Annotated in this window: 51 protein-coding genes (1 of these 51 running past the window's edge); 42 read left to right on the top strand and 9 right to left on the bottom strand. The window is 49.2% G+C overall.

The annotated features are described in order from the left end of the window. The 6 genes from ABY802_RS02040 to ABY802_RS02015 form a co-directional block, all read left to right on the top strand. Nucleotides 1-212, top strand: partial view of a pilus assembly protein PilP gene (locus ABY802_RS02040; protein WP_372625340.1) — the 3' end only. The gene continues 325 nt to the left of window position 1, outside the view; only the last 212 of its 537 coding nucleotides appear in the window; its start codon lies beyond the left edge, outside the window; the stop codon is at nt 210-212. Nucleotides 213-230: 18 nt separating this feature from the next. After that, nucleotides 231-2,297, top strand: a complete 2,067-nt coding sequence (locus ABY802_RS02035; protein ID WP_372625339.1) for a type IV pilus secretin PilQ — start codon at nt 231-233, stop codon at nt 2,295-2,297. A gap of 167 nt (nt 2,298-2,464) precedes the next feature. Continuing rightward, the gene (gene aroK / locus ABY802_RS02030) at nt 2,465-2,983 is read left to right on the top strand and encodes a shikimate kinase AroK (protein WP_372625338.1); all 519 of its coding nucleotides are present in this window, start codon (nt 2,465-2,467) and stop codon (nt 2,981-2,983) included. An 18-nt stretch (nt 2,984-3,001) separates the two neighbouring features. Next, entirely contained in the window at nt 3,002-4,057 is a 1,056-nt protein-coding gene (aroB, locus tag ABY802_RS02025; RefSeq protein ID WP_372625337.1) for a 3-dehydroquinate synthase, read from the top strand. Next, nucleotides 4,057-5,520, top strand: a complete 1,464-nt coding sequence (locus ABY802_RS02020) for an SPOR domain-containing protein (protein ID WP_372625336.1) — start codon at nt 4,057-4,059, stop codon at nt 5,518-5,520. Before aroB ends, ABY802_RS02020 begins: the two co-directional genes overlap by 1 nt. A 4-nt stretch (nt 5,521-5,524) precedes the next feature. After that, nucleotides 5,525-6,400: a Dam family site-specific DNA-(adenine-N6)-methyltransferase gene (locus ABY802_RS02015; RefSeq protein WP_372625335.1), complete on the top strand. Its 876-nt coding sequence runs from the start codon at nt 5,525-5,527 to the stop codon at nt 6,398-6,400. Here the strand turns inward: ABY802_RS02015 and ABY802_RS02010 are convergent. The 3 genes from ABY802_RS02010 to ABY802_RS02000 form a co-directional block, all read right to left on the bottom strand. Next, nucleotides 6,339-6,533, bottom strand: a complete 195-nt coding sequence (locus ABY802_RS02010) for a DUF2970 domain-containing protein (protein WP_372625334.1) — start codon at nt 6,531-6,533, stop codon at nt 6,339-6,341. The genes ABY802_RS02015 and ABY802_RS02010 overlap by 62 nt on opposite strands. Continuing rightward, nucleotides 6,533-6,787: a hypothetical protein gene (locus ABY802_RS02005; protein ID WP_372625333.1), complete on the bottom strand. Its 255-nt coding sequence runs from the start codon at nt 6,785-6,787 to the stop codon at nt 6,533-6,535. Before ABY802_RS02005 ends, ABY802_RS02010 begins: the two co-directional genes overlap by 1 nt. Before the next feature lie 145 nt (nt 6,788-6,932). Continuing rightward, nucleotides 6,933-7,613 carry a TorF family putative porin gene (locus ABY802_RS02000; protein WP_372625332.1) on the bottom strand — a complete coding sequence of 227 codons (681 nt, stop codon included), beginning with the start codon at nt 7,611-7,613 and terminating at the stop codon, nt 6,933-6,935. Nucleotides 7,614-7,834: 221 nt separating this feature from the next. Here ABY802_RS02000 and rpe point away from each other — a divergent pair, with 221 nt between their 5' ends. The 10 genes from rpe (at nt 7,835) to speD (ending at nt 17,334) form a co-directional block, all read left to right on the top strand. Then, nucleotides 7,835-8,512 carry a ribulose-phosphate 3-epimerase gene (gene rpe, locus ABY802_RS01995; protein ID WP_372625331.1) on the top strand — a complete coding sequence of 226 codons (678 nt, stop codon included), beginning with the start codon at nt 7,835-7,837 and terminating at the stop codon, nt 8,510-8,512. Nucleotides 8,513-8,594: 82 nt separating this feature from the next. Then, nucleotides 8,595-9,599, top strand: coding sequence for a tryptophan--tRNA ligase (trpS, locus tag ABY802_RS01990; protein ID WP_372625330.1), 1,005 nt, complete (start codon nt 8,595-8,597; stop codon nt 9,597-9,599). 51 nt (nt 9,600-9,650) lie between these two features. Continuing rightward, entirely contained in the window at nt 9,651-10,250 is a 600-nt protein-coding gene (locus tag ABY802_RS01985) for an aminodeoxychorismate/anthranilate synthase component II (protein WP_372625329.1), read from the top strand. Nucleotides 10,251-10,261: 11 nt separating this feature from the next. Next, nucleotides 10,262-11,377, top strand: a complete 1,116-nt coding sequence (locus ABY802_RS01980; protein WP_372625328.1) for an HDOD domain-containing protein — start codon at nt 10,262-10,264, stop codon at nt 11,375-11,377. Nucleotides 11,378-11,666: 289 nt separating this feature from the next. Next, complete coding sequence (locus ABY802_RS01975; protein ID WP_372625327.1) at nt 11,667-12,884, top strand: aspartate aminotransferase family protein; 1,218 nt, start codon at nt 11,667-11,669, stop codon at nt 12,882-12,884. Between the two features lie 122 nt (nt 12,885-13,006). Continuing rightward, complete coding sequence (astA, locus tag ABY802_RS01970; RefSeq protein WP_372625326.1) at nt 13,007-14,026, top strand: arginine N-succinyltransferase; 1,020 nt, start codon at nt 13,007-13,009, stop codon at nt 14,024-14,026. Nucleotides 14,027-14,039: 13 nt separating this feature from the next. After that, nucleotides 14,040-15,509 (top strand): succinylglutamate-semialdehyde dehydrogenase, encoded by a 1,470-nt coding sequence (astD, locus tag ABY802_RS01965; RefSeq protein ID WP_372625325.1) that lies wholly within the window; start codon nt 14,040-14,042, stop codon nt 15,507-15,509. Between the two features lie 107 nt (nt 15,510-15,616). Next, a complete protein-coding gene (locus tag ABY802_RS01960) occupies nt 15,617-15,967 on the top strand; it encodes a DUF3802 family protein (protein WP_372625324.1) in 351 nt (116 codons plus the stop codon). Nucleotides 15,968-16,051: 84 nt separating this feature from the next. Continuing rightward, entirely contained in the window at nt 16,052-16,480 is a 429-nt protein-coding gene (locus tag ABY802_RS01955) for an OsmC family protein (protein ID WP_372625323.1), read from the top strand. A gap of 47 nt (nt 16,481-16,527) precedes the next feature. Next, nucleotides 16,528-17,334 (top strand): adenosylmethionine decarboxylase, encoded by an 807-nt coding sequence (speD, locus tag ABY802_RS01950; protein ID WP_372625322.1) that lies wholly within the window; start codon nt 16,528-16,530, stop codon nt 17,332-17,334. A 53-nt stretch (nt 17,335-17,387) separates the two neighbouring features. Here speD and ABY802_RS01945 read toward each other — a convergent pair whose 3' ends face one another. The 4 genes from ABY802_RS01945 to ABY802_RS01930 form a co-directional block, all read right to left on the bottom strand. After that, entirely contained in the window at nt 17,388-18,284 is an 897-nt protein-coding gene (locus ABY802_RS01945) for a phosphoribulokinase (RefSeq protein WP_290613404.1), read from the bottom strand. Between the two features lie 71 nt (nt 18,285-18,355). Then, nucleotides 18,356-20,146, bottom strand: a complete 1,791-nt coding sequence (locus tag ABY802_RS01940) for an ExeM/NucH family extracellular endonuclease (RefSeq protein WP_372625321.1) — start codon at nt 20,144-20,146, stop codon at nt 18,356-18,358. A 9-nt stretch (nt 20,147-20,155) separates the two neighbouring features. Then, complete coding sequence (purD, locus tag ABY802_RS01935; RefSeq protein ID WP_372625320.1) at nt 20,156-21,445, bottom strand: phosphoribosylamine--glycine ligase; 1,290 nt, start codon at nt 21,443-21,445, stop codon at nt 20,156-20,158. Nucleotides 21,446-21,460: 15 nt separating this feature from the next. Continuing rightward, nucleotides 21,461-22,285: a class I SAM-dependent methyltransferase gene (locus tag ABY802_RS01930; protein ID WP_372625319.1), complete on the bottom strand. Its 825-nt coding sequence runs from the start codon at nt 22,283-22,285 to the stop codon at nt 21,461-21,463. Nucleotides 22,286-22,467: 182 nt separating this feature from the next. Here ABY802_RS01930 and trmJ point away from each other — a divergent pair, with 182 nt between their 5' ends. The 21 genes from trmJ (at nt 22,468) to ABY802_RS01825 (ending at nt 46,746) form a co-directional block, all read left to right on the top strand. After that, complete coding sequence (gene trmJ, locus ABY802_RS01925; protein WP_372625318.1) at nt 22,468-23,244, top strand: tRNA (cytosine(32)/uridine(32)-2'-O)-methyltransferase TrmJ; 777 nt, start codon at nt 22,468-22,470, stop codon at nt 23,242-23,244. Between the two features lie 4 nt (nt 23,245-23,248). After that, a complete protein-coding gene (gene cysE / locus ABY802_RS01920) occupies nt 23,249-24,058 on the top strand; it encodes a serine O-acetyltransferase (RefSeq protein WP_372625317.1) in 810 nt (269 codons plus the stop codon). A gap of 101 nt (nt 24,059-24,159) precedes the next feature. Next, nucleotides 24,160-24,642, top strand: a complete 483-nt coding sequence (gene iscR / locus ABY802_RS01915) for a Fe-S cluster assembly transcriptional regulator IscR (RefSeq protein ID WP_372625316.1) — start codon at nt 24,160-24,162, stop codon at nt 24,640-24,642. A gap of 19 nt (nt 24,643-24,661) precedes the next feature. Beyond that, a complete protein-coding gene (locus ABY802_RS01910) occupies nt 24,662-25,876 on the top strand; it encodes an IscS subfamily cysteine desulfurase (RefSeq protein WP_372625315.1) in 1,215 nt (404 codons plus the stop codon). 30 nt (nt 25,877-25,906) lie between these two features. Next, nucleotides 25,907-26,290: a Fe-S cluster assembly scaffold IscU gene (gene iscU / locus ABY802_RS01905; protein WP_372625314.1), complete on the top strand. Its 384-nt coding sequence runs from the start codon at nt 25,907-25,909 to the stop codon at nt 26,288-26,290. 6 nt (nt 26,291-26,296) lie between these two features. After that, nucleotides 26,297-26,620 (top strand): iron-sulfur cluster assembly protein IscA, encoded by a 324-nt coding sequence (gene iscA, locus ABY802_RS01900; protein ID WP_290613387.1) that lies wholly within the window; start codon nt 26,297-26,299, stop codon nt 26,618-26,620. Nucleotides 26,621-26,650: 30 nt separating this feature from the next. Then, complete coding sequence (gene hscB, locus ABY802_RS01895; protein ID WP_372625313.1) at nt 26,651-27,175, top strand: co-chaperone HscB; 525 nt, start codon at nt 26,651-26,653, stop codon at nt 27,173-27,175. An 8-nt stretch (nt 27,176-27,183) separates the two neighbouring features. Beyond that, nucleotides 27,184-29,040, top strand: coding sequence for a Fe-S protein assembly chaperone HscA (hscA, locus tag ABY802_RS01890; RefSeq protein ID WP_372625312.1), 1,857 nt, complete (start codon nt 27,184-27,186; stop codon nt 29,038-29,040). Between the two features lie 2 nt (nt 29,041-29,042). Further along, entirely contained in the window at nt 29,043-29,381 is a 339-nt protein-coding gene (gene fdx / locus ABY802_RS01885; RefSeq protein ID WP_290613381.1) for an ISC system 2Fe-2S type ferredoxin, read from the top strand. 91 nt (nt 29,382-29,472) lie between these two features. Further along, nucleotides 29,473-29,904 carry a nucleoside-diphosphate kinase gene (gene ndk / locus ABY802_RS01880; protein WP_290613379.1) on the top strand — a complete coding sequence of 144 codons (432 nt, stop codon included), beginning with the start codon at nt 29,473-29,475 and terminating at the stop codon, nt 29,902-29,904. 146 nt (nt 29,905-30,050) lie between these two features. After that, on the top strand, nt 30,051-31,178 hold the full coding sequence (locus ABY802_RS01875; protein ID WP_372625311.1) for a bifunctional tRNA (adenosine(37)-C2)-methyltransferase TrmG/ribosomal RNA large subunit methyltransferase RlmN: 1,128 nt from the start codon (nt 30,051-30,053) through the stop codon (nt 31,176-31,178). Nucleotides 31,179-31,199: 21 nt separating this feature from the next. Continuing rightward, the gene (gene pilW, locus ABY802_RS01870; RefSeq protein WP_372625310.1) at nt 31,200-33,221 is read left to right on the top strand and encodes a type IV pilus biogenesis/stability protein PilW; all 2,022 of its coding nucleotides are present in this window, start codon (nt 31,200-31,202) and stop codon (nt 33,219-33,221) included. Continuing rightward, entirely contained in the window at nt 33,218-34,111 is an 894-nt protein-coding gene (locus ABY802_RS01865; RefSeq protein WP_372625309.1) for a RodZ domain-containing protein, read from the top strand. Before pilW ends, ABY802_RS01865 begins: the two co-directional genes overlap by 4 nt. 2 nt (nt 34,112-34,113) lie before the next feature. Further along, nucleotides 34,114-35,226, top strand: coding sequence for a flavodoxin-dependent (E)-4-hydroxy-3-methylbut-2-enyl-diphosphate synthase (ispG, locus tag ABY802_RS01860; protein ID WP_372625308.1), 1,113 nt, complete (start codon nt 34,114-34,116; stop codon nt 35,224-35,226). A 76-nt stretch (nt 35,227-35,302) separates the two neighbouring features. After that, complete coding sequence (hisS, locus tag ABY802_RS01855) at nt 35,303-36,577, top strand: histidine--tRNA ligase (protein WP_372625307.1); 1,275 nt, start codon at nt 35,303-35,305, stop codon at nt 36,575-36,577. Nucleotides 36,578-36,674: 97 nt separating this feature from the next. Then, complete coding sequence (locus ABY802_RS01850; protein ID WP_372625306.1) at nt 36,675-37,304, top strand: YfgM family protein; 630 nt, start codon at nt 36,675-36,677, stop codon at nt 37,302-37,304. Nucleotides 37,305-37,316: 12 nt separating this feature from the next. Then, the gene (gene bamB / locus ABY802_RS01845) at nt 37,317-38,492 is read left to right on the top strand and encodes an outer membrane protein assembly factor BamB (protein WP_372625305.1); all 1,176 of its coding nucleotides are present in this window, start codon (nt 37,317-37,319) and stop codon (nt 38,490-38,492) included. A 72-nt stretch (nt 38,493-38,564) separates the two neighbouring features. After that, a complete protein-coding gene (gene der, locus ABY802_RS01840; RefSeq protein WP_372625304.1) occupies nt 38,565-40,049 on the top strand; it encodes a ribosome biogenesis GTPase Der in 1,485 nt (494 codons plus the stop codon). A gap of 16 nt (nt 40,050-40,065) precedes the next feature. After that, the gene (locus ABY802_RS01835) at nt 40,066-42,321 is read left to right on the top strand and encodes an Orn/Lys/Arg decarboxylase N-terminal domain-containing protein (protein WP_372625303.1); all 2,256 of its coding nucleotides are present in this window, start codon (nt 40,066-40,068) and stop codon (nt 42,319-42,321) included. 159 nt (nt 42,322-42,480) lie between these two features. Further along, nucleotides 42,481-43,623, top strand: coding sequence for an efflux RND transporter periplasmic adaptor subunit (locus tag ABY802_RS01830; protein WP_372625302.1), 1,143 nt, complete (start codon nt 42,481-42,483; stop codon nt 43,621-43,623). A 3-nt stretch (nt 43,624-43,626) separates the two neighbouring features. Continuing rightward, entirely contained in the window at nt 43,627-46,746 is a 3,120-nt protein-coding gene (locus ABY802_RS01825; protein ID WP_372625301.1) for an efflux RND transporter permease subunit, read from the top strand. On the opposite strand, the gene ABY802_RS01820 is transcribed toward ABY802_RS01825, so the two are convergent. Then, nucleotides 46,743-47,318 (bottom strand): gamma-glutamylcyclotransferase, encoded by a 576-nt coding sequence (locus ABY802_RS01820; protein WP_372625300.1) that lies wholly within the window; start codon nt 47,316-47,318, stop codon nt 46,743-46,745. The genes ABY802_RS01825 and ABY802_RS01820 overlap by 4 nt on opposite strands. 303 nt (nt 47,319-47,621) lie before the next feature. Here ABY802_RS01820 and ABY802_RS01815 point away from each other — a divergent pair, with 303 nt between their 5' ends. Then, nucleotides 47,622-49,724 (top strand): TonB-dependent receptor, encoded by a 2,103-nt coding sequence (locus ABY802_RS01815; RefSeq protein WP_372625299.1) that lies wholly within the window; start codon nt 47,622-47,624, stop codon nt 49,722-49,724. Nucleotides 49,725-49,840: 116 nt separating this feature from the next. On the opposite strand, the gene xseA is transcribed toward ABY802_RS01815, so the two are convergent. Then, nucleotides 49,841-51,178, bottom strand: coding sequence for an exodeoxyribonuclease VII large subunit (gene xseA / locus ABY802_RS01810; RefSeq protein ID WP_372625298.1), 1,338 nt, complete (start codon nt 51,176-51,178; stop codon nt 49,841-49,843). A gap of 153 nt (nt 51,179-51,331) precedes the next feature. Between xseA and guaB the strand changes: the two genes are divergently transcribed. The 4 genes from guaB to ABY802_RS01790 form a co-directional block, all read left to right on the top strand. Further along, nucleotides 51,332-52,801: an IMP dehydrogenase gene (gene guaB, locus ABY802_RS01805; protein WP_372625297.1), complete on the top strand. Its 1,470-nt coding sequence runs from the start codon at nt 51,332-51,334 to the stop codon at nt 52,799-52,801. 56 nt (nt 52,802-52,857) lie between these two features. Then, on the top strand, nt 52,858-54,435 hold the full coding sequence (gene guaA / locus ABY802_RS01800; RefSeq protein ID WP_372625296.1) for a glutamine-hydrolyzing GMP synthase: 1,578 nt from the start codon (nt 52,858-52,860) through the stop codon (nt 54,433-54,435). A gap of 130 nt (nt 54,436-54,565) precedes the next feature. Further along, on the top strand, nt 54,566-55,471 hold the full coding sequence (locus tag ABY802_RS01795) for an MlaA family lipoprotein (protein ID WP_372625295.1): 906 nt from the start codon (nt 54,566-54,568) through the stop codon (nt 55,469-55,471). Then, nucleotides 55,455-57,671: MMPL family transporter (locus ABY802_RS01790; protein ID WP_372625294.1), on the top strand; the 2,217-nt coding region annotated here is incomplete at its 3' end. The genes ABY802_RS01795 and ABY802_RS01790, both read left to right, overlap by 17 nt.

Genomic DNA, 57,671 nt, shown 5'->3' with positions numbered 1-57,671 from the left:
CCGGTAATATCTGGGCGTTGATCGAAGCGTCAGATAAAACCTTACACCGGATAACGTTAAATAATTATGTTGGTTTATTTCATGGGCGGGTAATTAGTGTAGAGCCAACTCATGTTGAATTGTTAGAGTTAATCCCAGACGGGGCAGGTTGCTGGAAAGAACGGACGACCATGATTCAGATGGTTGAAACTACAGCAATGGCGAGTAATTGATAGGTGTGCGAGTATATCATGGATAAAATAATCAAAAGAATTTCCCGAGGAATCACCGGCACCCAGCTGGCCGTGACAGCGTTATTGTTGTTCGCATTGCCCGCAGCAGCAGTCCCTTTGTTGTACGATGTCAGGTATAACCCCTTGCTCACCGGCGAAACAGAGATCGAGTTTATCTTCGATGAAGACCTTTATACAGATCCCAGTATTCAGGTGTTTAATGAGCCAGCGCGGATAGAGCTGTATTTCGATAACTCTGACTACGAAGAAAAACTTGAACAAGTGATGATCGATAAAGCCGGAGTTAAAAGAATAAAGTCTGAATTCCTCGGTGAAGGTTTTAAATCAACAATTTATCTCGATTATTTAAAGATATATCGCACCCGGGTGCGTGGCAATGTGTTCTACATGCACATTTCTGACAACCCGACTGCCGAGCAAGTGGGACAGGCAGCTGACGTAACACCTACTTACATCAACCGGGTTCAGGCCATAGATTTTCGCCGCGGCGAAAAAGGCGAAGGCCGGGTGTTAGTGTTCCTGCGTGAAAATACTGCAGCGGTAGATGTCAGTGAACGTGCGGGGAAGTTAATTGTTGAATTTCACAATACTGACATTTTGGATGAGTTGTTATATCAGCTGGATGTCATGGATTTTGGTACTATCGTTACCGGAATAGAAACTTTCAAAGAGGGCGCGTCGGCCCGTTTAGAAATTGCAACCAGTGATGCTTTCACCTACACCTATCAGCAAATAGACAATATTTTCACGCTTAATATTGAACGTGATACCACCAATCGCAGTATCCTGGGCGGTGGTCGTGAATATAAAGGCCGACCAATATCGCTGAACTTCCAGGATATTCCAATCCGGACAGTGCTACAAATTATTGCAGATTATAACGGCTTTAACCTGGTCACCAGTGATTCGGTTACCGGTAATATTACCTTGCGTTTAGACGGTACGCCATGGGATCAGGCGCTTGATATCGTGTTGCGGGTTAAAGGCCTCGATAAGCGGATGGATGGTAATATTCTGATGGTAGCACCTACCGAAGAATTATCAGCCAGGGAAGCGCGCGAGTTAGAAGCGAAGCAGCAGGTTGAGCAACTTGAGGCACTTTATTCTGATTATTTGACCATTAATTATGCTAAGGCCGCTGATCTGGCTGGTTTACTGGCCAACCGTGATGCCACCTTATTGTCCAGTCGTGGCAGTGTGGTTGTAGATGAGCGTACCAACACCATCTTAATTAAAGATACTGCCAAGAATATTGAAAGTGTTCGCAAATTGATCGAACGGTTAGATGTGCCGGTCCGACAGGTGTTGATCGAATCAAGAATGGTGACGGTACGCGACAGTGTTACCGATGAGTTAGGAATTCGTTGGGGCTTTAGTGACCAGCAGAGTACCAGTGGTGGCAACCGTGGAGTATCGGGTAATGCTAATGGCTCAAACGCGATTTCTACTGGTCAGTTTCCGGCACTGGATGATCGCTGGAACGTTAATCTGCCTATTCAGAATCCGGCGGGTAGTATTGCATTCCATGTGGCACGGTTAGCGGATGGTACCTTGCTTGATTTAGAGCTGTCAGCACTGGAGCAGGAAAACAAAGGTGAAATTATCGCCAGTCCGCGGATAACCACCTCAAACCAGAAAGAAGCGCGAATTGAGCAAGGTGTAGAGATCCCTTATGTACAGGCTGCATCCAGCGGTGCAACCACCGTTGAATTTAAGAAAGCAGTACTGAGTCTGACAGTAACGCCGCAAATAACGCCGGATAATAAAATTATTCTGGACCTGGTTATTACCCAGAATACCCGCGGTGAAACGGTTCAAACGCCAACAGGACCAGCAACAGCGATAGACACCCAGCAAATTCAGACCCAGGTTCTGGTAGATAACGGCGAGACTATCGTGCTTGGCGGTATCTATCAGCAGCAAATATTATCAACAGTATCGAAGGTACCTATGTTTGGTGACATCCCTTATGTTGGTGCTTTATTCCGGTCAAAACGTGATGTTAATGAGAAAAACGAGTTACTTATTTTCGTCACCCCTAAGATCCTGACTGAAGGTCAATAAAAGTGGTTTGATTCGGGAGCTGCATAGCAGCTTCCCGAATCAAGTCAGATTTAACTTGCCAACGAAAGGCCATTCCTGACATAATTCAGCGCTTCAAATTTTCGCGGGAGCCTTTTGGTCCTTCAATTCAACTTTTCATTGAGTAAGCTGATTTAGCACTACGACATATGGCAGAAAAACGTAATATCTTCCTTGTGGGCCCGATGGGCGCAGGCAAAAGCACTATCGGACGTCATTTAGCAGACATGCTTCATCTTGACTTCTACGATTCAGATCAGGAAATTGAGCGCCGCACCGGTGCTGATATTGCCTGGGTATTTGATTTGGAAGGGGAAGAAGGTTTCAGAGTTCGTGAAGAGACGGTCATTTCAGATTTAACCGAATTGCAGGGTATCGTTTTGGCGACGGGTGGTGGTTCGGTGATGAGTAAAGAAACTCGCAACCGCCTATCGGCACGGGGTATTGTGGTTTATCTGGAAACCCCGATAGAGAAGCAAGTAGCTCGGACGCAACGCGATAAACGCAGGCCTTTGCTGCAAACTGAAGAAGCCCCTCGCGAAGTGTTAGAACGGTTGGCTGCGGATCGAAATCCTTTGTATGAAGAGATTGCTGATTTTACCGTACGCACAGACGAACAAAGCGCCCGGGCAGTCGCAAACCAGATTATTGAACAGTTGGGTTTTTAACGAAAAAGGGAGCTGCAAATGCAAAAAGTTGAAGTCCAACTTGGTCAGCGCAGCTACCCGATAGATATCAATACCGGCTTTAGTTCTCTTATCGCTTCGCTGGCCGATACCCGGCAAGTTGTCATCGTCTCTAACCCTACCGTGGCGCCGCTATATTTAGCAAAAGTTAAGGCCCTGTTTAGTCGTTCCCCTCAGCACATCCTGATTGAAGATGGTGAAGCATTTAAAAGTCTGGCTTCTTTTGAAAAGATTTTATCTTTTTTGCTGCAACAAGGTGTCTCCAGAGACGTGTTACTGGTTGCACTGGGTGGTGGTGTAATTGGTGATCTTACCGGATTTGTTGCCGCAAGTTATCAACGGGGTGTCCGTTTTTTGCAAATACCCACCAGTTTATTGTCTCAGGTAGACTCTTCAGTTGGCGGGAAAACAGCCGTAAATCATCCTCTTGGCAAAAACATGATTGGTGCTTTTAAACAGCCCGAGCAAGTCATTATCAGTACTGAAACTTTGGCGACGCTGCCGCAGCGCGAGTTCGCTGCAGGTATGGCAGAAGTAGTTAAGTATGCGTTACTGGGTGACAACACCTTTCTAGACTGGCTGTTACAACATAGTGAGCAAATCCTGCAGCAGCAGCCAGAGATATTGGCCCGGATGATTAAACATTGTTGTCAGATGAAGGCTGATATTGTGAGCCGGGATGAGACCGAGCAAGGTGAACGGGCGTTGTTAAATCTTGGACATACCTTTGGCCATGCTATTGAAGCTTTTATGGGCTATGGTAACTGGTTGCATGGCGAAGCGGTTGCCGTGGGTATGATGATGGCAGCAACATTGTCGGCACATCGCGGCTGGTTGAGTCAGAGTGATGTGGCCCTTGTTGGCAGAGCATTGCAATGTTTCCGCTTACCGGTAGTGATGCCTGACTCGATGCAAATCGCCGATTTTTTACCTTATATGAAAACAGACAAAAAAGTGAAAGACGGCCAGATGCGGTTTGTGCTGTTACCTGCGTTGGGACAGGCCCGACTGGTCGCTGATGTGACCGAAGCTGAATTATTGCAGGTTTTTGGCTAATGGATACCTCGCTACTACAGCAAAAACTTGCTGAGTTGGATCATTTGTTGCCATCACAACATGAACTACTAAACCGATTATTATTTCAACTGGCGTTTAACGATTTTCAGAACATTGGTTTAGTCGGAGCAAAAGGCAGCGGAAAATCGACAATTAGTTTAGCGCTGGCTGAGCTTTTCTCAGATCAGGCTAATGTCGCGCTGCTAACCGGCCCCTTGGCGTCTACTGAGATAGATGCCTTATTGCAGCAACATTGGTTTGGTAATCATAGTACAACGCTCTCTTTGTCTGACTTGATGGCTGAGCCAGTAACAGGTGTCCTACCTTTATTATTAATTGTTGACAATTTTGATCAGCTTTCTGAACAAACGCAACAAAAATTACTGCAGCTTGATTGCCTCGGTTTTTTTCTGATATCCGAGCCCTCGATCAGGATGGCACTGAATTTAGGTATTAATATTCCTACGCTGCAAGATGCAAGTCAGGTACTTAAAGACCAACCACTTGATCCGCTTGCTATTGCTGAACGATTCGCAACCAGTGCCGGAAACATGCACCTGTTGCACTCTGCGGTGATTAAACCTGAAGAACGCAAGCCTCTTTCTGTCGTGTTGTGGTTGTTACCTGCGGTGATAGTGTTGTTGCTGCTGACTGGGATAATTAGCTGGCTACAACCAGCAAGCCAAGAGCAAGCTACAGCAGAAACCAATTCCAAGCCGGAAATACAGCAAGACGGCTCTGCAGTAATTAGCCCAGAGCAGATAAACAGCCCTGAGCAGATAAAAAGCCCCGAACTTACCAGTAGCGCTGAGCAGACAGAAAATATCATTGAGGACTCGACAAACAACCCTGAGCTAACAAACAGCAACATTGTAACTGCAGCAACCAGTCCTGAACTTAACAAGCGCTCTGACGTTTTTGAAAGTCCTCTGCTTACATCGGGGCAGGAGAATGCACATACACAGCCTGAGTTAATTGCTATACCCGCGCAGTCTGCAAAAAGCGAAATGCCGACTACAGAGCCTGTCGATACCGAAGCGCAAGCAGCGGTAATCAGTGAACCGATTACCGGTTCTCCTGCGACAAACCCGGTAGAGCACAACGGTGTTGCTGCGGCGCTGACAAGCGATTTTCGCTATCAGGAACCGCAATTGCTTGAATTGCCGGCAGAGTCCAGAGTATTGCAGCTGGCTGTGTTATCGTCTGAAGTAGCATTAGCACGCTTTATGCGTACATACCCTGATATCGCTATAGCGGTGTATCAGCGCAGCTGGCAGGGCCAATTGCAGTGGATATTGTTGGCGGAGGGGCATTATTCAGATGTGAGTAGCGCTCGTCAGGCAAGAGCGTTACTGGCAGAACCGTTGCGCACTGCAGGTCCGTTTATTAAGCCAGTTGGACAGGTACAGCAAGAAATTAAGGCGTTGGCTCGATTGCGTGCTGAGTCAGAACTGCAGGAATAGCATAGTGAATGTAAAGCGTAACCGGGCATTTCTTAAGTGGGCCGGTGGTAAATACAGCTTGGTACCTGAACTGATTAAACATTTGCCCGACGGGCCAGAGTTAGTCGAGCCATTTGCCGGTGCCGGCTCTGTGTTCCTTAATACCGATTATCCACGTTATTTGCTTAATGATATTAACGCAGACTTGATCCAGTTATATCAAATTGTGCAGCATAAAGCAGACGCCTTTGTCGCTGATGCCCGCAGCCTGTTTTGTGCCAGCGCAAATCTTCGCAGTAGCTATCTTGGCATGCGGCAACAATTTAATGAAAGCGTTGATCCGTATCAACGGGCAATTTTGTTTTTATACCTGAACCGCCATGGTTACAATGGATTATGCCGTTATAACTTGTCAGGAAAGTTTAATGTGCCGTTTGGCAGTTATAAAAAGCCTTATTTTCCAGAGGCTGAGTTGTATTATTTTGCCGAAAAAGCACAAAAGGCCCGTTTTAGTTGCAGTAGCTATCAACAGGTATTTGCCACTCTGTCGCCTGGCGCTGTGGTGTATTGTGACCCGCCTTATGTCCCTCTAAGTAAGACAGCAAGTTTTACCAGCTACGCCCGCCAGGGCTTCAATCTTGATGATCAGGCACAATTGGCCAATCTGGCAGAGCAGGCACAGCAAAAAGGTCACAGTGTACTGATCAGCAACCATGATACCACCTGGACCCGGAAAATTTATCAGCAAGCAACGCTGCACAGTTTAAAGGTCGGTCGGTCAATTAGTCAGAATGGCGCTGGCAGGGGCAAGGTTGCAGAATTATTTGCGTTATACGGTGCTAGCCCAGTACCAGGGATACTGTCAGCAGCAAAGCTGCAACAAATAGCAGGGCGGCGATAATGCCCGCTATGACGTAAGGCACAATACTGTTTGTTTGAAAATCCATCTGGCGTTGTTGCTCTGACTGGACACCGGCAAACGCCCCCAGCACTGCTTTGATTACTTGCCAGGTACGGGCCTTGCTGTGGGGCATTAGTTCGATTTACTATTGGAAGGTGTTAAACGGTTTAGTAATTCAAGGAAATCTACAAAATGGAATTGGGTGGAACGACTGTCGCCTTTAATCCAGCTTAACCAATTCTGTTGTACGTTATGACATAATTCAGTTGTTGTTGCACCGGTGCCGTCCTGGCACAAAGGGCTTATTTTCGCATAGCTTATGGTGGCAATGGCAATGATTACCGCCGCTCCAATCGCTAATGCCTTACTGCTAATGGTAATTTTCATGTTAAATCCAGTTAACGCTTTAATCACTAACGGCAGAGTGTAATGGATCTGCCTAGGGGATACAAGTTGGTTATTTAATATACGCGGGAGTATTTGACTAGATCAGTTGCTCAGGGGGCCCTGAGCAACTTTTTATTTGCTACACTCAGAAACCTTTCGAAACGGTGAAAATGACCCGACTATCACACAGGTTACAGTCATCAATGTCCGTATCGACGTAGGCGAGGCTTAATCCCGCGCCTAATACCTCAGTACTTAAACCAATACTCCAGTCCAGATAACTTGCAGCACTGTCATCGTACTCATTGTGTCCCACATGAAGGTCCAGGGCCAGGTTGTCGGTAAGTGCATAACTGTAACCGCCATACAGATAAAAATAGGTTCCGGCATTGGCATAGTAATCGTCGCTGAACGCAAGTCCAAAGGTGAAATCCTGATAAGAAAGTGAGCCATAAAGCTCATAAAAATTGGAGCCGGCAAATTCTGTATTAGGGTAGCCATAACGCATTACGCCTACATCTGCCGTCCAGTCGTCATTAAGCGCACCGCTCCAGCCAAGCATCACATCAAACTCAAGTGTTCCCTGACCACCAAAGTCAACGCTGGAGCCCCATACAGAGACATAAAAACCAGTTTCATCACTTAGGGTTAAGCCACCCTGGATTGCAGGCGCTTCGTCGGTTTGTGAAATACCGCGAAAGGCGTAATCAGAGGTAAACGTGATGTCACCACTCAGTTCAACGGCGTGGCTTTGCGTACTGGTGCTGGCCAGGCCTAATAATAAGCTGGCGGTAACTAAGCTGGAAAGTGTCGTTGTCATTTTCATTGGTGTTGCCCTTATGTTTATTCCCTGATTAATACATTCCAATAAGCATGCCAAATGAAATAAGCTATTAAATACAATGCTTTAATTTGTTTTGCTTTTCTATTTAACGAACTAATGCGCTTTGCTGGTGCGCAACTGCCTGCTTTTTGTGCAACGCACAGCACGTGCTTTTTGCCGGCTAATTCAGTAAAGTCTCCCTTTAACATTTATGGAGTTGCCTAATGTTGCCTTATTTAATTGCTCCCTCCATTTTATCTGCTGATTTCGCCAGGCTTGGCAATGAGGTTTACAACGTGCTAGCCGCAGGGGCCGATGTGGTGCACTTTGATGTGATGGACAATCATTACGTGCCAAACCTGACAATAGGGCCAATGGTTTGTAAGTCGTTACGAAATTATGGCATCACCGCGCCCATCGATGTGCACTTGATGGTAGAACCGGTGGATAGCCTGATCCCACAGTTTGCTGAAGCCGGCGCCAGTATTATAACGTTTCATCCGGAAGCCTCCCGCCATATTGATCGCACCTTGCAGCTGATTAAAAGTCATGGTTGTCAGGCTGGTTTAGTATTTAACCCGGCGACACCACTGAGCTATCTGGACTATGTAATTGATAAACTGGATGTCATTTTGCTGATGTCTGTTAATCCGGGGTTTGGTGGCCAAAAATTTATCCCCGGCACCCTCGATAAGCTGGCTCAGGTTCGCAAAATGATTGATACCAGTGGATTACCTATCCGCTTAGAAGTGGATGGTGGTGTTACATTGGATAATATTGGAGATATCGCTCAAGCAGGAGCTGATATGTTTGTCGCCGGTTCGGCTATTTTTAACAGTGCGGATTACCAGCAGACGATAAACACCATGCGCCAGACCCTGGCTGCAGTGCGCAGCAAATAATATACTGCGGGCAGTGGTACGTTGCGGCTATAATGTTGCTCTTTTTTTTATGTTTTAACCGGTTAAGGACAGTGAACCCATTATGAGTAGTAAACCAATAGTATTAAGTGGCGCTCAACCTTCAGGACAACTTACCATTGGTAACTATTTGGGCGCACTGCGGCAATGGGATCAAATGCAGGATGATTATGACTGTCTGTATTGCATCGTCGATCTGCATGCCATCACGGTGCGCCAGGATCCGGTAGCGTTGCGTAATGCGTCGCTGGATAGTCTGGCGCTCTATCTGGCCTGCGGTATCGACCCAGCACGCTCAGCTGTATTTATGCAATCCCATGTGCCAGAGCATAGCCAGCTAGCCTGGGTGTTAAACTGTTATACTCAGTTTGGCGAGCTTGGCCGGATGACTCAGTTTAAAGATAAGTCAGAGCGTCACAATAACAATGTAAACGCCGGCTTATTTACCTATCCGGTATTAATGGCCGCCGACATTCTGTTGTATCAGGCTAATCAAATTCCGGTAGGTCATGATCAGAAGCAACATTTAGAACTGGCCCGCGATGTCGCGACGCGCTTTAACGCCAGCCATGGCCCAATATTTACCGTACCTGAGCCCTATATTCCGCCGGTAGCTGCCCGGGTAATGAGTTTGCAGGATCCAAGCAAAAAGATGTCAAAGTCTGATGAAAACCCTTGGAATTTTGTTGGCTTGCTCGAAGATCCTAAAATGATCAGCAAGAAATTTAAAAAAGCCATGACCGACTCAGAAGATCCGCCACGGGTACGGTTTGATATTGAGACGAAACCGGGTGTAGCCAACCTGTTAAGTATTCTAAGTGGCGTGACCGGCAAAGCCGTCGCTGCGCTGGAAGCGGAATACGAAGGTAAAATGTATGGCCATCTGAAAGGTGACGTTGCTGATGCAGTGATTAATTTACTGGAGCCGGTGCAAAAAAGCTTTGCAGAGCTTCGTGCAGATTTACCAACCCTGCAAAAAGTGATGCGCGCTGGTGCAGAGAACGCACGCAGCAGAGCTGCTGCGACGCTTGCTAAAGTAAATGATGCGGTAGGTTTCGTTGCTCCCTGATAACGCAGTTCACTCTGATATCTTAATGCTGCTGGATTAGCGGAGTCAGGCATGTTGTTAATGATCGACAATTACGACTCGTTCACCTGGAATCTGGTGCAATATTTTGCAGAGCTTGGCCAAACGGTGTTGGTAAAACGTAATGACGAGATCAGTGTGACCCAGTTGGCGTCACTGAACCCGGCTTATGTGGTAATATCACCAGGTCCGGGTACGCCAGACGACGCTGGGGTGAGTCTGGCGGCTATTGAATATTTTGCCGGCAAGGTACCATTATTGGGCGTGTGTCTTGGTCATCAGGCGATTGCTCAGGTGTTTGGTGGTAAGGTGTGCCGGGCAACAAAAGTGATGCACGGTAAAAACTCTGATATCTATCATCAGGGGCAGTCGGTATTTGCCGGTTTGCCTAGCCCGTTAGCGGTAACCCGCTATCATTCTTTGCTGGTTGCCGCGAGCAGCTTGCCAGCGGAGCTGGTGACCACGGCCTGGACTAATGCACCAGATCAGCCAGCCGAGATAATGGCTTTAATGCATAAACACATGGCGATACATGGGGTGCAGTTTCATCCTGAAGCTATTTTAAGCGATGCCGGTAAAGCGATGCTGAATAATTTTCTCCAGCAGCCTGTTGCTGCTGCCGGCGATAGTTAGGTTTATATTAAATGAGCAAACAGACTGAGCCATTGAATCAGCAATTCTGGGACGACTTTATCGGGGTTAATCCAGAAGCTGCCCGACTGCAATATCAAGTCAAAACGGGTTTGCCAACCAGCAGAAAATTGTTAGCGGTCGATGCAGAAGCGATGCAACAACGTTTGGCCGGGCAGCAAGCCAGGCAACAGTTTATCGAATTTGCCCAGGCTCATATGCATGACCAGGTTGCAGATCAACTTTTTCAGCGGCTGGGCAACATATCGCTGGTGAGCGCATCGATTTTTGACTTAGGTGAAAGTTATCATCAGGTACTTGATATACTGGCCCACAAAGCAGTTACCATCAACCAGCTCGACCCGTTAATCAGCCAGGTTGACTGGTTGAAGGAGGATCTGCTTAAACTGGTTAATCAACCGCAATATCGTAATCGAACTGCTTCAGGTTCACTGATCAAAGACGTCAGAACGGCACTGCGTTTTCTCGGGGTAGAAAGCCTGCAACTGATTATTCCGGTATATGGTATGCGTCGTTGTTTACCACACGCAACTGATCCTTTCGTTGGATTTAAAACCAGGTTGTGGGATTATACTCTGGCATGCGCTATTGCTGCCCGCAGGCTGGCTGAAGACAGCGCCGAGCTGCCCTATGCGGCCTTTTGTATTGGTTTGTTTCATCCACTGGGCCATATAGTGGTAACCCGTAATTATTTGCGAACGTATCAGCAAACCAAGCAGGAAGAGCTGCTAAAGGCCAGAGACGAGCGCAATAACGAGTTAACCGATGCGCTCGATGGCCTAGAACCTGATGCCAGTTTCTTGAGCAATAGCTTACTGGAGTTTGCTGATATCCTTAGTGCTGACATCATTTCCCGCTGGTCGCTGCAACATTTACCGCTATGTCATACCTTGGATCAGCTTGCTGAGGGCGTTGGGTTTAATGGTATTAGTCCACTCGGCCGTCTGGTGCAGCAGGCGCAGGTATATGTGCAGTGGCAGCAGTTAAAAGCGGCTGGCAAAGCCACTGAGCAAGATGCGGCAGCCTGGTTTTCAGCCGTCAAGCTGACCGAAGAGCAACTTACCACCCTGGCAAAAACCGATTTGAAACGATTAAACATCGATTTATAACATTTTTTTTGACCATATTCATGCAAACCGGAAATACTGCTGGCTAAGCATCATCCGGCCAGCTTCTGCTTGGCCGTGGGTCCTCACTTGTTCTGGTAAGCCCAACGCGCTTTGCTTAGTTATTCAGTTCAGTTGCAAATCTATCTGTACCCCTTGATTTTTCTGGCTTTAGCCATTTTTACCGACAAGACAACCGCCCTAAAACCTGCAATAATGGCCGGATAATAACTGGCAGTGGCCGGGTAATTCTGCGCCGCAAAACCACCCACTCAATATAGAGGAAAGGAACATGACAACAGACATTGCAGTAAACCGGGCCTTATTTGATGAAGTGATGGTACCCAACTACGCCCCGGCAAGTGTCATCCCGGTGCGCGGTAAGGGCTCACGAGTGTGGGACCAGAACGATCGCGAGTATATTGATTTTGCTGGTGGCATTGCGGTCAGTAGCCTTGGACATTGCCATCCGGCTCTTGTCGGGGCCTTAAAACAGCAGGCTGATAAACTGTGGCATTTAAGCAACGTGCTGACGAACGAGCCGGCGCTGCGTTTGGCAAAAAAACTGGTTGATGCCACTTTTGCCGACAAAGTGTATTTTGCTAATTCAGGTGCAGAGGCCAATGAAGCCGCATTCAAACTGGCCCGTCGTTGGGCGCTCGATAAATTTGGTGAGCAAAAACAGCAAATTATTTCTTTTGGTAAAAGCTTTCATGGACGCACCTTTTTTACCGTAACGGTTGGTGGTCAGGCATCTTATTCTGATGGCTTTGGTCCAAAGCCTGGTGCAGTAACGCATGCAGAGTTTAACAACCTGGACAGTGTTAAAGCACTGATCTCTGATAACACCTGTGCCATTGTCGTTGAGCCAATTCAGGGCGAAGGTGGCATTATTCCGGCTCAGCCAGAATTCTTGCAAGGGCTACGAGATTTATGTGATCAGCATAATGCCCTGCTGGTATTTGATGAAGTACAAACCGGAGTAGGGCGTACCGGTAAATTGTATGCCTATATGAATTATGGTGTTACCCCGGATATTTTAACTACGGCTAAATCCTTAGGTGGTGGCTTTCCAATTGGCGCTATGCTTACGACTACTGCTATTGCCGGCCATTTGAAAGTAGGTACCCACGGTAGCACTTATGGTGGTAATCCGCTGGCGTGTGCCGTTGCAGAAGCCGTCATTGATACCATTAATACACCGCAAATTCTGGCAGAAGTGCTGCGTAACGAGCAAATCTTCCGGGAATGTCTGCACGAGATTAATAATAAGTATCAGATATGCACTGAAGTTCGTGGCCAGGGTATGCTGCTTGGGGTGGTGTTAAATGAAAAATACCGTGGCAGAGCACGTGACTTTTTCCTCGCTGCAGCTGACCAGGGGCTAATGGCACTGGTTGCTGGCCCGGATGTTATCCGGTTTGCACCCTCGCTGGTGATTACTGAGCAAGACATTCGTGAAGGGATGAAACGCTTCGCCGCGGCAGTGAACCAGGTAGTGAGCGCGTAGCCACGATTAAAAGTGCCATAATACAATTAAGTAAGCGGCATAAAGACCGCAACTGAATGAAGCACAGCAGGACACAACAGCGTGTCCTGCCAGGATATAAAGCAAAAATGGAGTAAGCGACGATGATGGTGATTCGCCCAATCCGAGCGGATGATTACCCGGCGCTCTATCAGATGGCGGTTGAGTCGGGGCATGGTTTTACCTCGCTGCCGGTCAATGATGAGCTGCTAATGCGTAAAATCAGCCGTTCGGAGCAGTCGTTACAAAAAAAAGTAAGCAGCCCTGGTGACGAGGGCTACTTATTTGTATTGGAAGACACCAATACGGGTGATGTTTGTGGTACCAGCGCACTGGAAGCCGCGGTAGGCCTGGATGATGCGTTCTATCATTATCATCTGGGTAAGGTGGTGCACAGCTCACGATCACTAGGTGTTTACAAAACAGTTGATATTCTGACACTGTGTAACGACTACACCGGCGTCAGTGAACTTTGCACTTTATTTTTGCGGGAAAACCGCCGTGAAAAAAATAATGGCCGGTTGTTATCTAAAGCCCGTTTTTTATTTATGGCTGAATTTGCCGAGCGCTTTGCCGATCGGGTCATTGCTGAAATGCGTGGTGTCTCTGATCAGAATGGTCATTCGCCGTTCTGGCGCTGGTTGCAGGAGCATTTTTTCTCGGTTGACTTTCCTACAGCAGATTACCTGACCGGCATTGGCCAGAAAGTGTTTATTGCCGAGCTTATGCCAAAATATCCGATATATGTCAGCCTGTTAAGTAAAGAGGCGCAGCAGGTAATAGGCAAAGTGCATGATAAAACACGGCCAGCCTTGTCGTTGTTGCAATCCGAAGGTTTTTCAAACCGTGGCTACGTCGATATTTTTGATGCAGGCCCGACAGTGGAAGCAAGAGTAGAGCATATTCGTTCAATTCGGTATAGTCGTAAGCTACAGGTGCAGATCGGTACGCCGGGGCCGGATGGTCAGCCTTATTTAATCTGTAATACTAATTTAGAACACTTTCGTGCAACCTGGCTGCCGCTTACAGTAACGGAACATAGCGATCAGGTTGTATTGCCACAGGACTGCGCCGACGCTTTAGGCGTTAAAGCCGGTGAGCACATCAGATTAACCAGAATATAAGCAGGGGTATAACATGAGCCACGCAGCACAATTTATTAATGGCCAATGGCTGGCAGGTGAGGGCAAGTCGTTTTCATCGCTTGACCCGGCCAAAAACCAGCAGGTCTGGCAGGGGGAAGCCGCCACGGCGGAGCAAGTTGACGCCGCCATTAGTGCTGCCCGCGCCGCTCAATACAGCTGGGGCGACCTCAGTTTTGACAGCCGGGTTGAAGTGGTAAAAAGATATGCTGAACAACTGGCTGCCAATAAAGAAGAACTGGCATTGTGCATCGCCAGAGACACCGGAAAAGCGTTGTGGGAAAGCCGTACTGAAGTGGCAGCAATGATTGGTAAAGTGGATATATCAGTACGTGCACACGAAGAGCGAACCGGCACCAAAGAGAACCCCATGCCGCAAGGCCGGGCCTTTGTCCGGCATAAACCTCATGGGGTAGTAGCGGTATTTGGCCCTTATAACTTTCCGGGCCACTTGCCGAATGGCCACATTGTCCCCGCGTTGTTAGCAGGTAATACCGTGGTATTTAAGCCATCAGAATTAACGCCAATGGTAGCCGAGCACGCCGTAAAATTGTGGGAAAAAGCTGGTTTACCAGCCGGAGTGCTTAATTTGTTACAAGGTGAGGTGGATACTGGTAAGGCGATTGCCAGCCATGAAGGTATTGATGGCTTATTTTTTACCGGGAGCTCACGTACTGGCCATTATTTACACCAGCAATTTGCCGGGCGGCCGGAAAAAATTCTGGCGCTGGAAATGGGCGGTAACAACCCGCTTATCGTTCAGGATGTCAGCGATATCGATGCTGTGGTACATGATATTGTGCAGTCAGCCTTTATTTCAGCAGGCCAGCGCTGTACTTGTGCCCGCAAACTGTTTTTACCGGCGAACGCACAGGGTGATGCTATTCTAACCCGCTTGATTGAAGTGACCCGCAATATTAAAACGGGCCTGTATGATGCAGACCCTCAGCCATTTATTGGCGCCATGATTTCGGTCGCCGCGGCCAAAGGAATGCGTGCTGCCCAGCAACACCTGATCGAGTTAGGTGGTGAAGTTCTGGTTGAGCTGCAACATTTGCACAGCGATACGGGGTTAGTGTCGCCTGGTATCATTGAATGCAGCAATGTCAAAAACTTTCCCGACGAGGAGCATTTCGGCCCCTTATTAAAAGTGTTCCGATTTAGTGACTTCGATACGGCTATTGATGCCGCCAATAACACCAGTTTCGGTTTGTCAGCAGGGTTGCTCAGTGACAGTCAGGAGCTTTATCAGCACTTTTATCGGCGGATCAGAGCAGGTATTGTCAACTGGAACCGACCCATTACCGGCGCCAGTTCTGCAGCGCCTTTTGGTGGAATTGGTGGTAGCGGTAATCATCGCGCCAGTGCATATTATGCGGCAGACTACTGTGCTTACCCGGTTGCCTCAGTAGAATTAGACCAGGTGTCAATGCCTGAACAATTGTCACCGGGCTTGAGCTTTTAACTAATAAAATCGGGGCTGCGGCCCCGATTTGTTTTCTTGCCGACATTTTGCTTAAATTACGCTATTGTAATGTTTTTAACTTCAAGCAATTCAGGTAACCCATTCGTATGGTGACTGATCAACCTGGCTACGAGCATCTCATTCAGTTTTTAACTGAGCACCTGGCGTTGTTTACCGAAGAAGGAACCGTGCTGGCCAATGGTAAAACCATTGGCGTTGTGCTGGAAGAACGAATTGCCGAACAAATTATCACCTTATGCACACAGCATACCGAACTGGAAATAAACCATCGCAGTATGATCATTCGTGAAGTTGACGGCATTATGTATGACTTTCAGGAAGTGCTGAGCAGCGTTCTGGAAAAAAAAGCTACTCGCGAGCAGGCTGAACTGATAAACGAAATCGCATTGTTAATCAAAAACCTGTTTGATAGTGCCATCGCCAGGCTCATGGATTAGCAGCTTAGCATCAGGATTAATGCTGGCTACCCGCCTTATATTTCCGTAGAATATCCAGCCTGAAATTTCATGCCGGAACCGGATATGCAAGCAAAAGTCAGTTGGGTTGATAACCTGAGTTTTATTGGTCGCTCAGCCAGTGGCCATGAGGTGGTATTTGATGCAAATAGTGCTGACAGTAGCGCGCCCAGCCCGATGGAAATGGTGTTAATGGCCGCAGGTGCCTGTTCGTCTGTTGATGTGGTTAGCATTTTAAAGAAAGCCCGCCAGCACGTGCTCGGTTGTGAGGTGGAGCTAAGCGCAGAACGCGCTGAAGAAGCGCCACGTGTATTCACCAAAATCCATCTGCATTTTGTGGTCTCCGGCCATGATCTTAGCGAGAAACATGTCGCACGGGCGGTAGATTTATCTGCAGATAAATACTGCTCAGTGTCGATTATGCTGGCCAGCAGTGTTGCTGTAAGCCATTCCTATAGTGTTAACAATGCAAGTCAGACTGTCGGGTCTGAGTAATTGCCTGATAAACAATACAGCGAAAGCTGTAGTGGAGAGCGCAGAAATTGGTAAAGCCTTTCGAAAAATTGAAACTGCACGGGTTTAACAACCTGACTAAAAGCTTAAGTTTTAGCTTATATGATATTTGTTATGCCAAGACCGAGCAGCACCGTCAGGAATATATTGAATATATTGACGAGCAATATAATGCTGACCGACTGACAGATATATTAACTGAAGTGGTTGATATCATTGGTGCCAATGTGCTTAATATTGCCCGGCAGGATTATGATCCACAGGGAGCCAGTGTCACGATACTGGTCAGCGAAGAGCCGGTTCTGGTTGATCCTGACAATTCAGAGAATCCCGGTCCGCTGCCGGAAACCGTGGTGGCGCATCTGGATAAAAGTCATATTTGCGTTCATACCTACCCTGAAGTCCATCCGCATGACGGTATCTGTACCTTCAGAGCGGATATTGAAGTCTCTACCTGTGGCATTATTTCACCGTTAAAAGCACTTAATTTTCTGATCCATAGTTTTGAGTCAGACGTGGTAACCATTGATTACCGGGTGCGTGGTTTTACCCGCGATATCAGTGGTACCAAGCATTATATCGATCATCCTATCAGCTCTATCCAGAATTTTATGGAAGTGGATACCAAGCAGGCGTTTCAGATGATTGACGTTAACGTTTATCAGGAAAACCTGTTCCATACCAAGATGATGTTAAAAGAGGCTGACTTAAACAATTATCTGTTTGGCATGGGCACCGACAGTATGACTGCTGATGAGCAGAAACTGATCAGTAAGAAAGTATTTAAAGAAATCAGGGAAATTTTCTACGGCCGTAACTTGCCTGAAATGAAATAACGCAAAGCACAGCCAGGCCATGGCAGCCTAACCTGCGCTGCCAGGTAAAGGGGTTATTTACCTAACCAGTCTGCCTGGCCTCTGGCCTGGCGTCGCTTTTGAATTATCGCTTCAATCAATGGGGTTAAAATCAGCTCCATCGCTAATCCCATCTTACCTCCTGGCACCACCAGAGTATTGACCCGTGACATAAAAGATCCGTGGATCATTCGCAGATAGTACGGAAAATCAACGTGTTTAATACCGCGAAAACGGATCACAACAAAACTTTCGTCGAGTGACGGAATATCTTTAGCACTAAAAGGGTTTGAGGTATCTACAGTCGGCACCCGCTGAAAATTAATATGAGTCCGGGAAAACTGCGGCGTAATATGGTTAATGTAATCATCCATACTGCGCACGATACTGGCCTGAACCGCCTCCCGGCTATGGCCACGCTCTGAGGTGTCACGGATGATCTTCTGGATCCATTCCAGGTTGACTATCGGTACCATACCTATCAGTAAATCGACATGTTGCGCAACATTATGCTGCTCGGTTACTGCACCACCATGCAGGCCCTCATAAAACAGTAAGTCGGTGTTAGCACGCAAGTCCTGCCATGGGGTAAAGGTGCCGGGTAACTGGTTATAAGGTACGGCTTCATCGAAGGTATGCAGGTAATGTCGAATGCGGCCGGTACCGGTTTCAGCGTAACTGGCAAAAAACGTTTCTAACGCGCCAAAATCGTTTGCTTCAGCTCCAAAATAACTGATGTAACGTCCTTGCTCTTTGGCTTTACGCACTGCCAGATCCATTTCTGGCCGGCTAAAGCGATGAAAACAATCGCCTTCGACAAACGCGGCATCTATGCCCAAGGTGCGGAAAATATGCTGAAAAGCGATTGTCGTGGTGGTAGTTCCGGCGCCAGAGGAGCCGGTGATCGCAATGATCGGGTTTTTATGTGACATAGGCTGCGCCGGTAAAAAATTCTGGAGTTACCATAAAGCAACACCGCTACCGGCTGCAACCGTTATCTGTTTTATTGAAACCGGAACGTTAAAATAACCGGGTCGTGATCTGAAGATCGGTAAGGCGTTGCACCGTAAAGCCGCTGTTGTGCTTCTGCCGATTTATAGCGACTGCTGTAGTCGAGCAACACAGGTTCAGCGGCATTGATTGACCAGTGTTCAACTGTGTGCAAATAGGCAGCCAGTTCTTCACTGGCCAGCGCGTGGTCAAGGGAGCCACTGCGACCGCGAAAGGCGTAAGAAAACCCGGAGTGTTTTGGATCATGTAAATACTGCCACCCGGCTTGTTCCAGGGCCCGCACCGGATCTTCCATCCGGTAGGCATTTAAATCCCCCATAATTAACTGATGCGCGCTGGAGGTGCCGGTTGGGTTGCCAGCCAGCCATTGGGTCAGGGCTTTACTTGCCTCAACCCGGGCTGCGTTCCAGCAAGCCTGGCCATCGTTCTGATCTGCCTGTAGCTCGTACTGCGGGCTATCATCGCGCGGGCAACTGCCTTTAGATTTAAAATGATTCACTGCAACGGTCAGCTTTTTACCACTGGCAAGGTGCTGGAAGGTTTGAGCAACCGGCGCCCGGTTCAGCCGGTTAAAGGGTGCTGCAGTTTGGGTAGCCGCGGCGCCCGCTTCGCTGATTGCTGAAGGCCGGTAGATCAGAGCAACTTTGATGGCATCAGTGCCGGGTGTCTCAGTCGTTTCAACAATGGCGTAAGGTTCAGCAACAACGTTATTTAATGCCGCCACCAGCGTAGCAATAGCACTACCACCACCGTAACCATTATTTTCCAGCTCCAGCAGACCAATAATGTCGGCATCCATAGCCGCCAGGGCGCTAATCAGCTTAGCTTGCTGACGGGCTAAATCTGCCGGGGTGCGGGCACCGCGTCGGGTCGGGAAGGGTTCTGCCTGACCATGCCCGGTAAAAAAATTCAGCACGTTGAATACTGCTACCCGTAAGTCAGCGTGGTGTTTTGGCAAAGGTGCAGCAGGACGTGGGTTAGTGCTGATAAATTGCGGGCTCGTCAAAGGAATAAGGCGGTAACCCCGCTCATCCTGAAACAGAAACCCACTGACGCCGCGCACGGTATCACCTAAACGTATGGTGTTGTCGGCGGTTAAGCCGCTCGGCGGATACGGCGTCGGCTCTGGGTTTTCCTGCCAGCTGCCATCGTCCAGCACCAGCATGCGTCGCTGTTGTTGTTGGTCATATTGGATTGCCTCGGTACCAGGCAATTTAATTTCTGTTGGCACGATTAAGCGCTGATCGGCCAGCATCAGCTCGCCATAGCGCCCTAGTTGGTAGCTATCGGTCACAACCAAATCCTGTGGAAACCGCAACCACATGCCCTCCAGTGCCTCCATGTTCAGCTTATCGCTCAGCGGTAAGCTGACAACGGTACTGCTCAGTTGCTGCTTACTGGCGCAGCGCGAAATATGGCTAAGATCAGTCAGCGAGGTTAAATCGTTTATCTCAGCTACGGTTCCCTGTAACAGCAGCACATCGCCCTGCTGATATTTACCGGGCTCAGCCAACTGAATAAACAGGCCTTCAGAGGTAAGCGGATCATCGTCAGCAGTAAGGCTTTGCAGCATCAGCCCCGGCAGCGGTGAGTCAGGGTAAACGCCGCCAACTACCACGCCGCGCGTCACGACCTGCTGACCCAGCAACGGACTGTGTTCTGTCTTACCCTGTATAACTGCGATGGGCTGATACGCGCCCTCGCAGCTCAACGGTTCTGGTTTGCTGCAAGCGCTAAGGCTGAGCAGCACCGCCAGAAGCGGAATTAACAACACGACGCGCATGTTTTAGCCTTATTTTTGCTGTTCGCGGGCAACCGCACGGTAACCAATATCACTGCGGTAAAACATACCGTCCCAGCTGATATGCTTGGCCAGTTGATATGCTGCCCGCTGTGCGTTACTGACATTGGTACCCAGGGCAGTAGCACACAATACCCGGCCACCGTTAGTCAGCACTTTATTATCGATAAGCGTCGTACCGGCGTGGAACACTTTGGCGCTGCTGGTATCAATGCCATCCAAACCTTTGATTTCAATGCCTTTGTCGTAGTTATCAGGGTAGCCACCTGCTGCCAGCACCACGCCCACAGCCGCCTGCTCCGTGAATTTGATTGCCACCTGGTCCAGCTTGCCGGTAACCGCTGCCTGGCACAGCGCAACCAGATCAGATTCCAGTCGCAGCATAATAGGCTGCGTTTCCGGATCGCCGAAGCGACAGTTAAACTCCAGTACCTTGGCAGAACCATCCGGTGCGATCATCAGCCCGGCATACAAAAAGCCGGTAAACACATTACCCTCTGCGGCCATACCGCGAACCGTTGGATAAATAACTTGCTGCATCACCCAGTCATGCACGGCAGGGGTAACCACTGGTGCAGGTGAATACGCCCCCATACCGCCGGTATTAGGGCCTTTGTCACCGTTATCTCGCGCTTTATGATCCTGCGACGAGGCAAAGGCCAATGCATGTTCGCCATCGACCATTACAATAAAAGAGGCTTCTTCGCCATGTAAAAACTCTTCAATTACCACCCGGCTGCCAGCATCGCCAAACTTGTTACCGGACAGCATATCGTCAATCGCCGCAAATGCTTCGGCTTCTGTCTGAGCAATAATTACCCCTTTGCCGGCAGCGAGGCCGTCGGCTTTAATAACGATGGGCGTGGCCAGTTGCTTAACAAAAGCCTTGGCTGGGGCAATGTCGGTGAAGTTTTGATAAGCGGCGGTGGGGATGTGGTGTCGTGCCAGAAAGTCTTTGGCAAATGCTTTTGAGCTTTCCAGTTGTGCCGCTGCCTGCGTAGGGCCAAAAATAGCCATACCCTTTTCGCGAAACACATCAACTACCCCTTTTGCCAATGGCGCTTCCGGGCCGACTATAGTGAGTTCAATATGTTGCTCAGTCGCAAATGCCAGTAATGCCGGTACATCATCGGCAGCAATATCAACATTGTGCAGATTAGCTTCCCGCGCTGTGCCGGCGTTGCCAGGGGCCACGAATACCTGGCTAACCAGAGGAGATTGCGCTGCCTTCCAGGCCAGAGCATGTTCGCGGCCGCCGCCGCCGATTACCAATACTTTCATCGGGATTTCCGTTTTCTATTGTGTTACAGGTTTACGAAATTTTAAGGTCATTCGATCGCTCTCACCAATCGCCTGATATTTCGCTTTATCTTCTTCGCCAAGCCGCATTACTGGTGGCAGTGTCCATACGCCTTTTGGATGATCAGCTTTGTCTTTGGGATTCGCATTTATCTCGCTGCTATCTTCCAGTACAAAACCTGCTTGCTCGGCCAGGGTGATGGCCAACTGCTGCGGGAAATAACCACTTCTGGTCCATTCACCGTTAGCTTTATCCGCGGGTAAACGATGCTCAACAACGCCGAGCACACCACCTGGCTTTAACGCTTTATAAAAATCTTTAAAAATGGCTACCATCCCCTCGTCACCACCCTGACCATACCAGTTGTGCAGGTTACGAAAGGTCAGCACCACATCAGCACTGCCGGCTGGTGCGATGTCACTGCTATTGCCTGGGGCAAAGGCTGTTAGCTCTACCCGGCTGTAGATGGGGTCAGTTGCCAGCTTCTCTTTAAACGCTGCCAGGTTTCTTTTGTAATAATCTGAGCTGCTATCGGCCGGAAAATGCGCGGCGTAATATTTGCCATGGGCAGCCAGTAACGGGGCCAGAATTTCAGTGTACCAGCCACCACCAGGGGATATTTCCACCACCGTGCTTTTTGGGGTCACTTCAAAAAATGCCAGCGTTTGCACCGGGTTACGGTATTGGTCGCGATTTTTGTTTTGATCGCTACGAACATGATGGTCTGCCGCTTGTTGCAATGCATCGGTGTTGCTATCTGCCAGTACCGGCAGGGCCAAGAGTATTGCTGATAACGTTATAACTTTGCTAAGTGTTTTCATCTTCAGGCTCTCTTTGTTAAAAGTTGCCGTAGTTTAGCAAAGCAGTCGCGCAATTGCAGTGTTTATCGATAAGGGGCAGTTGGCGCATTTAGATGGCCAGACTGCTAAATTTCAATCAACAAATGGCAAGGCCTATGCTAGAATGCCAGCCTTTTCGATGAAGCGTTATCGGGTTTTCTGTTATGGACAGTGTCTCTGTGAACAGTAATGTGGTGTCTGCCTTAGACAATATAAAAGTGGTGCTGGTAGGAACGACTCATACTGGCAATATAGGCTCGGTTGCCCGGGCGATGAAAACCATGGGCCTGTCGCAGCTATGTCTGGTGGCACCTAAAACCGCCCCTGATGGCCAGGCTTATGCGTTGGCCGCCGGCGCCAGTGAGATCCTGGCCGCGGCCACGACCTTTGAGACGCTGGCTGAAGCCGTAGCTGACTGTGCATTAGTGGTTGGTAGTAGTGCCCGCTCCCGCACATTAAGCTGGCCAATGCTGGATCCACGGCAATGTGCCAAGCTCGCCATTGCCCAGAGTAACAAACCGGTGGCAGTAGTATTTGGCCGCGAATCTAGTGGCCTGAGTAATGAAGAGCTACAGCTTTGTCATTATCATGTCTGTATTGCGGCTAACCCACAGTACAGCTCACTGAATCTGGCGATGGCAGTGCAAATTGTTTGCTATGAGCTGAGAATGGCCTACCTGGAGCACGAGCCGGTCTCTGCCGAGACTGAACTCGCGGCTTATCCGAGCTCAGCGCAAATGGAAAATTTTTATCAGCATCTGGAAACGGCGTTGCAGCACACCGGATTCATTATTAAGCAGCACCCGGGTGTAGTGATGACCAAATTAAAACGGTTGTTTAACCGGGCCCGGCCAGAAGAGGCTGAATACAACATTCTGCGGGGCATTTTAACCTCAATGCAGCGTCTGGAAAAGGTTGATAGCAATACTCAGAAGGAGTAAGGCGATGTTCGCGGGTATCAGAGAAGATATAAAAAGTGTGTTTGACCGGGATCCGGCGGCACGCAGTACCTTTGAGGTACTGACTAACTACCCGGGGTTGCATGCCATCTGGTGGCACCGGCTTAACCATAAACTGTGGCGGGCAAACATCAAATGGCTCGCCCGCTTTTTAAGTACGATTGCCCGCTGGCTGACCGGGGTAGAAATTCACCCGGGAGCGAAAATTGGCCGGCGTTTTTTTATTGATCACGGTATGGGCGTAGTGATAGGTGAAACGGCTGAAATTGGTGATGACTGTACGCTATACCATGGCGTGACACTGGGCGGTACCAGCTGGAATCCGGGCAAGCGCCATCCTACCTTGGCCAATGGCGTAGTTATTGGTGCCGGTGCTAAAGTGCTAGGGCCCTTACTGGTTGGCGAAAACGCCCGTATTGGCTCAAATGCGGTGGTCGTGCGCGATGTACCGGCCGGGGCCACCGTGGTGGGTATTCCGGGAAGGGTCGTTGCCAAGGTTGCAGCAAAAGTAAGTGAACAGCGTCAGCACCTGGCAAAGAAGTTTGGTTTTGATGCCTATGCCGTTTCTGCTGAAAATCCTGATCCGGTTGCCAGTGCAATTGGTACCCTGCTGGATCATATTCATCTGCTGGATAACAAAGTGGCCGAGCTGTGCAGCAGCGTTAATAGCCTGGGGGGCAATGTTTGCGCTGAAATGCCCGAACTGGATTTGCCGGAAGAAGATTTTAAGCGGGCTGAACAGCATGCTGCAGAGCAGCGTCGCAAAGAAGTTGAAGCGTTTGATCCCGGTATTTAGTCATATCGTGTTACGTAATACCTGACCAGGTTACTAGGATATATACTTGACTAAAACAGTCAGGATTGTACAATAGCGCCTATGTAGTCAGGGAGCTTGATATGAGATTAACCTCGAAAGGTCGCTATGCTGTTACTGCCATGCTTGATGTGGCATTGCACGCTGGGCAAGGTCCGGTGCCGCTGGCCGATATTTCTGAGCGACAGGGTATTTCGTTATCTTATCTTGAACAGTTATTCGCTCGCTTGCGTAAACAGGGTTTAGTCAGCAGTGTGCGTGGTCCGGGTGGTGGTTACCAGCTGGGTCTGGCAGCTGAGGCTATTTCTATTTCCGCTGTCATTGCGGCAGTAGATGAGTCAGTAGACGCCACGCGCTGTCAGGGTAAATCTGATTGCCAGAGCGGTGTTAAGTGTCTGACTCACACCTTGTGGCATGATTTAAGCCATCGAATAGAAGACTTTCTGACCAATATCAGCCTGGCAGCTTTGGTTAGCCAGCAAGATGTGCAAACGATTGCACAGCGGCAGAATAGTCGCAATGTTAAAAATCCTGCAACTGACATTAAAGTCAGTTGCCAGCTGTAAGCGCAATACGGAGCCAACAATGAAGCTACCTATTTATCTGGACTATGCGGCGACCACCCCGGTTGATCCGCGTGTGGCCGAAAAAATGATGCAATACCTGACGATGGATGGCGAGTTTGGTAACCCGGCCTCACGTTCGCACCGGTTTGGCTGGCAAGCAGAAGAGTCTGTGGAAATAGCCCGTAGCCAGATCGCAGAGCTGGTTAACGCTGATCCGCGTGAAATTGTGTTTACCTCTGGCGCCACCGAATCGAATAACCTGGCCATTAAAGGCGCAGCTCAGTTTTACAAGAAAAAAGGTAAGCATTTAATTACTGCCAAAACCGAACACAAAGCGGTGCTGGACACCATGCGCCAGCTCGAGCGTGAAGGTTTTGAAGTGACGTATCTTGAAGTTGAAAGCAATGGCCTGGTTGATCTTGCCAAGTTAGAGGCAGCCATGCGTCCGGAAACCTCCGTTGTGAGCATTATGTTTGTAAATAACGAAATTGGCGTTATTCAGGATATTGCTGCCATCGGTGAGTTGTGTCGCAGCAAAGGCATTGTATTCCATGTTGATGCTGCTCAAGCTACCGGAAAAGTGGATATCGACCTGCAAAGTCTGAAGGTCGATTTGATGTCGTTTTCTGGCCATAAAACCTACGGTCCTAAAGGTATTGGTGCTCTATATGTGCGGCGTAAACCGCGTATTCGTTTAGAAGCGCAAACTCATGGTGGTGGCCATGAACGTGGCATGCGTTCGGGTACTTTGGCGCCGCATCAAATCGCGGCTATGGGCGAAGCGTTCCGGTTAGCCAAAGAAGAAATGGCGGCTGAACGTGAACGTATTACTGCGCTGCGAGATCGGTTGTGGGATGGCATCAAAGATATCGAGCAAGTGTACTTAAATGGTGACAGCGCCCCACGAGTGCCGGGCATTACCAATATCAGCTTTAATTTTGTTGAAGGTGAATCGCTGATAATGGCGTTGAAAGACATTGCGGTGTCGTCTGGCTCAGCTTGTACCTCTGCCAGTTTAGAGCCTTCTTATGTATTGCGCGCGCTGGGCTTAAATGACGAGCTGGCTCACAGCTCTATCAGGTTTAGTATTGGGCGGTTTACCACTGAAGCGCAAATTGACCATACTATCAAAATTGTCCATCAAGCGATTGATAAACTACGTGAAATGTCACCGTTATGGGACATGTTCAAAGACGGTATTGATTTAAACACTGTGGCATGGGTAGCGCACTAAGCGCCATCCGGCCCAACGAGGTAACAGATCATGGCTTACAGCAATAAAGTAATCGATCACTATGAAAATCCACGTAACGTGGGTTCTTTCGCCAAAGACGACCCTAGCATCGCGACGGGTATGGTTGGTGCGCCGGCTTGTGGTGACGTAATGAAACTGCAAATTAAAGTGAATGCGCAGGGCATTATTGAAGATGCTAAATTTAAAACCTATGGCTGCGGCAGCGCTATCGCGTCCAGTTCACTGGTAACAGAGTGGGTTAAAGGCAAAAGCCTTGATGAAGCTCAGCAGATTAAAAATACCGACATCGCCCACGAACTGGCGTTGCCTCCGGTAAAAATTCATTGCTCTATTCTGGCAGAAGACGCGATTAAGGCGGCGATTGCCGATTATAAGCAAAAGCGTGGGGGTTAACACGGCATGGCAATATCGATGACCACAGCGGCAGCTGAAAGAGTGCAAAACTTTCTGCAAAATCGTGGCAAAGGGTTGGGCTTGCGGGTTGGTGTAAAAACCACCGGTTGCTCTGGCCTTGCTTATGTGCTGGAGTTTGTCGATGAGCTGCATGATGATGATCAGGTATTTGAAGAGCACGGTCTGAAACTGATTGTTGACGGCAAAAGCTTGGTGTACATCGATGGCACCCAGCTGGATTTTGTTAAAGAAGGCCTGAACGAGGGTTTTCAGTTCAATAATCCGAATGTTAACGGCGAATGTGGCTGCGGCGAAAGCTTTACCGTTTAATTACTCCGACTGCTGTAAGGCCAATATTGCATGAATTATTTTCAGTTGTTTGATTTACCAGCGACCTTTGAGCTGGACTTAACTGAATTAGGCTCACGTTATCTGGCTTTGCAGCGCAAGTTTCATCCCGACAAACATGCGGCAGCGTCTCATCGCGACCGGCTAATGTCGGTGCAGCAAACCGCTAACATCAATGATGCCTACCATAGCCTGAAACAACCGCTGCTGCGGGCGGAACATTTATTGGCGCTGCGTGGTTTAAAAATAAGCCACGAGCAGCGCAGCTTTACCGATCCGGTGTTTTTAATGCAGCAAATGGAACTGCGCGAGCAACTGGAAGAAATCAGTAGTAGTGCCGATCCTGACAGCGCCATTATGGCGGTAGAACAGCAATTGCAGCAGCAGCGCAAAGTGTTGTTAAAGCAGCTGGCGGCAACATTGGACGCCAATACAGCTGAGCAAAACCAGCAGGCAGCGGAACTGGTGCGTAAACTCAAATTTTTCTTTAAACTGCAGCACGAGCTGGAGTTAATAGAACAGCAAATACAAGACTAAATTAAGCTATGGCGTTATTACAGATTGCAGAGCCCGGCCAGAGTGCCGCGCCCCACCATCATAAACTGGCAGCGGGTATCGATTTAGGTACTACCAATTCTTTAGTTGCAGCGGTTCGCAGCGGCCAGGCCAGTACCCTAAGCAATGCCGATGGCAGTGATATGATCCCGTCGGTGGTGCGCTATGGTCCGGCTAAAACCGAGGTTGGCCAGCAGGCTGTTATGTCTGCAGCAGAGGATGCCAGCAATACCATATTCTCCATTAAACGCCTGATGGGCAAAGGCTATACCGAAACCCAACTTCTGGCAGAGTTATTACCCTATCAGTTAGTCGATCAAGACGGTCTGGCTGCAGTAGACACACGTGATGGCGTGAAAAACCCGGTGGAAGTTTCTGCGGAAATTCTGGCAACCCTGGCCGACACCGCCAGCCAGGTGCTGGGCGGTGAACTTAATGGCGTAGTCATTACCGTGCCGGCCTATTTTGACGATGCTCAGCGCCAGGCAACAAAAGATGCCGCTAAGCTTGCCGGCCTAAATGTATTGAGACTACTAAATGAGCCAACTGCTGCGGCGCTGGCGTATGGCCTCGACTCTGGCCAGGAAGGGGTTATTGCCGTTTACGATTTAGGCGGTGGCACCTTCGATATTTCTATTTTACGCCTCAAACGCGGTGTGTTTGAAGTACTGGCCACCGGCGGTGATTCCGCACTGGGTGGCGATGACTTTGACCAGATGATCGTCGGCTGGATGCAGCAACAAAGCGGCCAGCAAACATTAAGCCATACTGCCAGACGCCAGTATTTAACCGTGGCTCGCAATTTAAAAGAACAGCTAACCGACAGCGCTAAAGCCGATTACGCTTTTAGTGCAGATAACCAGCAGGTATCAGGCAGCCTTAGCCGCGATGAATTTGAGCAGCTTGCTGGCCCGTTGGTGAAAAAAACCATCCGCAGTTGCCGTCAGGTACTACGCGATGCCGGTTTAACCCCTGACGAAGTAGCTAATGTGGTGATGGTGGGCGGCTCAACCCGCGTACCATTGGTGCGCAGCGAAGTAGGTCAGTTTTTTGCCTCAGAGCCACTAACCTCGATTGACCCGGATAAAGTCGTGGCGCTGGGCGCCGCTATTCAGGCCAATGTACTGGTGGGCAATAAAGCCGAACACGAGACCTTGCTACTGGATGTTATTCCCTTGTCGCTGGGTCTGGAAACCATGGGCGGCCTGACTGAAAAAGTAATACCACGAAATACCGTGATCCCGGTAAGTCGAGCTCAGGAATTTACCACCTTTAAAGACGGCCAGACCGCAATGGCTATTCACGTGTTGCAAGGTGAACGCGAGTTAGTCGAAGACTGTCGCTCACTGGCACGCTTTGAATTACGTGGTATTCCGCCGATGCCAGCCGGCGGTGCCCATATCCGGGTTACCTTTCAGGTTGATGCTGATGGCTTGCTTAGCGTCAGCGCCGAAGAGAAATCGACCGGCGTTGCGGCGGGTATTCAGGTTAAGCCTTCCTATGGTTTAACGGATGAGCAGGTAGCCGGTATGATCAGCGGTTCAATGCAGCATGCCCGGCAGGATATGCAACGGCGGTTGCTGCGTGAACAACAGGTAGAAGCTGATCGGGTGCTGGAAGCCGTTACTGCTGCAGTGCAGCACGATGGTGCATTGCTCAATTCAGATGAATTAGCCGAGATTAACGCGGCGCTGGCAACCTTAGCCCAAGTGCGGCAGCAAGACGATACGGCAGCAATTAAAGCCGCTATTGAACATACCAACACTTTAACAGATGACTTTGCTGCCCGGCGTATGGATCAATCAATCCGGCAAGCCTTGCAGGGCCATAAAGTCGACGAGGTTTAACCATGCCAAAGATAGTATTTTTACCCCATGCTGAATTATGCCCGCAAGGTGCCGCGCTGGATGCCAGCGTGGGCGACACTGTGCTGGATGTAGCATTAAAAAATGGCATAGCTATTGAACATGCCTGTGAAAAATCCTGTGCCTGCACTACCTGCCATGTCATTGTCCGTGAAGGCTTCTTTTCGCTGAACGAAAGCGATGAGCTGGAAGACGATATGCTGGATAAAGCCTGGGGCCTGGAGCCCGAATCGCGCCTGGGTTGTCAGGCCAGGATTGCCGATGAAGATCTGGTGGTGGAGATCCCTAAGTACACCGTCAATATGGTTAGTGAAGGCCACTAGGGTGAGATGATTGGCACGGTATGTTTTTTTTGGTAATTAGCGTATAATTTGCCGCCTTAAAATTTTAACCCTTTAATTGCAGGAGCCTGACATGGCCTTAGAACGTACTTTTTCAATCGTTAAACCCGATGCTGTAGCAAAAAACCTGATCGGTGCTATCTATCACCGTTTTGAATCTGCCGGCCTTAAGATTGTTGCTTCTAAAATGCTACACTTAAGCCAGGAACAAGCAGAAGGTTTCTACGGCGAGCACAAAGAGCGTCCATTTTTTAAAGCGCTGGTAAGCTTCATGACGTCTGGCCCGGTAATGGTTCAGGTATTAGAGGGCGAAGACGCTGTGCGTAAGAACCGTGAAATTATGGGTGCCACTAACCCTAAAGATGCATTAGCCGGTACGTTACGCGCTGATTATGCAGACAGCATTGACGAAAACGCGGTACACGGTTCTGATGCAGCAGCATCTGCGGCTCGTGAAATTGCGTTTTTCTTCACTGAAGCTGAGCTTTGCAGCCGTACCCGTTAATATTGGGTAGGTGTTAGCTGTATAAGCTAAATGGAAAGGGGGCGTCAGCCCCTTTTCTGCCTTTATCCATCGTCTTTCGAAATTCTTTGGATATATAAAGCGGTAATAGTGAGTTATTGATAGGTGTCAGCAGGAGTTATCAGGGTATGAACAAGCCGGTAAATCAGGTAAATTTGTTAGATTTTACCCGTCCACAAATGCAGGAATTTTTTGTGTCATTAGGTGAGAAACCATTTCGTGCCGATCAGGTAATGAAATGGATCTACCACTACTGCGTTGATGACTTCGACAAAATGACCAATATCAATAAAACATTGCGCGATAAGTTAAAAACCCTGGCGGTGATAGCGGCCCCTGTAGTTGTTACCCGGCAAGACAGTACCGACGGTACCATAAAATTTGTGATGGGCTTAGCCGGCGGCCAGGAGGTGGAAACTGTCTGGATCCCGGAGAAAGACCGGCGCACGCTTTGTGTATCTTCACAAGTGGGTTGTGCTCTCGATTGTACGTTTTGCTCGACAGCGCAGCAGGGGTTTAACCGAAATCTTAGCGTTAGTGAAATTATCGGCCAGGTGTGGCGGGTCGCACAAATTATTGGCAGCTACGGTGATACCGGTGAAAAGCCTGTCACTAACGTAGTGATGATGGGCATGGGCGAGCCACTGTTAAACCTGAACAACGTAGTTCCGGCGATGGAACTGATGCTGGAGGATTACGGTTTTGGATTGTCCAAACGCCGGGTTACCTTAAGTACCTCTGGTGTGGTGCCGGCGCTGGACTTATTGCGTGAGCGAATAGATGTGGCTCTGGCTATTTCATTGCATGCGCCCAATAATGCCCTGCGGGATGAACTGGTCCCAGTGAATAAAAAATACCCGATGGAGCAATTTTTAGCGGCTTCGCGCCGATATGTCGAGAACTCTAAGGCCAATGATAAGGTCACAGTAGAGTATGTTATGCTCGATGGCGTTAACGATAGTATGGAACAGGCGCATGAGCTAGCGCAGGCATTGCAAGATACGCCAGCAAAGATTAATCTGATCCCGTTTAATCCGTATCCGGGCTCACCTTATAAAAGATCGAGTAACTCCCGGATTGACCGTTTTAACAAGGTGTTACAACAACACGGTTTTACTGTTATGGTACGGAAAACCCGGGGCGATGATATCGATGCAGCCTGTGGCCAGTTAGTAGGCGATGTGATTGATCGAACCAAAAGACTGATTAAGAAGCAGCAGAAAGGCCAGCCAATCCTGGTTAAAACGCTGCTGTAACCCAAGGGATGACCAGTGGTAATGCAGAAATTTTCGGTAGGGCTCGCACTGTGTGTGTCGTTAACCCTGACGGCGTGTGTGTCAGAAAGCAGTTATGTCGGCTCTGACCGCCAGGTTGGTGAGCGAAGTCTTGATAATAGTGAAGCTGCCCGCACCCGAATTTCTCTGGGCTTAAATTATTTACGGCGTGGTGATACTACCCAGGCCAAATACAACTTAGAACGGGCGAAAGCCTTCGCCCCCGATTTACCTGAAGTTTATAACGCGTTGGCTTTTTACTACCAAAGTGTTGGCGAGCATGTTCAGGCTGAAGACGCCTATAAAAAAGCGCTCGACAAAGACAGTAATAATGCGGATGCCTACAACAACTACGGTGCATTTCTGTGCCAAATTGGGAAATACCAGGAAGCAGAAGCGTTGCTGCTACGGGCTATTTCACGGCCCGGCTATATCAGGGTGGCTGAGAGCTATGAAAATCTGGCGCTTTGCCAGCTCGATCAGCAAGGCTACAGTAAAGCGAAAACCTTTCTTGAGTCCTCAGTATCTCACAATGGCACCCGGATCAGTTCACTGATCAATCTGGCCGCTATCAATTATGCAATGGGCGACAATGTGGGTGCAAAAACATCGCTACAGCGAATTCAGCGCTTAGGCCGGGTTTCAGCGCGCAGCACGCTGCTGAATTATCTGGTGGCTGAAAAGCAGGGCGATGTCAGCACCATGAAGCATGCTGAACAACTCTTACTTACCTTATACATTGATACACCAGAAGCCCGTTTGTTATTACAGCAACGTTTACTCGATAGTGAGTTTGAGCAGCTGCGTGAGCAATATAAACTGAGTTTAATGGCAAATATTGTGTTGCCTGATAATAACGCTGTTGCAGCCACACCCACTGAGCCCGTCGCCAACCCCAGGTTACGAGTTGTCAGACGTAAAACGACTGAATCGAGTGCAGATGAACCTGAACAAGATCTGAGAACTGAGCAGGACAGCGGCAATAGCCCGCAAAGCCAATCCGGTACCACATCATCCAGCGTGCAGAAAGAGCAGCCAACCACGGCAGAGCGTTCCGTGAGCAGCCAGGCCATTGCTGGCGTTCTGGCAACCAGCCAGTTACCGGAGCAAGACGATACTGCAGCGAAAGTTTTGGCTGAACAACAAGCTGCCGTAGCGCAAGCTGCCGAAAAATCCCGGCAATTAGCAGCACAACAAGCGGCTGCAGAAGCGCTGGCGGCTCAAAATGCGGCTGAGCAACTGGCCGCCGAGCAACTGGCCGCCGAGCAGCTGGCTGCCGAGCAACGTGCTGCCAGTGAACTAGCAGATAAAAAAATAGCAGACCAACAGCTTGCAGAGCAACAAGCTGCTGAGACAGCCCGGCAATTGGCCGCGCAACAGTCCTCAGCCGGACAGCAACCAAAAGCCACATCAGGCCAACAGGACCCAAGCCAGATGATTTTGGCCGCTACCCCTCCGGTAAGCCTGCCAGCAGAGACGGTTCTGGTTGAGCAGGAAGCCGCCAGTGCAGCGCAGCCTGGTCAGGCGGCAAGCGAAAATGAAAGTACTGGCGAAGTTATCGCAGCAGAAACCTTGCCGGAAACTGAAACCGCGTCCAGCGAACAGCCACAAGTTGCCGCTATGCCACGGTCTGATGACAGCGCACCTGAATTTCATCTGGTACAGGAAGGTGAGTCACTGTATGCCATTTCGGTAGCCCATAATATCCGGCTGGCAAAGCTGATGGAGTGGAACCAATTAACCCCGGAATCTGTCATCAAAACCGGTCAGCGAATTTGGCTGACTAAAGTCGATGACGCGCAGTTGCAAATGCAAACAGTAGCGAGGCTGGCAGAGTTTAGTGAGCCGCTGGAGGTTACTGAGCCTTACCATCAGGTTGCTGCGGGAGAAACCATGTTCGGGATTTCATATCGCTATAATATCCGGCTGGAACGCTTTATGGCATGGAATAACCTGACAGAACAAAGTAAGTTACAGGTAGGCCAACAGGTGCTGGTTACCGATCCGGCCAGTATTGAACCATGACGACAACAGAAGCGACAGAACTCAGCGCAGGTCAGTTATTACGTCAGGCCCGGGAGCAACGGCAACTCAGTGTTGCTGATGTAGCATTGCAACTGAATTTGCGGGTTAACCTGGTGCAGCAGATCGAAGCGGATGAACTCGACAGTAGCATGTTGGTTACCTTTGTTCGTGGCTATCTGCGCGCTTACGCCCGGCTGGTGAAGTTACCTGAAGAGCAGGTATTGTCTGCATTTGAGCAGCAAAACGGTGGCACTGCTGAACCGGCCAAACCAATGCGTACTTTTTCAAATCGTGCTGAAATTCAGGCCACCGAAAACCGCTTTATGTGGATTACCTACGCCATGGGCTTTATTTTAGTGCTAATGCTGGTGTTGTGGTGGTGGCAAACTGCAGAGCCGGCAGCTGAAAATTCCACTGCCCAGTTTGTCGCAGAGCAGCTTGACAGAGCAGCAACGTCGACTGACGCTGACGCCAGCACTGGCGATAGCGCAGCGGAGCAAAGCACGCCAGCAGCGCCAACGACTGGCGATACAACAGGCGTTGAACCAGAAATTAATGCGGCAGTTACTGATCCAGAGTTGGCTGACTACAGTGTGGTTGACCGCACTTCTGAGCGCAATAGTCCAAGTTCGTTAGCGCTGGAGACAGATGTTATTACCATGGCGTTTAGTGATAATTGCTGGATTGATGTGCTGGATGCTGAGGGGAACCGTATCGCTTACGGCACTAAAGAGGCCGGCTATACCATGACCGTGACCGGCAAAGCGCCTTTTGTAGTAACACTGGGTAACCCTAGCGTGGTCAAGATCACCCTAAACAATAAACCTTTTGATATGTCATCGCTGCCTGCGGGCAGGGTGGCAAAATTTACCCTGGCGGAATCCGATTAATCATGTTTGCTGACAATCCTATTACCCGACGCCTGAGCACTCAAATTCATGTAGGTACCGTTGCAATTGGCGGCGATGCCCCTATTGCCGTGCAATCGATGACCAACACCCGAACCACAGATGTCGAGGCCACTCTGGCGCAAATTCGAGCCATTGCAGCTGCTGGCGCCGATTTGGTGCGTGTCTCGGTACCGACGATGGAAGCGGCAGAAGCCTTTAAGCTGATTAAGCAGCAGTCACCTATTCCGCTGGTCGCCGATATTCATTTTGACTATCGCATCGCCTTAAAAGTGGCGGAGTACGGGGCAGATTGCCTGCGGATAAACCCGGGTAACATCGGCAAGGAGGATCGGATCCGGGCGGTAGTGGACAGTGCCCGTGATCATAACATTCCAATTCGGATCGGCGTCAATGGCGGTTCGTTAGAGGCCGATATTCAGGAAAAGTACAGGGAGCCTACCCCGGAAGCCCTGCTGGAATCGGCAATGCGTCATGTTGATATTCTGGACCGGCTTAATTTTGATCAATTTAAAGTCAGCGTAAAAGCCTCCGATGTGTTCCTCGCGGTAGGCGCTTACCGTTTACTGGCCAAACAAATTAAGCAACCTCTGCATTTAGGTATTACCGAGGCAGGCGGTGCCCGGGCCGGTGCAGTTAAATCGGCAATTGGCTTAGGGATGCTGCTTGCAGAGGGTATTGGCGATACACTTCGGATCTCACTGGCTGCCGATCCGGTAGAAGAAGTAAAGGTCGCCTTCGATATATTAAAATCACTGCGTATTCGCCAGCGCGGTATTAACTTTATTGCCTGCCCGAGCTGCTCGCGTCAGGAATTCGACGTAATTAAAACCATGAACGAGCTGGAGCAACGGCTGGAAGATATTGTCGAGCCTTTAACGGTGTCGGTGATTGGCTGTGTGGTAAATGGTCCGGGCGAAGCTTTAATTTCAGATTTAGGAGTAGCCGGGGCTAACCGCAAGAGTGGCTTCTATTTAAATGGTCAGCGCCAGAAACTGCGACTGGATAATACCAACATCGCTGAGCAACTGGAGCAGCAGGTGCGGCAGTATCTGGTCGCACGTGAGCAGTTAATTGGCATAAAACAACTGGATTAACCCGCTTGCGGTTTGGTGTTTTCGTTAACACCTCTTATAATCGCCCGGTTTTAAGCATGGCAGTGAGAATTTAATTTTGGCAAAAAATATTCAGGCAATACGCGGCATGAACGATTGCCTGCCACAGGATACGCCATTATGGCAGCATCTGGAGCAGGTATTACGCAGCACAGTAGCCCGCTTTGGCTACAGTGAGATCCGGTTTCCTATCGTTGAAATGACCGAGCTGTTTAAACGATCTATTGGTGAAGTCACTGATATTGTTGAAAAAGAGATGTACACCTTTGCAGATCGCAATGGTGACAGCCTGACCCTGCGGCCGGAAGGTACTGCCTGCTGTGTCAGGGCCGGTAACGAGCATGGTTTATTGTACAATCAGGAACAGCGCTTGTGGTATATGGGGCCGATGTTCCGGCATGAACGTCCACAAAAAGGCCGTTATCGGCAGTTTCATCAGTTTGGCCTGGAAGCCTTTGGTATTGCCAGCAGCGATATAGATGCTGAAGTTATTATGCTAACCGCTAACTTATGGCAGCAACTGGGGCTGACACCTTATGTCAGTTTGCAGCTGAATTCGTTAGGGTCAAATGAAGCCAGAGCAACTTACCGAGAAGCGTTGGTAGCCTATCTGGAGCAGCACAAGTCGCAACTTGATGAAGATAGCCTGCGCCGCATGCACAGCAATCCGTTACGGGTGCTTGATACCAAGAACCCGGGACTCGCCGCAGTGATAGCTGGGGCCCCGCAGCTAGCCGATTATTTAGACGCCGATTCTGCAGAGCACTTCAGCCAGTTAAAACGCCGGCTCGATGCTGCTGGTATTGCTTATACCATCAATCCAACCCTGGTGCGGGGGCTCGACTATTACAATAAAACGGTATTTGAGTGGGTCACCACTGAACTTGGCGCGCAAGGTACGGTATGTGCTGGCGGGCGTTATGATGGCCTGGTAGAACAACTGGGTGGCAAAGCAACACCGGCAGTGGGCTTTGCGCTTGGCATGGAGCGGCTGGTGCTATTGTTGCAAACGTTGCAACTGGTTAGCCTGCCAGAGGCAACCGCAGATATTTATATTATGCCAATGGGTGAAGCTGCGGAACTTGCGGCCATTGGTATTGCCCAACAGCTGCGTAGCGAGCTGGCGCTAAAACGTGTTATCTTGCACTGCGGCGGCGGCAACCTGAAAAAGCAAATGAAACGTGCCGATAAGTCAGGTGCCGAACTGGCGCTGATTTTAGGTGAGGATGAGCTGGCCCGCGGCGAAGTAACCTTAAAATGGCTGCGCCAGGAAAAACCGCAACAAACGGTAGCGTTGACAGCGTTGCCACAGTTACTGGCAGCAGCGGTTTAAATTAAAATACACAGATTGAACAATCGCTTGCAGGTTAATAATTCTCAGACCTGCAAGTGGCTAAGCAGATTAGACAGGATATTACGGAGTAGTAAAATTGGAAATTTACAGTAGCGAAGAACAACAGGTTGAAGCCATTAAACGCTTTTGGAACGATTATGGTAAAGCTATTCTGGGCGGCGTGGTAATTGGCTTAGCCGGGCTTTATGGCTGGCGCTATTTTCAGGCTGAACAGCGTGAGCAGGCCGAGCAGGTATCGGCTCAGTACAGTCAGCTACTGGAACAACAGCAAAGCGAAGGCAGTGATTGGCTGGCCAGCGCTAAAGGGTTTATTGATGCGCAGGGTGATACCAGCTATGCAGTATTTGCGGCATTGCTGGCGGCACGCGAAGCGATAGATAACCAGCAGCTGGCTACGGCGGCAGAACACTTAAGCTGGGTGATCAGTAACGCTAAAGATACACCGGTGCAGGCAATTGCCCAACTGCGACTGGCCCGGGTGCAGCGCGAGCAGGGTAACTATGCTGACGCCTTGACCACGTTAGCACTGCCAGTCCCGGCAAGCTTTGAGGCTCAGCAGGCAGAATTAAAAGGCGATGTACTGCAGTTAACCGGCGAATTAGCAAAGGCTAAAGCAGCGTATCAGCAGGCGCTGGCCAGTAGTGAGCAAAGCCGGCCATTATTGCAGGTAAAGCTGGATGAATTGGCCCATATTACAGCCAGTTAACAAGGGGTAGGCGTGAAATTATTCGGAAAAATAACAGTGGTTGCTGTGGTAGCCCTGGCATTAGGTGCCTGTTCCAGTAAAGAGAAGCTGGTGCTGCCAGAAGTGCAAAACACAATTAAGCCGCAAAAAGTCTGGCAAAGTAAAGTGGGTAAAGGCATTGGCCATTACGAATCGGGGCTAAAGCCAGCTATTGTCAATGACACCGTCTATGCAGCCAGTCGTGATGGCATCGTGGTAGCGAAAAACCTGAGCAATGGTCGTACCTTATGGAGCTTCGATTTACGCAATGAAGGTAAAAGTTCATTGTTTTCACGCTTTAGCAGTGATACCGCCCGGATAGCCGGTGGCGTTACTTTTAATGACAATAAATTGTACCTCGGTACCGAAGACGGTGAAGTATTTGCGTTAAATGCCCAAGACGGTCAGCTGTTGTGGCGGGTGCCGGTAAAAGGTGAAGTGCTGGTCAGCCCGGCTGCAGGTGAGGGGTTGGTCGTTGTTGCCACCACTGCGGGGAATCTGATCGCGCTTGACCCGGCAACGGGCGAGCAGCGCTGGATATTTGAAGATGAGCAGCCCGCGCTAACCATCCGTGGCCTGAGTGAGCCTGTTATTGAGGCTGGTGGCGTATTATACGGTAGTGGCACCGGCCGGGTTGGCGTGTTAATAGCTGAGCGCGGTTATCAGGCATGGGAAGAAGCCATTGCTACGCCGCAAGGCAGTACTGACTTATCACGACTGGTTGATGTTGATGCTAAACCTATTGTGATAGCTGGTACCTTGTACACCATTGCTTTTAACGGTGAGTTGGTGGCAATGGAGCTGCGTAGTGGTCGTCAGCTATGGAAGCGCGATTATGCCAGCTTTCGCAATATGACTGTCGCAGGCACTACCTTATACCTGGTAGATTCCACTGGCGGTATTTATGCTGTCGATCGACGAAATGGCAGTGAAATATGGGGCCAGCAGGGCTTACAACGGCATTTTTTAACCGGACCAACCGTGTATAAAGATTATCTGGTGGTAGGTGACAATAAAGGTAACCTGCATTGGTTAAACCGTGAAACCGGTGATTTTGTTGCCCGGCAAAGCATGGATGGCTCAGGCTTTTACAACGAGCCGGTGGCAAACGAAAACTATATATTAGTGACAAGCCGCAATGGTGAGCTAGTCTTATTACAAGTGCCTTAACGGGCACTCTAGGCATATAACTGAAGGAACAGGCCTGAATGGGCCTGTTTTCTTATTTCTGAGGTTGACTGAATGTTACCTGTAGTGGCCCTGGTGGGGCGCGCCAATGTTGGCAAATCCACGTTGTTTAATCGTTTAACCCGCACCCGTGACGCTCTGGTTGCAGATTTTCCGGGGTTAACCCGGGATCGTAAATATGGTTCAGTCAATTTCGAGGGACTGGAGTTTATTGTGGTGGATACCGGTGGTATCGATGGCCACGAGCAAGGCATTGAAGTGGAAATGGCGGAGCAATCGTTAAAAGCCATTGACGAAGCAGATGTGGTGTTGTTTATGGTTGACGCCCGTGCTGGCGCTACCGTAGGTGACGGTGCAATTGCCGATCATATTCGACGTCTGGAAAAACCGGTATTTCTGGTGGCCAATAAAACCGATGGCTTAGATGCAGATACTGCGGTGGCCGACTTTTACAGCCTGGGCATAGGCGAAGTGTACCCGATCGCAGCGGCGCACGGCCGGGGGGTTTCGTCATTATTAAATCATGCATTATTACCCTTTCTTGCTGACAGCATAAAATCAGACGCTGAGGGGAAGGCAGAGAACGACACTGGCCCGGCGCTGGAAACGTTGACCGAAGAACAGGCCGACGCTGAAGCGGCCCGGCTACGCAGCGAGCATATTAAGTTGGCCATAGTTGGCCGTCCCAACGTAGGAAAATCAACCCTGACCAACCGTATTTTAGGTGAAGAGCGGGTGGTGGTGTTTGATATGCCTGGCACAACGCGCGACTCGGTATTTATTCCGATGCAGCGGAACGAGCGCAACTATACGTTAATAGACACAGCGGGTGTACGTCGGCGTGGCAAAATTGACGACATGGTGGAAAAGTTCTCAGTAATTAAAACGCTGCAAGCGATTGAAGAAGCCAATGTGGTATTGCTGGTACTGGATGCTCAGCAAGGTATCTCTGATCAGGATTTAAGTATTCTAGGTTTTGCGCTCAATGCTGGCCGATCTCTGGTTATTGCCGTTAACAAGTGGGATGGTTTGAACGACAGCATTAAAGATGAAGTAAAACGCGAGTTGGATCGCCGCTTAGGTTTTATCGACTTTGCCCGTTTGCATTTTATCTCAGCGCTGCATGGCTCTGGTGTGGGCAATTTATTCGAGTCGGTGGAAGAAGCGTTTGATTCTGCGACCAAACGGGTCAGCACCTCGCTGTTAACCCGCATTATGAAAATGGCCCAGGAAGATCACCAGCCCCCGATGGTGCATGGGCGGCGGGTTAAACTGAAATATGCTCATGCAGGTGGTTACAACCCACCGATAATTGTCATTCACGGTAACCAGGTCAAAGACCTGCCGGACTCTTATAAGCGCTATTTAATGAATTACTATCGTAAAGCGCTGCAAATGATGGGCACGCCGGTGCGGGTTGAGTTCCGGGAAGGAGAGAACCCCTTTACCCCGACCAAGAAAAATACTGAGACGGCGCTGCAAAAATACAAGCGCGAGCGTTTAATGAAGGCGCGGCAGAAAGTCGCCAAAAAAGATTAATAGCAAGGATTAACTGATGAAGTTTCGTTTCCCGGTTATCGTGATTGATGAAGATTTCCGTTCAGAAAATATTTCCGGCTCGGGTATTCGTGATCTTGCCCAGGCTATCGGCAGCCATGGTTTTGAGGTGGTCGGTTATACCAGCTACGTCGATTTAACCGCTTTTGCCCAGCAGGCTAGTCGTGCGTCGTGCTTTATTTTATCGATAGATGATGAAGAGTTTGGTAGCGGCAGTGATGCTGACGTGATTACCGCGCTGACTGAGCTGCGGGCTTTTGTCAAAGAGGTACGTAAACGTAACGCCGATATTCCGATATTCTTATACGGTGAAACCCGCACCAGCCGCCATATTCCTAATGACGTATTGCGCGAGCTGCACGGCTTTATTCATATGTTTGAAGATACGCCGGAATTTGTTGCCCGGCATATTATCCGCGAAGCGCAAAAATACTTAGATGCGTTAGCGCCGCCGTTTTTCAACGCGTTGATGGATTATGCCTCAGACGGCTCGTATTCCTGGCATTGCCCGGGGCACTCGGGCGGTGTGGCCTTCTTAAAAAGCCCGGTTGGCCAGATGTTTCACCAGTTTTTTGGCGAAAACATGCTGCGGGCCGATGTCTGTAATTCGGTTGATGAATTAGGTCAGTTGCTGGACCATACCGGCCCGGTAGCGCAAAGCGAGCAGAACGCTGCCCGTATTTTTAATGCCGACCATCTGTTTTTTGTCACCAACGGTACTTCTACCTCGAATAAAATGGTCTGGCACTCAGTGGTGGCGCCGGGCGATATCGTGGTGGTAGATCGCAATTGCCATAAATCCATTTTACATTCGATTATTATGACCGGCGCTATTCCGGTATTTTTAATGCCAACCCGAAACCATTACGGCATTATTGGCCCCATTCCTAAAAGTGAGTTTTCACCTGAGGCCATTGCTAAAAAAATAGAAGCCAACCCATTTGCCCGAAATGCTAAGAATAAAAAGCCGCGTATTTTAACCATTACTCAAAGTACTTATGACGGTATTTTATATAACGTAGAAGAAATTAAACAGGAACTGGGCTCGACCATCGACACCCTGCATTTTGACGAAGCCTGGTTACCGCACGCCAGCTTCCACGATTTTTATAAAAATATGCATGCGATAGGTAAAGACCGGCCACGCTCAGATGAAACCCTGGTATTCGCGACCCAGTCCACCCATAAGTTGCTGGCTGGCTTATCGCAAGCCTCACAAATTCTGGTGCAAAACGCCACTAACCGCAATCTGGATACCCATCGCTTTAACGAATCCTACTTAATGCACAGCTCAACCAGCCCGCAGTATGCCATTATCGCCAGCTGCGATGTGGCCGCTGCCATGATGGAAGCGCCGGGCGGCACCTCGCTGGTAGAAGAAAGTTTATTTGAAGCTATGGATTTTCGCCGTGCGATGCGCAAAGTAGATGCCGAATTTGGTGATGATGACTGGTGGTTTAAAGTATGGGGCCCCGAGCATTTGCCGGAAGAGGGCATAGGCGAGCGCGATAACTGGGTGCTACACGCCACTGACAGCTGGCATGGCTTTGGGCCAATAGAGTCGGGCTTTAATATTCTAGACCCGATTAAAGCAACCATTATTACCCCTGGCCTGAATATGCTGGGTCAGTTTGACGAGCAGGGCATACCAGCCACTATCGTCAGCAAATATCTGGCAGAGCACGGTATTATTATTGAGAAAACCGGTCTGTATTCGTTCTTTATTATGTTTACTATTGGTATTACCAAGGGTCGCTGGAACTCGATGGTTACTGAGCTGCAGCAGTTTAAAGACGACTACGATCAGAACTTGCCGATGTGGCGCATTATGCCGGAATTTGTGGCCAAGAACCCTCGCTATGAAAAAGTGGGTCTGCGCGATTTATGTCAGCAAATTCACAATATCTACCGCCAGTTTGACGTGGCAAAAGTGACCACTGAAATGTATCTGTCGACCATTGAAACCGCCATGACCCCGGCCGATGCCTGGGCCAAAATGGCCCACCGAGAAATTGAGCGGGTGTCTATTGATGATATCGCCGGCCGGGTAACCGCCATGTTAGTCACACCTTACCCTCCGGGTATTCCGCTAATGGTGCCGGGCGAGCGTTTTAACGGCACTATTATCAACTACCTGAAGTTTACCCGCGCCTTTAACGGCCAGTTCCCGGGGTTTGAAACCGATGTACATGGTCTGGTACGAGAAACCGTGGCAGGGGAAAGTCAGTACTTTATTGATGTGGTAAAGGAGTAGTCTCTATCTGAAATTGAGACTGCGTACGGGATTGCCTAGCTAATACTAGGCAATCCTTTTTTGCTGCTGCACCAGTTTATATTTGCTAACAGTTTCCCGCTGTCTTTTTACCTCCACTTTGCTATGGTAGATAATGACCAGCAGCGATGGAGCGGATTAATGAAAACGTGGCAGAAGGGATTGTTTGCGGCAGGCGTATTTGGCTTGGCAATTGTGGTGTTTATTGTAATACAAGCTACCGCCAAACCACCGTTACAAAAAGAGAAGTCAGGATCGCTGGCGCCATTGGTCGTTACTCAACCATTGCAGGCACAGCCCCATCGTTTTGAGCTGCAACTCTGGGCCGAAGTAAAACCCAAAGAAAAAACCACCTTAACCCCTGAGGTGTCGGGCCGGGTTATCGCTTTAAACCCGAACTTTATTGCCGGCGGCGTTATAACTAAAGGCACAGTGCTGGTGCAGCTGGATGAGGCAGACTATCAGGTGGCCTTACTCAGTGCTGAGGCTGCTGTTGCCAGTGCCGAATCTGCACTTTCTCAGGAGCAGGCGCAAGCCCGGGTGGCTGAGCAGGAATTGCGCCATTTATCCCGAGATCAAATTACCGCGTTAGCATTACGCCAACCTCAGTTACTCAGCGCAGAAGCCGCGTTAAAATCTGCTAAGGCATCGCTGCAGAAAGCAAAGCGTGATTTAGAAAGAACCCGGATTACCGCGCCTTATGATGCTCTGGTCGTCAATCGTAACATTGGTTTGGGGCAGGTGGTCAGCACGGGCACCGCGTTGGGCGAACTGTACAGTGTTGAGCAGGCAGAGCTTTATGTTCCTGTTGCCAGTTTTGATCTGGCTTATTTACCGACAGAGCGCGCAGGTATTCCGGCGCAGTTAAGAACTGAACAGGTGAGCCGCGAAGCGAAGGTAGTGCGTGATTTGGGATTGGTGGACAGCCAGACCCGAATGAGCCATCTGGTGGTGCAACTTGACGACCCCTATGCCGTGCGCAGCCAGCAACCGGTTATCCGATTTGGTCAGTATGTGGAGGTGCGTCTGGCCGGTCGGGTTGAAGATAAGCTCTACACGATTCCGCAAGACGCGTTGTCCGATGGCAAAGTCTGGCTTTTACAACCGGATATGACGATGGCTCAGCAAGAGGTGGAGGTGGTTCGGCAATCGGGTAAATTTGCTTATGTCAAAGCGGGTTTAACCGATGGCCAGCAGCTTATCTTAACGGTACCCAATTTCCCGCAACCGGGGATGGCGGTGCGCACTGCACCAAGCGACAGCGAGCTGGTAAAAGCGGAGTAAATCATGCCTTATAATCCTGATAAAGGCATTATTGCCTGGTTTGCCCGCAACAGTGTTGCCGCTAATTTACTGATGGTGTTTATTGTTGTGATGGGGCTGGTGACCTATGCCACCATGCAACGGCAAATGTTTCCCTCTGTAGAAGTTAATTATATTCATGTCAGTGCCACTTTTCGTGGTGCTGCGCCGCAGGAAATTGAAGAGGGCATCCTGATTAAAATAGAGGAAGCGCTGACCGACATTGAAGGCATTAAACGTTATCGCAGTAACGCCTGGCGAGGTGGTGGCCGGGTCAGCATTGAGCTGGTGCCGGGCACAGATATTTCATCCCGCTTAGATCAGGTAAAGCTGAAAATGGATGCCATCAGTACCTTCCCCAGCGCGATGGAGCCATTAACGATTTATCAGGTAGAGTGGCGCCAGGATGCAGTTAATCTGGTGCTGACCGGTACCGAGGATCAACTGGCGTTAAAAGCGATGGGGCGGCAGATAAAGAATGAATTGCTGCAGCTTGAGAATATCAGTTTCGTTGACTTTGATGCGATGCCGGCATGGGAGATAGGCATTGAAATTGAGCCGGCAACGCTTGAGCGTTACAACATCAGCTTACAGGATATCAGCAGGGCCATAACGCAGCATTCTGACAATGTGTCGGCCGGCATGATCCGCTCTGACGCCGGCATGATCACTATCCGCTCTGAGCAACGCGCTTACCGGGCAGATGAGTTTGCGGTGCTGCCAATTATAACCGGGCCGCAGGGGGAACAGATCCAGCTGGGTGATATTGCTACTATCTATGATGGCTTTGAAGAGCGTATTAACTATATGCGTTACGACGGTAAACCGGCAGCATTTATGGCAGTGAAAGCCTCTGCAACGCAGTCATTGCCAGATGTTGCTGCCAGCGTGAAACAGTATGTTGAGTTCAAGAATACGCAATTGCAGGGGGATTATCAGCTGCACAGCCTGGTAGATATGACGTACTACCTGAACGGCCGCCTGAATATGATGTGGAGCAATCTGCTGCAGGGGGCGGTACTGGTGTTTTTGATGCTGATGCTGTTTTTACGCTTTAAAGTCGCGTTCTGGGTAATGCTCGGTTTACCGATTGCTTTTCTGGGCGCTATCTGGCTGATGCCTTTCGCTGGCGTCACCATCAATATCATCAGTCTGTTCGCGTTTATTATGGTGCTGGGCATCGTGGTCGATGACGCTATCGTCATAGGCGAAAGTGCCTATCATGAAACTGAGTTGCAAGGCCATAGTGTTGATAATATTATCCGTGGCGCGCAGCGGGTGGCTACCCCAGCGACCTTTGGCGTGTTAACTACGATGGCGGTATTCGCCCCTTTTATGCTGGGCAATAGTATAGAAGCCAATGAATTTAAAGTTATTTCTATTGTAGTAGTGTGTTGTTTGTTCTTCAGTCTGGTTGAATCAAAACTGATATTACCAGCGCATTTAGCCCATACTAAATTAACGCCGGTGCCCGAAAATGGCTGGCGTATGCGCTTTAACAAGCGTTTTCAGGGGTTTATAGAACGTCGTTATCAACCGTTTCTTCAGGCTTGTATGGCCCACCGCTATGTGACCCTCGGCGTGTTTTTTGGCATTCTACTCAGTGGTTTTGGTTTAATCTCTGCCAATCATATCCGAACGGTGATGACCCCGCCGGTACCGCATGACTATCCGGAAATTCGCTTTGAAATGCATCAAAATGCCTCAGAGCAGCAAAGCCTGGCTATTTTACAGCAGCTTGAACAGCTGGTTTATCAACAAGAAGCCGCAGTGGTTGAGCAAACCGGCAAACCGATGATTAAACATGTGATGGCCTGGCTGAACAACCAGACCAGCGGCACGGTGTTAGTCACCCTGGTTGATGAAGAAGAGCGGCCGATTAAAGCTTTTGAGATGGGACGTCGCTGGCGGGAGAGTTTACCAGAACTTGCCGGAGTGCGAACCATTCAGGTCAGAGACGATTTATTCAGTGGCGGCGAACAGCGTGAATTGGGTTATCGTTTGTTTGGTACCGATATTGATCAACTGAATGCCGCAGGCCATGCATTAATCAGTGAATTAAGCAATATACCGGGTGTTTATGATTTAGGCTCCAGCATCGATTCAGGCAGTAAAGAGCTGAATTTGGAATTGAAGCCGCTGGCCCATCAGTTAGGCTTAACACCCACCTGGCTGGCACAGCAGGTTGGCTACAGTTTTTATGGTATCGAAGCGCAGCGAATGATCCGCGACGGCGATGAAGTGCGCGTGATGGTGCGCTATCCGAAGGAACAGCGGCAGCAGGTCGCATCGTTGCAACATACCCGCCTTAAATTGCCAACCGGTGAGTTTGTGATGCTCGGTGACGTTGCTGAGATTGCTGAAATACCGGGAATTTCGCGGATTAATCGTGAGGCTGGTTTTAGAAATGTCCGGATTGAAGCCAGTGTTGATCAGCAGCAGGTAACAACGTCTGAGGTGGTGAAGCTGGTAAGAACCGATATTATGCCGGATTTACTGGAGCGCTTCCCCGGAGTGAAATCGGAACTGGGTGGCCAGATAGAAGAGCAGCAAAAACAACGCAACCAGATGCTGCTGTATATGATTGCTGGCTTATTGTTAGTTTACATCCTGTTGGCTATTCCGCTGAAAAGCTATAGTCAGCCGGTGATCATTATGTCGGTGATCCCGTTTGGCATGACCGGGGCATTATGGGCGCACTTCTTCCTTGGCTTTGATCTGTCACTGTTCTCTTTCTTTGGCATGATTGCCGCAGCCGGGGTAGTAATAAACGACAGTCTGGTGTTTACCGATTACGTCAACCAGGCCCGTGACAGAGGCTTAACATTAAAAGAAAGTATCATCTCTGCCGGCAGTATGCGCTTCAGGGCCATATTACTTACATCGCTAACCACCTTCTTCGGCTTAGTGCCAATAATGTTCGAAACAAGCCTGCAAGCACAGTTTGTTATTCCGATGGCAATATCACTCAGTTTTGCCGTGCTGTTCGCCACCTTAATTACCTTGATCCTGGTACCTTGCTTTTATGTGATCCTAGAGGATGTTAAGAATCTGTTTCGGCGTCGCAAACAAAAAGTGTTATTAAAGCGACAAGCCCTGGATTAGTACTCTGGAGTAAGTTTTAACAGCGCTTGCTCAATGGCAAATACATGCGCATCGTGCTCGTTCATATCGCGCAGGGCCTGCGCCAGTTTAAGTAAGTATTCACTGTTGGGGCCACTAGGCCCCTTACTTTTCGCTATATGAGTGGCTATCGCCTGATCACTGGCAGGGCCCAGATAGGCTTCATTGTCCGCATTGGCTAAATATACCAGGCCCTCAGACTGGCCTGGCTCATTAAGCCAGTGCAACTGGGTAAATACCCGCAAGTACCCGTTTTTCTCGCGGTGGTCTAAATGCTCAAAGGTATCAGGCGTTACCTGATAGGCCATACCGGCACAGCGCTCGCCAGGTACTTCTATCAGCGTCAATACCCGGCCAGGCGCATCTGGTGTGCCACGATGATCATGCGAGCCTTGCCAGAAACGGCGCTGCCAGCCATAAATACAGGCTGGCTTGCATTGCAGATAAGCAAAGTCAGCTTTGTAAATCAACGAGCCATAACCAAACAACCAGACCGATTCCAGATGATCCAGCGGCTGGCGCTGTTTGTTCAGGGCAATTGTGTTATGTGACATAAGACTCCGTTGCTTCAAGGTTTAAAGTCACTGCATGCTTGGTTACAGGCAGCATGTTATCAACTCCGGGCTGTTAATAAAATCTACAAGTCGACACTGGCCGACAACCAGATTGCCAATTAGTTACCCATTTACAGAAAAGTTTTTCGTAATGCGCGTGCAATTAATAACGATTCGTATTAACATTGCTCCAGTTTGATTGCTTTGGTAATTTCAGGCAGACATTAACCAGCATTATTTATGGTTACTTCACTGTCAGCCACGGAACAAGGCAAAAAAATAATCAATATAAATACGGAGACTGTGAAATTGAAATTCCAACTAACAAGTATTGCGGCTGCTGTAATCTTAAGTAATTCGGCGTTAGCTCAAAACATTGAAGCTGTCGAAAGGATCGTTGTAGAAGGGAAATACCTGTCTGTTAATGAATCTAACTCAGTAAAAACGCCAACGCCGATTATTGACGTCCCGCAAAGCTTATCCATTATTACTGCTGAGCAGATCACAGAGCGCGGCTTTGACAGTATTGGTGACATTATAGATTACACGCCAGGCGTCAATACCTCGCAGGGCGAAGGACACCGTGATTCAGTAGTATTTCGGGGCGTGCGTTCTACGGCTGATTTTTATATTGATGGTAACCGCGATGATGTGCAGTATTACCGCGCGTTGTACAACATTGAACAAGTAGAAATTTTACGTGGCCCGAATGCCTTGCTATTTGGCCGTGGTGGTACAGGCGGCATCTTAAACCGCGTGTCAAAAAAAGCTCAGCTCGATAATAATTTCAGTGGTTATAAACTGGGTTTGAATAGTTTCGGCGGTGTTAGCGGTGAACTGGATACTAACCTTGTAACCACAGACAGCTCTGCGGTGCGTATCAATGCTATGGTTGAGCATCTGGAAGGACACCGTGATTTTTATGATGGCGACCGGGTGGGTTTTAATCCAACAGCACGGGTTAAGTTATCTGATGTCACCCTACTTGATCTATCGTATGAATATGTTAACCACGAACGCTTTATCGACCGTGGTATCCCGACGGGTGCTGATGGCCGCCCGGTAGCTGCGCTGCAAGACATCGTATTCGCTGATCCGGAAAATAACTTCCATGAATTAGAAGCGCACGTAGTGCGCGCAGCACTGGAGCATCGTTTCAGTGCTAACGTCAAAGGTAATTTCAGCGTTCAATATGGCGACTATGATAAAATTTACGCCAACTTTTATGCCACCGACTATAACCAAAATGCCAATACAGTTGAGCTGGACGGTTATGTTGATAACACCTGGCGTGAGAACCTGACATTGTCTGCGAGCCTTATCGGCGAATTTGATACCGGCGCGGTGAGCCATACCGTTATTGTTGGCTCTGAGTTTATTCAGACCGACTCTGATCAGAACCGCTTTAACCCGGTGTTCGACACTACCTTATCAGACCGTGAAGTTTTCAGCATCGCGCGGCCGTTAAACTTTAAAAACCTGAGCGGTGTTAATGCTAATGGTGATAGCGTTACCGCCAGTTTCAGCGATTTAAATGACGACACCCGGGTTGATTTAAGCGTGTTCTCATTTTATTTACAAGATGAAATCAAACTAACTGAACAGCTGAACCTGGTGCTGGGGGCACGTTTTGACCGTTTTAATATTGACGTGTTGAACGCTCTGCCGTCGTCATTGGAAACCCGCTCCAGAACCGATGAAGAAATCTCACCACGGGCCGGTTTAATTTATAAACCACAGGAAAATATCTCAGTTTACGCCAGCTACAGCGAATCTTTCCTGCCACGAAGCGGCGAGCAGTATACTGATATCAATGGCAGTAACAATGAGTTAGACCCTGATACTTTCACCAATCGTGAGGTTGGCGTTAAATGGGATTTCGCGCAAGGCCTGAGTTTCACCGCTGCAGTGTTTGAAAACGAGCAAAGCTCACCACAGGTTGCCGACAGTGACCCTGCAACGCTGGATGTGATTGATTCTGATATTTCAGGTTTCGAGTTGCAGGTAAGTGGCCAGATCATGCCTGACTGGACAGTATCAGCTAACTACAGCAACATGACTGGTGAAATTGTCGACCGCAATGGCCCAACCGGCAGAACACCTGCAGAACTGCCTGAGAATACCTTCTCGGTATGGACACGTTACCAGGTAAATGACGTGTTTGGGTTCGGTGTTGGTGCCACTTATCAGGATAAGAGTTTTATCAATAGCGGCAACACCGCGGTATTACCGTCTTATACCCGGGTTGATGTGTCGGCTTACTACGATATCTCTGACGACTTGCGACTGCAGCTGCACATTGAAAATCTGACAGATGAGCTGTACTTTCCAAATGCGCACTCCACGCATCAGGCAACCGTTGGCGCGCCAATTAATGCCATGCTGAGTTTGGTCGGGTCTTTCTAAGTATCAAAATATAAAGTATTCGAAAATCATGAATCAGATAAAAATGCCAGTTAGACCATAACTGGCATTTTTTTAATGTTGAAATGCCCCTTTTATTTTAGGAAAACCTCAGTTACCTAAACCCCATTAAGCTTTTTCACCTCGGCATCAAAGCCACCTTCTGCCAGTTTAATGGCGACCTTATCCCCGGCTTTTAACTGTTTGCTGGAGGTTAGCACCTGCTGTTTTTCATCAAAGGCAATACTGTAGCCACGGGCGAGGGTGGCCAGCGGGCTTACCGTGTTTAGCTGGTTGCTTAAGCGGCCGAGGGTTTGTTGCTGCTGCTTAAGTTGCTGGCTTATACCGCGCGCCAGTCGTTGTTGCAGCTGCTGCAGTTGCTCGTGCTGCTGCTTAATGGCTTTGGCAGGTGATAGGTGCTGCAGGCTTTGCTGTAAATACTGCTGCTGGCGTTTAGCATTCGCAAGTTGCTGCGCAATAACCCGGTTTAAGCGCAGTTGCAGCTCGTCTAACCGCTGTTGCTGTTGTTGCAGGCGCCGTTTCGGGTGCAGTGCCAGCAGGCGTTGTTCCAGTTGCTTAAGATCCGGTTTTAGCCGGTTTAACTGGCTGCGCTGTGCTTGTACCAGTGCGCTTTGTAAACGGTGCAGCCGTTCCAGTAAATGGCTTTGATCGGGCGATACCAGCTCTGCTGCAGCTGATGGCGTTGGGGCGCGGACATCGGCAACAAAGTCGGTTAGAGCAAAATCTATCTCGTGGCCTACCGCACTGACTATCGGAATAGGGCAAGCAGCGACGGCGCGCGCCAGTTGCTCATCGTTAAAACACCATAAGTCTTCCAGCGAGCCACCTCCACGGCCAATTATAAGTACATCTACTTCATTGCGCCGGATGGCCGTGCTTAACATTTGCTGTAATTGCCTGGCTGCCTGTTCGCCCTGCACTAAGCAGGGGTAAATAATCACTTCGATACCCGGCGAGCGGCGCTGCAGTACACTGACAATATCGCGAATGGCCGCACCGGTGGGCGAGGTAATCACGCCCACCCGGTTAATATGGGCGGGTAGTGGCTGTTTGCGCGCTTCGTCAAATAAGCCCTCGGCCTGCAGCCGGTTTTTAAGTTGTTCGTACTGCTGTTTCAGTAAGCCATCGCCAGCCGGCTCTATCATTTCGGCCAGTAGCTGATACTCACCGCGGGGCTCGTATACGCTAATACGGGCTCGAATTAATACCTGCTGGCCGTTTTGCGGTTTTACGCTGGCATTGCGATTAGCCTGCTTAAACATCGCCACTTTAACCTGCGCTGCCTGATCTTTTAGTGAAAAATACCAATGACCCGATGCTGCCTGGACAAAATTAGACACTTCGCCCACCAGCCACAGCCGCTGAAACTGCAGCTCCAGAATCAGCCTGACTTCACTGTTTAAGCGGGAAACGGTATATATATCGGGGTTTTGCATGAGTCACCCAGGATAAACTGCTTTGATGCTAGTTTACGTTAAGGCGGCGTCTTAACACAAAAAGAAAAAACCGATTGTTCTATCGCCACAAATCCTTTAAAATTGCGCCGCAACATTCCCTATCTTTTCATCCTTCACAGCGAGATTGTTGCAATGCTCAGGATCAAGAAAGAAGCCCTTACCTTTGACGACGTGTTATTGGTTCCGGCGCACTCTACCGTACTACCCCACACTGCGGATTTACGCACTCAACTGACCAAAAGCATCACGCTGAATATTCCTATGGTATCGGCCTCTATGGACACGGTAACCGAAGCCCGTTTAGCTATCGCGCTGGCGCAGGAAGGTGGTCTGGGTTTTATTCATAAGAATATGACCATTGAAGAGCAGGCCGCTAATGTCCGTAAGGTGAAAAAATATGAAAGCGGGGTAGTGTCGGATCCGGTGACTGCATCTGCAGACATGACGGTTCGCGAAGTGCAGGCCTTAGCTCAGCAGCATGGGTTTTCTGGGTTTCCGGTACTGGATAAAGAACAGAACCTGGTGGGTATTGTTACCGGCCGGGATATGAGCTTTGAAGCGGATTTACAAGCCAGCGTTACTTCTGTGATGACCTCGCGTGAGCGACTGGTGACCGTTAATGAAAACGCGCCGCGTGAACAAGCATTTAGGTTAATGCATGAGCACCGGATTGAAAAAGTACTGGTGGTGGATGATAACTTTAAACTAAAAGGCCTGATCACCGTTCGCGATTACTATAAAGCGGCAAGTAAGCCCAATGCTTGTAAAGATGAATTAGGCCGGTTACGGGTTGGCGCAGCAGTAGGCGTAGGCCCGGGTACTGATGAGCGGATTGCAGCCTTAGTTGAAGCTGGCGTCGATATTCTGTTAATCGATACGTCGCATGGTCATTCGCAAGGGGTGATTGAGCGGGTTAAACAAACCCGTGCCCAGTACCCCGATTTACAAATTGTCGCCGGTAACGTAGCAACTGCTGAAGGTGCTAAAGCACTGGCCGACGCCGGTGCCAATGCGGTGAAAGTGGGTATTGGTCCTGGCTCTATTTGTACTACCCGCATCGTAACCGGTTGTGGCGTGCCGCAAATTACCGCTATCTCTGATGCGGTTGAGGGCATTAAGGGTACTGATGTCTGCATTATTGCTGATGGCGGTATTCGCTTCTCTGGCGATGTGGCTAAAGCCTTAGTGGCTGGCGCGCACTGCGTTATGGTCGGCTCTATGTTTGCCGGTACGGAAGAAGCACCGGGCGAAGTCGAGCTTTATCAGGGCCGTTACTATAAATCGTATCGTGGTATGGGCTCCTTAGGGGCGATGGCGCAGCGTAATGGCTCGTCAGATCGCTATTTCCAGGGCAGTAATAATGCCGAAAAGCTGGTACCAGAAGGTATTGAAGGCCGGGTGGCGTATAAAGGCCCGATTGAAAATATTATTCACCAGCAAATGGGTGGCCTGCGCTCGGCGATGGGTTTAACCGGTAGCCCGGATATGCTGACCCTGCGCACCAAGCCTGAGTTTGTTAAGGTTACCGCCGCCGGTATGGGTGAATCGCACGTACATGACGTGCAAATCACCAAGGAAGCGCCTAACTACCGGTTAGGCTAACAACAGTCGGTTGTCACGGCGGGCCTGGCCCGCCGTCTTATTTTTCAAAGGTTGTTATGAGCAAGAACATTCATCACCATCGTATTTTAATCCTAGATTTTGGGTCGCAGTACACCCAGCTTATTGCCCGTCGTGTGCGCGAAATTGGCGTGTATTGTGAGTTGTGGGCCTGGGATGTTAGCGACGAGCAAATTCGTGAGTTTAACCCTACCGGTATTATTTTATCGGGCGGCCCGGAAAGCGTTACTGAAGCTGGCTCACCAAGGGCGCCAGAGTATGTGTTTAATGCCGGCGTGCCGGTACTGGGCATTTGTTACGGTATGCAAACCATGGCTGAGCAGCTGGGCGGCAAGGTGCAGGGTTCTGATTTACGTGAGTTTGGTTATGCTCAGGTTGAAGTGATTGCGGCGAACGACTTTTTTGCCAAGATTGAAGATCATATTGGCGGCAATGGCAATGCCTTGCTGGATGTTTGGATGAGCCACGGCGACAAAGTGATCAGCATACCAGAAGGCTTTGTGACCTGCGCTCAGACCACCACTTGCCCGCATGCCGGGATGGTCGATGAGGCCCGCCAGTTTTACGGCGTACAGTTTCACCCGGAAGTTACCCACACCCGTCAGGGCCTGCGGATGCTGGAGCACTTCGTGGTCAATATTTGCGGCTGTGACAAACTATGGACGCCAGCGACCATTATCGAAGATGCAGTCGCCCGTTTAAAGCAACAAATTGGAACGGATCGGGTTATTCTGGGTTTATCCGGTGGCGTAGACAGCTCGGTTACTGCCATGTTGTTGCACCGGGCAATTGGTAGCAATTTAACCTGTGTGTTTGTTGATAACGGCTTACTGCGTTTAAACGAAGGCAAGCAGGTAATGGATATGTTTGGTGACCATTTTGGCCTGAACATCATTAAAATTGATGCCGAGCAGCGTTTCCTTGATGCCTTAGCCGGTGAAAATGAACCTGAAGCCAAGCGTAAAATTATCGGCCGGGTGTTTGTTGAAGTGTTCGACGAAGAGTCGCAAAAGCTGGAAAATGCCAAGTGGCTGGCGCAGGGCACCATTTACCCTGACGTGATTGAATCAGCTGGTTCTGCCACCGGTAAAGCCCATGTGATTAAATCGCACCATAACGTTGGTGGTTTACCGGCGCATATGAAGCTGGGTTTAGTGGAACCGCTGCGTGAGTTATTTAAAGACGAAGTACGCAAAGTCGGTCTGGAACTAGGCCTGCCATACGATATGCTGTACCGCCATCCGTTCCCCGGGCCAGGCTTAGGTGTGCGGGTACTGGGCGAAATTAAGAAAGAGTACTGCGATTTACTGCGCCGGGCCGATGCTATCTTTATTGAAGAGCTGCACAAGGCCGATTTATACAATAAAGTCAGCCAGGCGTTTGCGGTATTCCTGCCGGTAAAATCAGTGGGGGTAATGGGTGATGCCCGCAAATACGACTGGGTTGTCTCTTTACGTGCGGTGGAAACCATCGACTTTATGACTGCACACTGGGCACATTTGCCGTATGACATGTTGGGTAAGGTGTCGAACCGGATCATTAATGAAATTAATGGCATCTCCCGGGTAGTGTATGACATCTCAGGCAAGCCACCTGCGACGATAGAGTGGGAGTGATTTAGTTAACTTTAATGTTAATTAATTTTTAAAAGGCGCTTAGGCGCCTTTTTTGTTTATCGTGGTATGCTGCTGTTTTAATCTTGGGCGCAGTTGGCGCTTTTGGGTTTTGTTATACGGAGTTAACAGGATGACATATCGTTATACCCTTATCTGTTTAATGGTAGCTATGCTGACCGGGTGTGCCGGTAAACCAGAATCTGCTGGTAATGTAGTAGCCAATGACAATACTCCTGCCTCCCAGGCTGAGCCTGCCAAAATCTCCGCTGAAAATAAGGCACCAACAGCCGCAGAGCAATTGAGTGCCGGCCAGGTGACCCGCATTACCACCTCGCAGGGTACACTTGAGCTTGAGCCGACGGTGGTTGATATGGAGCCGGTAGCAGACGACACTGTCACCGGTGATGCTGAACCTGCTCCGGTGTATTACGATCCGCTGGAAGGCTGGAACCGGGCCGTGTTTAGTTTTAATCATGTCTCTTATACCTATGCCCTGATCCCTCTGGCCAAGGGTTATGAGGCGGTAGTACCGGCGATGGTGCGCGATAAAGTTAGTAATGCGTTTGCTAATATTCGCGAGCCGCTGAACCTGCTTAATAATACCTTAAGCGGTGACTTTAAAGAGGCCGGTAGTAATTTAGGCCGCTTTGTAATTAACTCCACCATCGGCATTCTTGGCTTGTTCGATCCGGCCACTGCCTGGTTTGAGATACCTGAAGCAAAACAAAGTATTGCTGATACCTTAAGCCATTATCAGATTGGCAGCGGGCCATATCTGGTTTTACCCATTCTGGGCCAGAGCGATTTGCGTGGCGCTACTTCTGTAGTCGGGGAGGCGTTAATTCAACCTCTTAACTATGTGGTCGATACGCCGGAGCTTTACTACTTGCAGGGGCTCAACATCATAAACAGCTTCTCTGGCCGTGCCGCCTTATACCAAACCCTATACCAGCAAGCTGAAGACCCTTATTTGTACTTTCGAAATCAGCATTTACAGGGTCTGAAACGGGATGAAGCCTATGTCAAACCAAAATAAGCACACTGACATAACCTGGTGGTTAGGGAGAAGTATCGTCCGTAGTCGCTGGTTTATTATTGGCATGTTTCTGGTACTTGGTGCTGTGGCTTTGGTTTTTTTAAACCAGTTTAGAATTGATGCTTCGGCTGAAACCTTGCTGGTAAAAAATAATGAACTGTATATTAAAAGTCAGCTGGCAAATCAGCGTTTTTCACCGGATGAATTTATTCTGGTAGCTTATAAGCCGCGCGATGGTGAGCTTTTCTCAGCGCAAACCTTTGCTGATATAACGGCCTTAAGTGCACAATACGCCACCCTTGAACGGGTGAGTTCAGTCACCTCTATGCTGACGGTACCGCTGCTAAACGATGCCAGTGCGTTTACTTCGGGAGCTGATGTTGAGAGCCTGACCTGGCAAAAACAGCAATATTCACCGCAAGACATGCGCCAACTGCTTACCGAACATCCCATTTTTACCGATTTACTGTTTAATAAAGCCCAAACTGCGGCAGGCATTCAGATAGTTTTTAAAGCCAATGCTGAGCTGCAGGAGCTAGATCAAAAAATTCTTGAGATTCAGGCGCTAACCCTTGAGCGCCCGCTGTCGAAAGGCGAAGAAGCCGAAATCGACCGGTTGCAACAAGCTGCTGATCCGATCCGCCAGCAGCTGACAGGGCAGCGCCAGCAAGAAATTGAAAAAATACAAAAAATTAATCAGCAGGTCGCAGCACGTGCTGACACTTATGTCGGCGGCGCTTATGTGGTGGGGCAGCATCTGGTCAGCATGATTAAAAGTGATTTAACCACCTTCGGCCTGGCGATAGCACTGATTATTGCCGCACTGCTACTGGTTATCTATCGCAGCTGGCGTTGGGTCTGTTTCCCGCTGCTCAGCTGCGCCGTTAGCGTATTGCTAACCTGTGGTTTGTTTGGCTTGTTGGATCTGCGAACTACGGTTATCTCGGCTAACTTTATTGCCCTGCAACTTATTTTAACGTTAGCCGTCATGATCCATTTGCTCGGCGCGTACCGGGAAATTGCCCTCGACCAGTCAGATCTGTCCCAGCAACAGCGGGTAGGTGCAATGTTGCAACAAAAAATTTCACCCTGTTTTTACGCGACTCTGACTACATCGGTCGGCTTTGGCTCACTGATTTTCAGCGGTATTCAGCCGGTAGTCGATTTTGGTTTTATGATGCTGATTGCCATGCTGATCACGATGAGTGTCAGCTTGTTGTTATTTCCTGCCTTGTTAAGTTTATTAAAAGCACGACCTGAAACCGCAGACTTTGCCTGGTTACAGCAGGGGTTACAGCAAGGAGCAGCAGGGGTGAAGCGCTGGCCTTATCCGGTGATCCTGAGCATAGTGCTGGTATTTGCCGGTCTGGCAACGGGCATCAGCCGGCTGAACGTTGAAAACAGCTTTATTAACTATTTTGCCAAAGACACATTGGTACATCAGGAGCTGGCGTTTATTGATCAGCAGTTTGGCGGTTCTACTCCGCTGGATATTGTGATAACCCTTGACCCAGAGCAGGCTAAGCCGGATCTGGTGATAACTGCAGACCAGTTAAATCAGCTGCATATCGCGCATGCTGCAGTGAAGGCGTTTGACGCTACCGGCAGTGTTACGTCACTGATCAACTTTACCACGCTGGCCAGACAACTTAACAATGACAAACCTTTGACAGAGTACGAACTGGACACAATTTACGAAATGCTCAGTACTAAGGTTACAAACCAGTTGGTGGGAGCCTATTTAGCCGATTCACCTCAGCAGGTTCGTATTGCCACGCGGGTGCAGGATACTACTAAAGATTTAAATCGTGAACAGCTGATGCAGCAACTGCATGCCGATTTACAAAGCGTTGGTCTGGCTGAACAAGACTATCAGCTGAGCAACCTGTTTGTACTGTATCAGGATATTTTGTCCCGTCTGTTTGACTCGCAGGTCACCACACTGGGTTTAGTGTATCTGGCGCTGGGTATGGTATTGCTGGCAATTTTTCGCTCTGTGAAAATTGCTTTAATTGCGCTGATACCGAATATTCTAACTACCTTAGGTATTGTCGGCCTGATTGGCTGGCTGAATATCCCGCTGGATCTGATGACGATCACTATTGCTGCCATAGCCATGGGCATTGCGGTGGATGATACCATTCACTTTGTGCATACTTATCTGCAGCATAGCGGGAATAATGCGATCAGTACTACGTTT

The organism is Arsukibacterium sp. (genome assembly GCF_041616895.1).
GTDB lineage: Bacteria > Pseudomonadota > Gammaproteobacteria > Enterobacterales > Alteromonadaceae > Alishewanella.
This window is presented reverse-complemented; position numbering and strand designations above follow the sequence as displayed.

Coding starts and splice junctions, on each gene's coding strand:
- ABY802_RS02035 (WP_372625339.1), top strand. CDS start 231: ATGGATAAAATAATCAAAAGAATTTCCCGAGGAATCACCGGCACCCAG.
- aroK (WP_372625338.1), top strand. CDS start 2,465: ATGGCAGAAAAACGTAATATCTTCCTTGTGGGCCCGATGGGCGCAGGC.
- aroB (WP_372625337.1), top strand. CDS start 3,002: ATGCAAAAAGTTGAAGTCCAACTTGGTCAGCGCAGCTACCCGATAGAT.
- ABY802_RS02020 (WP_372625336.1), top strand. CDS start 4,057: ATGGATACCTCGCTACTACAGCAAAAACTTGCTGAGTTGGATCATTTG.
- ABY802_RS02010 (WP_372625334.1), bottom strand. CDS start 6,533: ATGCCCCACAGCAAGGCCCGTACCTGGCAAGTAATCAAAGCAGTGCTG.
- ABY802_RS02005 (WP_372625333.1), bottom strand. CDS start 6,787: ATGAAAATTACCATTAGCAGTAAGGCATTAGCGATTGGAGCGGCGGTA.
- ABY802_RS02000 (WP_372625332.1), bottom strand. CDS start 7,613: ATGAAAATGACAACGACACTTTCCAGCTTAGTTACCGCCAGCTTATTA.
- rpe (WP_372625331.1), top strand. CDS start 7,835: ATGTTGCCTTATTTAATTGCTCCCTCCATTTTATCTGCTGATTTCGCC.
- trpS (WP_372625330.1), top strand. CDS start 8,595: ATGAGTAGTAAACCAATAGTATTAAGTGGCGCTCAACCTTCAGGACAA.
- ABY802_RS01985 (WP_372625329.1), top strand. CDS start 9,651: ATGTTGTTAATGATCGACAATTACGACTCGTTCACCTGGAATCTGGTG.
- ABY802_RS01980 (WP_372625328.1), top strand. CDS start 10,262: ATGAGCAAACAGACTGAGCCATTGAATCAGCAATTCTGGGACGACTTT.
- ABY802_RS01975 (WP_372625327.1), top strand. CDS start 11,667: ATGACAACAGACATTGCAGTAAACCGGGCCTTATTTGATGAAGTGATG.
- astA (WP_372625326.1), top strand. CDS start 13,007: ATGATGGTGATTCGCCCAATCCGAGCGGATGATTACCCGGCGCTCTAT.
- astD (WP_372625325.1), top strand. CDS start 14,040: ATGAGCCACGCAGCACAATTTATTAATGGCCAATGGCTGGCAGGTGAG.
- ABY802_RS01960 (WP_372625324.1), top strand. CDS start 15,617: ATGGTGACTGATCAACCTGGCTACGAGCATCTCATTCAGTTTTTAACT.
- ABY802_RS01955 (WP_372625323.1), top strand. CDS start 16,052: ATGCAAGCAAAAGTCAGTTGGGTTGATAACCTGAGTTTTATTGGTCGC.
- ABY802_RS01945 (WP_290613404.1), bottom strand. CDS start 18,284: ATGTCACATAAAAACCCGATCATTGCGATCACCGGCTCCTCTGGCGCC.
- ABY802_RS01940 (WP_372625321.1), bottom strand. CDS start 20,146: ATGCGCGTCGTGTTGTTAATTCCGCTTCTGGCGGTGCTGCTCAGCCTT.
- purD (WP_372625320.1), bottom strand. CDS start 21,445: ATGAAAGTATTGGTAATCGGCGGCGGCGGCCGCGAACATGCTCTGGCC.
- ABY802_RS01930 (WP_372625319.1), bottom strand. CDS start 22,285: ATGAAAACACTTAGCAAAGTTATAACGTTATCAGCAATACTCTTGGCC.
- trmJ (WP_372625318.1), top strand. CDS start 22,468: ATGGACAGTGTCTCTGTGAACAGTAATGTGGTGTCTGCCTTAGACAAT.
- cysE (WP_372625317.1), top strand. CDS start 23,249: ATGTTCGCGGGTATCAGAGAAGATATAAAAAGTGTGTTTGACCGGGAT.
- iscR (WP_372625316.1), top strand. CDS start 24,160: ATGAGATTAACCTCGAAAGGTCGCTATGCTGTTACTGCCATGCTTGAT.
- ABY802_RS01910 (WP_372625315.1), top strand. CDS start 24,662: ATGAAGCTACCTATTTATCTGGACTATGCGGCGACCACCCCGGTTGAT.
- iscU (WP_372625314.1), top strand. CDS start 25,907: ATGGCTTACAGCAATAAAGTAATCGATCACTATGAAAATCCACGTAAC.
- iscA (WP_290613387.1), top strand. CDS start 26,297: ATGGCAATATCGATGACCACAGCGGCAGCTGAAAGAGTGCAAAACTTT.
- hscB (WP_372625313.1), top strand. CDS start 26,651: ATGAATTATTTTCAGTTGTTTGATTTACCAGCGACCTTTGAGCTGGAC.
- hscA (WP_372625312.1), top strand. CDS start 27,184: ATGGCGTTATTACAGATTGCAGAGCCCGGCCAGAGTGCCGCGCCCCAC.
- fdx (WP_290613381.1), top strand. CDS start 29,043: ATGCCAAAGATAGTATTTTTACCCCATGCTGAATTATGCCCGCAAGGT.
- ndk (WP_290613379.1), top strand. CDS start 29,473: ATGGCCTTAGAACGTACTTTTTCAATCGTTAAACCCGATGCTGTAGCA.
- ABY802_RS01875 (WP_372625311.1), top strand. CDS start 30,051: ATGAACAAGCCGGTAAATCAGGTAAATTTGTTAGATTTTACCCGTCCA.
- pilW (WP_372625310.1), top strand. CDS start 31,200: ATGCAGAAATTTTCGGTAGGGCTCGCACTGTGTGTGTCGTTAACCCTG.
- ABY802_RS01865 (WP_372625309.1), top strand. CDS start 33,218: ATGACGACAACAGAAGCGACAGAACTCAGCGCAGGTCAGTTATTACGT.
- ispG (WP_372625308.1), top strand. CDS start 34,114: ATGTTTGCTGACAATCCTATTACCCGACGCCTGAGCACTCAAATTCAT.
- der (WP_372625304.1), top strand. CDS start 38,565: ATGTTACCTGTAGTGGCCCTGGTGGGGCGCGCCAATGTTGGCAAATCC.
- ABY802_RS01835 (WP_372625303.1), top strand. CDS start 40,066: ATGAAGTTTCGTTTCCCGGTTATCGTGATTGATGAAGATTTCCGTTCA.
- ABY802_RS01830 (WP_372625302.1), top strand. CDS start 42,481: ATGAAAACGTGGCAGAAGGGATTGTTTGCGGCAGGCGTATTTGGCTTG.
- ABY802_RS01825 (WP_372625301.1), top strand. CDS start 43,627: ATGCCTTATAATCCTGATAAAGGCATTATTGCCTGGTTTGCCCGCAAC.
- ABY802_RS01820 (WP_372625300.1), bottom strand. CDS start 47,318: ATGTCACATAACACAATTGCCCTGAACAAACAGCGCCAGCCGCTGGAT.
- xseA (WP_372625298.1), bottom strand. CDS start 51,178: ATGCAAAACCCCGATATATATACCGTTTCCCGCTTAAACAGTGAAGTC.
- guaB (WP_372625297.1), top strand. CDS start 51,332: ATGCTCAGGATCAAGAAAGAAGCCCTTACCTTTGACGACGTGTTATTG.
- guaA (WP_372625296.1), top strand. CDS start 52,858: ATGAGCAAGAACATTCATCACCATCGTATTTTAATCCTAGATTTTGGG.
- ABY802_RS01795 (WP_372625295.1), top strand. CDS start 54,566: ATGACATATCGTTATACCCTTATCTGTTTAATGGTAGCTATGCTGACC.